Source organism: Tamlana carrageenivorans, assembly GCF_002893765.1.
Classification (GTDB): Bacteria; Bacteroidota; Bacteroidia; order Flavobacteriales; family Flavobacteriaceae; genus Pseudotamlana; species Pseudotamlana carrageenivorans.
This window is the reverse complement of sequence record NZ_CP025938.1, coordinates 4,050,344-4,108,014: the sequence shown is the minus strand read 5'-3', so window position 1 is coordinate 4,108,014 and position 57,671 is coordinate 4,050,344. Positions and strand designations below refer to the sequence as shown.

Sequence of the window (57,671 nt, the reverse complement as noted above, 5' to 3'; positions counted from 1 at the left end):
ATATTAATGCTGTTCCTGCCGATGCTTGTTGTATAAAATTTCTACGTTTCATAATCTTAATTAATTTTAATAAATCTGTCGTCTCGAACAGGGGAGATACGGTCTACTTTCATAAAATAATCAATTAAAGTATTTCTTATTTTATAATCTAATGGGTATAAGTTTTCGTTTGGCTTAAAAAAAGTCATGTTGTCTCCTCCTTGATATAGATAATCGTTAGTGGCAACATAGTAAGTTTTGTCATTATCAATAGCAGCTCCACTAATTTTGGAATCTACTAAGGCATTATTTTTATCTATTGTAATTTGTAATTTAGAAATAGGGTGAGCTTTTTGTCCTTTTACAAGGTAGTGCACCAAGTCATTAACTTGATTCCCTTTAATCGCTACGACTACAATACTGTTTTCAAAAGGCATTAATTTAAAAGCAGTGCCTTTACTAATGGCACCTTCGGGTAGGTTTGAACGAATACCTCCATAATTTAATATTACCATATCAATATTATGCCCCGTTCTTTTTAGGAAAATTGGATTGGCTTGTTCGTAAGCTATATCGGCCATTAAATTACCCAGTGCGGTATTTAATTCGCCATCGGTTTTATCGTAGGTGTTTGCCGAAAAAGCAATAACACTATCCAAATCTTTTTGAATATGTTCACGATATGGTTTTACATAATCGTCTATACTGGGGTCAATAATCAGTGAGTCAGTAATTTGTATTTGTTTTCCTTGTATTTTTGAAAGATGCAAATCACTGTTTTTGCAATTCAGTAAAAGGAAAAAATATAACAAATAAATTAAATGTGTAAACCTCATTCTTTAATATTAAAAATTGAACGTACTTTTGCTACCTTTGCGGAAATTATAAAGATAAATGATTTTAAAGGTTTTTAAAGAAAAATCTATAAAAAAGCGTATTAATAAATTGTTATCCGAGCGTATAGTAAAATCTGATAACACCGTTGCAAAAACATTAGGAGTCCTTGTAAATGTGGATGAGTTTAATGATTTGGCCGCATTTGAAAAATTGGCTAAGGACTTTAAAATTCAGCCTATTAATTTAAAAATAATAGGGTTTTCAGGAGATAAAAAGAACGAGCCTCATGGGATAGATACTTGTTATTATCTTGAAGATTTTAGCAGAAATGGTCAAGTGAAAAATATCGAATTGCAATCTTTTTTGGATGAGGATTTTGATATTTTGATTAATTATTACGCCGAAGATATATTAGAATTGAAGTTGTTAAGTGTACTTTCTAAAGCAAAATTTAAAATAGGAACTCTGCAATTAGACGAACGCATAAACGATTTAATAATTAAAATTGAGTTGAAAGATTTTAAAGTATTTAAAACGGAGCTTTTTAAGTACCTAACGATATTAAATAAAATTAATTAAAGCATGAATAGTAAGTTTCTCGGAACTGGAGTGGCATTGGTAACACCTTTTAATGCCGATTTAAGCATCGACCATAGCGCATTAACTAATATTGTAAATTATAATATTGAAAATGGTACAGATTACCTAGTGATTTGTGGTACAACTGCCGAAAGCGCAACCTTAACAAAGTCGGAAAAAAAGGAAGTTATACAAACCATTGTTAAAGCTAATAATGGCCGTGTGCCATTAGTTTTAGGTATTGGAGGAAATAATACTGCTGCAGTTATAGATGAAATTTCTAACACAGATTTAAGTGCCATCGACGCTATTTTATCTGTTGCCCCTTATTATAGTAAACCAACTCAAGAAGGGTTTTATCAACATTTTAAGGCCATTTCAGAAGTTTGTCCAATAGATATTATCCTTTATAATGTTCCTGGTCGAACTGCAAAAAACATGGAGGCGGAAACTACCATTAGATTGGCCCAGAATTTCAAAAATATTATAGGAGTTAAAGAGGCTGGAAATAATATGTCTCAGTATTATACCTTAATTAAAAATAAGCCAGAAGATTTCTTAATCATTTCTGGAGACGACGATTTAGCTCTTGGTGTTGTTTTAGCTGGTGGAGCTGGAGTGATATCTGTAATCGGACAAGGTTTTCCGAAGGATTTTTCAGAAATGATTCGATTAGGATTAAAAGGAGATGCTAGTGCGGCCTTTAAATTACATTTTAAATTGATAGATGTTATTGGATACATTTTTGAAGAAAATAACCCAGCGGGCATAAAAGGAGTGTTTGAGGCTTTAAAATTATGTAGAGATACCGTAAGATTGCCTCTAGTGCCTGCCTCGGAAGGTCTAAAAGCTAAGATCGCAGCCTTTGTTAATAATTATTAGTCGTGTTAAATATAACTTAAACCTTATTATTATGGAGGTTAAGCAATTACTTTAGCTTGAAATTATATTTTTAAAATCCATATTAATCACTTAATTTTGCATCCTGTTTAAAAATTTATGAACAAGCTTTTATATTTACTAGTACTATTCACAGTTTTAACGAGTTGTAGCGAATATCAGAAAACTTTAAAGGCAGAAGATATTTCTGCAAAATTTAAAATGGGTGAAACGCTTTACAACGAGGGCGAATTTAATAAAGCCAATGCGCTTTTTGCTCAAATCGTTCCCAATTATAGAGGAAAGCCTCAAGCTGAAAAACTCATGTACTTATATTCAAAATCTTTCTATGAGATTAAAGATTATTATGTTGCAGGTTATCAGTTCGAGCGATTTGCGTCTAGTTACCCTAAAAGTGAAAAATTAGAAGAAGCCTCTTTTTTAGCAGCTAAAAGCTATTATATGCTTTCTCCTGTGTACAGTAAGGATCAAACAGAAACGAAGAACGCTATTGAAAAACTTCAAGATTTTATCAATGCCTTTAGAGAATCTAAATATGTTCCAGAAGCCAACGCTTTAACTAAAGAGTTGGCTGTGAAACTAGAAAAGAAAGCCTTCGAAATAGCTAAACAGTATAATACGATTTCAGATTTTGAAGCCGCTATAAAGTCCTTTGATAATTTTATTTTCGAAAACCCAGGTTCTTCGTATTTAGAAGAAGCCTATTATTATAAGTTAGATTCTGCTTTTGAATTGGCTGTTAATAGTATTGAAAGTAAGAGGAAAACTCGTTTAGAGGCTGCTAAAGGATATTATTTAGATTTTAAAAAGGATTATGCCGATTCAAAATATCAAGATGATGTTGAGAAAATGGCAATTGAAATAGAAGAAGAATTACAAAATTACAGCTCACAAAGTTAAACATTTATAACAATGGATTTAAAAAAAACTAATGCTCCAGTTAATACGATTACGTACGACAGAAATCAGATAGATGAGCCTACAGAAAACATCTATGAGTCGATTTCTATTATTGCAAGACGTGCTGAGCAAATTAATACAGAGATTAAAAAGGAACTTATTGATAAGTTAGAAGAATTCGCTACTTATAATGATAGTCTTGAAGAAATCTTTGAAAACAAAGAGCAAATTGAGGTTTCTAAATTTTATGAAAAGTTACCTAAGCCTCATGCTTTAGCCGTTCAAGAATGGTTAACTGATAAAATTTATTTTAGAAATACTGAGAACGACGCTCAGGAATAGTTTCTTTATATGAGTATTTTAAGCGGCAAAAACATACTGTTAGGCATCACGGGTGGTATTGCCGCTTATAAAACAGCTTCACTTGTAAGGTTTTTCGTGAAATCGGGTGCAAACGTAAAAGTAGTTATGACACCAGCTGCAAAAGAATTCGTAACACCCTTAACACTTTCTACCCTTTCTAAAAATCCTGTGTATTCGACTTTTACAAATGAAGACGAAAATACAGAGGTATGGAATAGTCATGTCGATTTAGGTCTATGGGCAGACTTTTTTGTTGTGGCTCCAGCTACCGCCAATACATTGGCCAAAATGGCTAACGGGGTGTGTGATAATTTATTGATGGCGACTTACCTTTCAGCAAAATGTCCGGTATATTTTGCGCCTGCTATGGATTTAGACATGTATCAACATGCCACCACAAATCAATCCTTTGAAAAACTTAAAGCCTTTGGAAACATCATGATTCCAGCAACAAGTGGCGAGCTGGCTAGCGGATTAGTAGGTGAAGGTCGTATGGCCGAACCAGAAGAAATCCTTAGTTTTATTGAAGCTGATGTTTTAGGAAAATTACCATTAAAAGGTAAAAAGATTTTAATTACTGCAGGGCCAACCTATGAAGCTATCGATCCCGTTCGATTTATTGGTAACCATTCCAGCGGCAAAATGGGGTTTGAAATCGCTAAAGCAGCCACCAATCTTGGGGCTGAAGTGTTCTTAATTAGCGGGCCAACCTCACAAAAAGTTTCACACAGTTTAATTAAACAGATTCCAGTGGTGTCTGCCCAAGATATGTTTAATGCTGTGCATACGTATTTTAATTATTGTGATATTGCCATTCTTTCTGCTGCTGTAGCCGATTATCGTCCTAAAGAAGTAGCTCATCAAAAAATAAAAAAGAAGACTTCGACGTTAACATTAGAGCTGGAAAAAACAAAAGACATCTTAGCTTCCTTAGGAGCCATTAAAAACCAACAATATCTTGTTGGTTTTGCACTAGAAACGAATGATGAACTTGAAAATGCCAAAGGAAAACTAAAAAGAAAGAATTTAAATTTAATTGTTTTAAATTCGTTAAATGATAAAGGCGCTGGTTTTAAAGGCGACACCAATAAAGTCACTTTTATAGATGATGAAGGTAACATCACAGCCTTTGAGCTAAAAACGAAATCGGAAGTCGCTATCGACTTATTAAACAAAATTATATCCCATATTTAATGCGTAACCTATTTGTTTTATTATTAATTTGTATCGGATTTAAAGGTGTTTCACAAGAGCTAAATTGTAATGTTGTTGTTAATGCACAGCTAACTGGAAATGAAAACTTTCCAATTTTTAAAACCTTAGAAAAGGAGCTTACCGAATTTGTTAATAATAGAAAATGGACCAATAAAACCTACAAGGCTCAGGAACGTATTAATTGTAGTATGGTTATTAATTTAAGTAACTACAGCGGCGAATCCTTTCAAGGGACTATTCAGGTGCAGTCTTCACGCCCCATTTATGGTTCTTCTTATAGTACGCCAGTATATAATTTTAATGATAAAGACTTTAATTTTAATTATTTAGAATTTCAAAACCTTATTTATAACCCCACGCAATACGAATCGAATTTAATTTCAGTACTCGCTTTTCATGTGTATATGATTTTAGCCTTGGATGCCGATACGTTTTCTCCTGATGGCGGACAAGAATACTACAAACAAGCTCAGATGATTACAAATTATTCACAACAAGGAAATTATAAAGGTTGGAAGCTTGAAGACGGTTTACAAAGTCGTTTTGCGCTTATAGACAATATCCTATCGCCAACATTTAAGGAGTTTAGAAGCGTACTTTACGATTACCATAGAAAAGGCTTAGATGTCATGCATGAGAATGTAAAGGCAGGAAAAGAAGCCATAGCGGCAAGTTTGATGGAATTTGATGCTATGAATAGACGTCGTCCGAATTCTTTTTTATTACGCGTATTTTTTGATGCTAAATCCGACGAAATAGAAGATATCTTTACCGAAGGACCAAATGTTAATGTGGCTAAAGTGAAGGAAACACTTCAAAAAGTAGCCCCGATGTACAGTAGTAAATGGCAAAATATTAAGTTCTAATTCTTAGTATATTTTTTAAGCCACTTTTACTATATTTAATTTTTATTTCTAATACTTTTCAAAGCTTTGCTAACCTCACTTTCTATAAAAAATTATGCCCTTATCGATGCGATGCAAGTCGATTTTAACACGGGTTTTTCTATCATTACTGGTGAAACTGGAGCTGGTAAATCTATTCTTTTAGGTGGATTGTCCCTAATTCTTGGTAAACGTGCCGATTTAAGTAGTTTGAAAGATGCTTCAGAAAAATGTATTATTGAAGCTGTTTTTGATGTGTCAAAATATCAATTAAAAGCACTGTTTGAAGCTGAAGATCTGGATTATGATGCTAATACCATCATCCGTAGAGAAATCTTACCGTCAGGGAAGTCCAGAGCCTTTGTAAATGACACACCTGTAAATTTATCAAGTCTTCAAGTGCTGGGTGAGCGTCTTATCGATATTCATTCGCAACATCAAACCATGCAACTTACTAGTAACGATTTTCAGTTTCAGGTAATCGATGCCTTGGGAGGTAATGAAGACTTACTACAAAATTACAAAGTAGAACTTAAAGTTTATAAAAGATTACAAAAGGAACGTGACGAATTGTTAGTGTTTAAAGCAGAGGCTATTAAGGAACACGATTATAATACCTTTTTGTTGAATGAATTGAATGAAGCAAACCTTATTGACGGTGAACTCGAAAGTCTTGAAGAAGAGTATGAAACTTTAAATAATATTGAAGGCGTAAAGGAAAAACTCTCTGAAGCCTATCAGTTGCTAGATGATGAACAAATTGGTGTGATTGCTTCCTTAACTACTTTAAAGAATGTATTACAAAAACTAGAAGGGTATTCTACAAAATATAAGACTCTTTTTGAAAGAGCGAACAGTAGTTTGATTGAATTGGATGATTTATTTGCTGAAGTAAATGGTTTTCAAGAAGACTTAGAAGCCGATCCAAATCGTTTAGAAATTGTTGATGCCAAATTGAAGCTGCTTCATAGTTTGATGCAAAAACACGTAGCAACAACGGTACTTGAACTTATTGAGATTAGAGATCGCCTAGAGGACAAAGTGTCTGTTACCGAAAACCTCGATGAGACCCTTCAACAGAAAGACAAAGAAATAGCTTCTCAACAAGAAGTGTTAAACAAGTTTGCTAAACAAATTCACGATAACCGTGTTAAAGTCATACCAGAATTAAAATTTCAGTTGGAAGCACTACTAAGCAGTTTAGGTATGCCCAACGCTCAATTTAAAATTGAAGCCCACTTCGAAAAGGAATTTTTTGTCAATGGTAAAGATCGTTTAACATTTTTATTTTCTGCAAATAAAGGAGGGAGTTTTAATGAATTGAAAAAAGCAGCATCGGGAGGCGAATTATCTCGAATTATGCTCTCTATAAAATCTATACTAGCTAAATATATTCAGTTGCCCACTATGATGTTTGATGAAATTGATACCGGTGTTTCTGGAGAAATTTCAAATAAAATGGGAGATATCATGCTGGAAATGAGTAAAACCATGCAAGTGTTTTCAATAACGCATTTACCACAAATTGCGGCTAAAGGTCATGCTCATTTTAAAGTGTTTAAAGAAGATGTCGACAATAAAACGCAAACTAATTTAATTAAGTTGAATCCTGATGAACGTATTGTAGAAATAGCCCAAATGTTAGGCGGTAAAGAAATGTCGTCATCGGCTATTGCTCATGCTAAAGAATTACTCAATTAATTACTATCTTTGTCGCTGAATTAATTTTTTAAAAACAAGAAACTAGATATATGTACAACTTATTAAAAGGAAAGAAAGGGATCATTTTTGGAGCATTAGACTCAAATTCAATTGCTTGGAAAACTGCCGAACGCGTTCATGAAGAAGGCGGTGAGTTTGTATTAACTAATGCGCCTGTTGCAATGCGAATGGGACAAATTAATGAGTTAGCTGAAAAAACAGGGTCTCAAATTATTCCTGCCGATGCGACTTCACTTGAAGATTTACAAAAGTTGGTAGAGCAATCTATGGAGATTTTAGGTGGAAAAATTGATTTCGTACTGCACTCCATAGGGATGTCTATAAACGTGAGAAAAGGAAATCATTACACCAACCAGAATTATGATTTTACACAAAAAGGAACCGATGTTTCTGCGATGTCTTTTCATAAAGTGATGCAAACCTTGTACAAAGCAGATGCTATGAACGAATGGGGAAGTATAGTGGCTCTAAGTTATATGGCAGCACAACGTGTATTCCCTGATTATAATGATATGGCCGATAATAAAGCATATTTAGAAAGTATTGCTCGTAGTTTTGGCTATTTCTTTGGAAGAGATAAAAAGGTTAGAGTAAACACCATTTCGCAGTCACCAACACTTACTACAGCAGGAAGTGGTGTGAAAGGATTTGATGGTTTTATTTCTTATGCCGATAAAATGTCGCCGCTAGGGAATGCTACCGCTTTAGATTGTGCTAATTATACAGTTTCTTTGTTTAGTGACTTAACAAAACGAGTGACTTTGCAAAACCTATATAACGACGGAGGATTTAGTAACATGGGTGTAAGTACCGCAGTTATGGAAGCCTTTGTTGAAAACGAAACAAAGTAATAAACTTATAAATTAAAAAAGAGCCACCTGTTTTTAGGTGGCTTTTTTGGTTTAAAGTTAACCTCTAATAATCATTTGTTTGATGGTGCTTTCTTTATTTTTGTAATATGTCGCAAGTGTTTTCATTTATAATTCCTGTTTACAACCGTCCTGATGAAATTCAAGAACTTTTAGAGAGTTTCAAATCTCTTGAAGGTGATTTTTCATTTGAAATTGTTATTATTGAAGACGGTTCTGAGTTCTCATCAGAAGCTGTAGCAAAAGCTTTTCAGCCTTATTTGAATATCGCGTATTATTACAAACCCAATTCCGGTCCTGGTGATTCTAGAAATTTTGGAATGCGTAAGGCTAAAGGTGATTATTTTATCGTTTTAGATTCCGATTGTATTTTACCAAAAGGCTATTTAAAAGCCGTTGAACATAGTTTGACACACGATTATGTAGATTGTTTTGGAGGTCCAGATACGGCGCATGAATCTTTTTCAAATCTTCAAAAGGCGATTAATTTCTCAATGACTTCTTTTATTACTACAGGCGGTATACGTGGTAAAAAGGGGAGTTTAAATAAATTTCAGCCCAGAAGTTTTAATATGGGGTTGTCCAAAAAAGCTTTTGAAGCATCTCATGGCTTTGGTAAAATTCATCCTGGGGAAGACCCCGATCTATCCATGAGATTATGGGAACTAGGTTTTGAAACCAAATTGATTCCCGAGGCTTTCGTATATCATAAACGCCGAATCTCTTGGGTAAAATTTTACACACAAGTTTATAAATTCGGATTGGTACGCCCTATTTTAAATGTTTGGCATCCGAGTTCTAAAAAGTTAACTTATTGGTTTCCTACACTGTTTAGTGCAGGTTTAATGTTGGCTATTGGGCTTTGCTTTTTCAAAATAAATCTCTTATTAGTAGTTTATTTATTGTATTTTGTAGTAGCCTTTATGGTAGCTTTAGTTAGTACCAAAAGTTTAAATGTCGCTTTATTAGCCCTTCCTGCAATTATGGTTCAGTTTTTCGGATATGGATATGGTTTTTTAAAATCAACGTGGGTGGTTTCTGTATGGCGTAAAAATCCAGAAACTCACTTCCCTAAACTATTTTTTTAATCACATGCTTAATTCCTTAAAGTCTAAATTATTGAGTTCAATAAAAAATAAAAGAATCAATGTGTTTCTTTTATTTTTATTATTTGCTTTTATAATTTTAATCATTTCCAAATTATCTAAAACCTATACAGATACCATTCCTTTTAAGGTAGAAAAGGTTAATGTGCCTCAAGAATATGTGATTTTAGATGATTCTGTAAGTATGAACATTACTTTAAAAACACATGGATTTAGATGGCTAAAGTATTATTTCACGAAACCAAAAGTGACGGTAGATTTTAGTTCAGATGTTCATAAAAATGACCACGCTTTTGTATACAATAAAACGAAAGCTTATTTAAATAATACACAGTTTGATAATGAGGTTGAAATTTTAAACTTGTCACCCGAAAAAATAGCCTTTCGATATGGTGTCAATTTGGTAAAAAAAGTTCCTGTTAAGATAAAGGCAGAAGTGAATTATGCCCTTGGTTTTAATTCTTCGGAAGCGTTTAGAGTGGAGCCAGATTCGGTAAAGGTAATAGGACCTGACGTTTTGGTATCTAAAATCAAATTTTTAGAAACAGAAGCGAAACAATTAAATGAAGTTCGAGCGAATTTAAACGAACCATTGAAGCTTAAATTTCCAGAAAACACATCAGAAGTGCAATACACTGTTCATCAGGTTACCTTAAAAGTTAAGGTTGAAAAGTTTACCGAAGGGACCTTGAAAATTCCTGTAAAGGTCATTAATACACCTAAAAATAGTGTTGTAAATTACTTTCCAAAGGAAGTGAGTGTTTCGTATGTTGTAAGCTTAAATAATTTTGAACGCATTACAAAACAGGATTTTGAGGTAGTTTGTGATTTTGAGAAAATTCATGATAATCAAAACTTTTTAACGCCAGAATTAATTAGGGTTCCAGCGCTAGCCAAACACTCAAGAATTAGTCAGCAACGCATCGAATTTATTATTACAAAATGAAAATAGTTGGACTAACAGGTGGTATTGGGAGCGGGAAAACTACGGTTGCAAAAATGTTTAAAGACCTTGGTGTGCCGATATATATAGCAGATGATGAGGCTAAAAAACTGATGAATGAATCACCTGTGTTAAGGGATGAAATCATTCAACTATTTGGTGACAGCGCATACCTTAATGAGGGTTTAAACAGACCCTTTATCGCTAATATTATTTTTAGGGATAAAACCTATCTCGATAAAATGAATGCGATAGTACATCCAAAAGTTTCAGAGCATTTCGATAAATGGGTTTTAAAGCAAAAAGCACCCTATGTTATTAAAGAAGTAGCTATTTTATTTGAAAATGGAGGGCATCAGTCCTGCGATTTTGTAATAAGCGTCACAGCTCCTAAAGATTTAAAAATAAAACGCTTGTTAAATAGAGATGATACTACGATTGAAAAGATTGAAAATATCATGAAAAATCAATGGTCTGATGAAGAAAAAATAAAGCTTTCAGATTTTGTGGTTTTTAACACTGTTTTAGAGGAAACTTATACTCAAGTCTTAAAAATACATAAAGAAATTTTAGGAAATCTTAAATTTTAACATTTTTGTTAATGTAAGGTTAAATGATAAGATTTTTAATGTTAAAATGTTAATTTTGATCGATGAGTAAAAGGATATTTATCTTATTAATAATACTGATGAGCTTGTCGCTTATTGGTATTATTGCTATTCAGGCTTATTATATTAATGATTCTGTAAATAATGAAAGAAACCGTTTTAAGTCTAATGTCGTTACCGTTTTAAATAACGTTTCTAATACGATTGAGGAAAATGAATTTGAAAAATATTTTACGGAGTATTTAAGCTTAGATAAAGAAAAAAAAGCTGACGAAGAAGCTGTCTCTCAACTGTTAATTTACAGAAAAAACAACAGCACGAAAGAAACACTTATCTATAAAAGTAACGTTTTACAAGAGGATTATAAATTATCCTCATCGCTCTTTGATATTGGTTTAGATAGCCTGGATATAACAAACATTATCGGGAACTCAACTACCGAAATTTATAGTAATTTGGAATCATCAGATAAAGACCTTAAAAGTCCGATTTCTAAAATTATTAGAAGTGGTACCATCGATGAAGCCCAAAAATTAAGTCTTGAGAAAAGTTTTAAAGAGGTTTTAAAAAGAACGCCTGTTCATAAAAGGGTTTCTGAAGAGGAAATAAGAACTTTATTAGCCGAAAAACTGACTAAATATGGTATTAATATTGATTTTGAATTTGCCATTTACGGTAATGATTTAGCAACAAAAGTACATAGTGATAATTTCGATTATCATAAAGATTCTACTTATGGTGTTCCTATTTTCTATGATGAAAATAACCGTAGTCTTTATAGGTTATTAGTTAATTTTCCGGATAAAAGAAAATTTATCTTATCTGGCGTTATTGGAATGATTACACTTTCCATAATGTTTACACTAATTATCATTTTGGCTTCAGGTCTGGCTTTATATCAACTCGTAAAACAGCGTAAAATTTCGGAAATTAAAACCGATTTTATTAATAACATGACGCATGAGTTTAAAACACCTATTGCAACTATAAACTTGGCACTCGATGCGATTAAGAACCCGAAAGTTATTGCCGATCAAGATAAGGTTGTGCGTTACCTGTCGATGATCAAGGAGGAAAATAAACGCATGCATGCTCAAGTTGAAAATGTTTTAAGAATATCTAAATTAGAAAAGAACGAACTTAACATAAATAAAGATAGAGTAAACCTACATGAATTAATTGAAGATGCTATTACACATGTAGAGTTAATTGTGGAGGATAGACAAGGCTATATTAAGACGTTTTTAAATGCCGAAAAAACATCGGTTTTGGCTAACGAAACACATTTTACAAACGTTATTGTTAATATGTTGGATAATGCCATTAAGTATTCTCCTGAAGCCCCTAGAATTGAAGTGTATACAGAAAATGTGGGCACTAATGTTTTGTTAAAAGTGAAAGATCACGGGAGCGGTATGAGTAAAACAGCCGCAAAAAAAGTGTTCGAAAAATTTTATAGAGAACACACCGGTAATATTCATAACGTTAAAGGTCACGGATTAGGATTGGCTTACGTTAAAAGAATTGTAGAAGACCACCAAGGTCATATATCAGTAGAAAGTGAAAAAGACAAAGGGAGCACATTTACCATAAAGCTTCCGTTAATATCGTAATATCATGGAAGAGCAAAAAAAGAGAATATTATTAGTAGAAGACGATCCTAATTTTGGAACGGTTCTTAAGGATTATTTAATGATGAATGAATACGAAGTCACACATGCCAAAAATGGTATGGAAGGATTTGAAAAATTCAAAAAAGATGATTTTGACTTGTGTATTCTCGATGTTATGATGCCTTATAAAGATGGCTTTACATTAGCTAAAGAAATAAGAGAAAAAAACACAGATGTTCCCATTATTTTCTTAACCGCGAAAACAATGAAAGAAGATGTTTTAAAAGGTTATAAAGTTGGAGCAGACGATTACTTAAACAAGCCGTTTGATAGTGAAGTGCTTTTAATGAAAATTAAGGCCATAATCCAACGTAAGGCTACAGAAACGATTTCTGATAGTAAGCAATTTGAGTTTAAAATTGGAGATTTCGATTTAAACTCTAAATTACGTTTCTTAAAGTTTAAAGGTGGCGATCCTGTTAAATTATCTCCTAAAGAGAATGAGTTGTTGCGCTTGTTAGCCCTTCATGAAAATGATTTAATGCCGCGTGAATTAGCGCTTACAAAAATTTGGCGTGACGATAATTATTTTACATCGCGTAGTATGGATGTTTATATAGCTAAGTTGCGTAAATACTTAAAACTTGATGAAAAGGTAGAAATACTAAATATCCATGGAGAAGGTTTTAGGTTAGTTGTAAATAGTTAAAAATCAATACTATTATAAGAAAAATCCAGCGCTAGGCTGGATTTTTTTTTGTTCTTCTTAGTACGCTTCTTAGTTTAAAATGTAATAATCAGATTTTAAGTTGTTTATGGTAAATGTTTTTTATGTTTATTTATAAGCAAATCAAACATCTCTGCATTATATTGTGGTGTATCTGTATTTTTTGTAGGAAATTTACTTTAAAACTATTGAAAAACTTCTATATTTATTACCTTCAATTTCTAATAATTTTAAAATACTTAATGGCTGTAAATAAGGAACTCGAATTGGCATGGGCGTTTGTAAATAATACAAACCGATCCATTTTTTTAACAGGAAAAGCAGGCACAGGAAAAACAACCTTTTTACACCGTTTAAAAAAAGAAAGTTTAAAACGTATGGTGGTTGTAGCGCCAACAGGAGTAGCAGCTATCAATGCGAAAGGTGTTACCATACATTCTTTTTTTCAAATGCCCTTTGGGCCAATTTTACCAGATACCGACTTAAACGCTTCTAAAGGGTATAATAGAAAATTTAGTAAAACTAAAATCAATATTATTAAGTCTATGGACCTTCTAGTAATTGATGAAATTAGTATGGTGCGCGCCGATTTGTTAGATGGTATAGATAAAACCTTACGTCGTTATAGGGATAGAAACAAGGTGTTTGGAGGCGTTCAGGTGTTAATGATAGGGGATTTACAGCAATTATCGCCCGTAGTAAAAGAACAAGAATGGGAACTTTTAAAAGCACATTACCGCAACGGATTCTTTTTTAGTAGTCATGCTTATATGCAATGTGAAGCTATTTCGGTAGAATTAAAACATATTTACCGTCAAGAAAATCCTACGTTTATTGATATCTTAAATGAAATTAGAAACAATAAGTTAAGTAACGCTTCCGCGGAAGAGTTAAACAAACGTCATATTCCAAATTTTGCACCAAAACCAGATGCAGGTTACATCTCGTTAACGACCCACAACAGAAAGGCTGAAGCCACAAATCAAGCAGAACTCGATAAATTAGATTCTAAAATATTTACTTATAAAGCTCTAGTAGAGGGTAAGTTTCCAGAGTATGCCTATCCAAATAATGAATCTTTAGATTTAAAGGTTGGTGCGCAGGTTATGTTTGTTAAAAATGATAGCGATCCTTCCAAACGTTATTTTAATGGTAAAATTGGTAAAATCCTCTATCTTGATAAAGATGAGGTTGTTGTACATTGTCCTGACGACGACTTCAATATTGAAGTGAAACCCGAAGTTTGGGAAAATATAAATTACACGGTAGATAAAGAAACTAAGGCAATTACTGAAGAAAAAATAGGATCCTATACCCAAATGCCATTGCGTTTGGCTTGGTCCATAACCATTCATAAAAGTCAAGGGTTAACCTTCGATAAGGCCATTATTGATGCTGAAGGCGCTTTTGCACACGGCCAAACCTATGTGGCACTAAGTCGGTGTAAATCCTTAGAAGGCCTGGTTTTGAAAAGTAAAATTCAGTCTAATCAAATTATAAGCGACATTAATGTGATTGCTTTTAATGAAAAGGCCGAACAAAATACACCGGATGATGCTGTTTTAGAAGCTTCAAAAAAAAGATTTCAACTGGATCTCATTCATGAAATTTTCGATTTTTATCCCTTTTTGTTTCCTGTAAATCGCATTTTGGATATTTATTACAAAAACAAATCGGTTATAGAAGGTAATATAGAAGCGATCATGTTACCTTTTAAAGATAAGTTGGCCGATTTCTTAAAAGTAGCTAATGGTTTTATGGTACAACTCAAACAAATTTCAGAGGATGAAGGTTTGCCAGAGACCAGCCCCTTAATTCAAGAGCGTTTTAAAAAGGCGATTGCTTATTTTAAAACCGAGACAGTTACGCATTTTACAACACCCTTAAATGCCTTTGCTTTTACTACAGATAACCAAGTTGTGGGTGCAGATATCACCAAAAATTTAGATGCTTTAGAAGAATTTTTGGAGTTTAAAACGCTGTACTTTAATGAACTACATGAAGGCTTTCAAACCAAGTCCTTTTTGGAATGGCGTACTAAGGCGATATTTAAGGAGAAAAATAAACCGAAACGTACTAGAAAATCCGTGGTAGACGGTACCAGTCATGTGGAACTTTTTGAACGCTTACGAGTACTTAGAAATGAAATTGCAGAGGCGAAAAGCTTGGTGCATTTTCAAGTATTTACTCAAAAAGCCCTTTACGATATGTGTGAAAATCTTCCAACAACTAAAAGTGCTTTACTTAAGGTTAATGGTATGGGAAAAACCCGTGTACAAAAATATGGTGATACCATCTTAAAGGAAATCATTGATTATTGTGAGGAAAATGACATTGAAATTGAAAAAGACACCGAAATATTTAATGATAAGCCGAAGCGAAAAGTTGGTGAAACAAAATTTGAATCTTTAAAGTTATTTAAAAAAGGTAAAACCATTAAGGAGATTTCAGATATACGTGAGTTAAATGAAAATACCATTTTCGGACACCTGGCCAGCTTCATCCCTTCCGGGGAAGTAGAAGTATTAGATTTAATGTCTGTAGCGCATTATAATGATTTAAAAACGCTTATTCCACAGAAAACCTATGAAACCATTTCAGATTTAAAACAGCAATTGGATGATAAATATACTTATGGGGAGATTCGGTTAGTTTTAAATGATTTGGAGCATGTTAAGGAGGGATCATCTTAATTTAAAAAAAAATCGTTTTTGATTTAAAAATTAAATACTTGAAAATCAGTTTGTTTGTAGGTAATGCCAGTTTGAAAAATTAATATCATGATGTCAACTTCAAAAGACGGTATCTTTTATGTTCATTTTTTGTGGACATTAAATCAGGCGCATAATTTAAAAATTATCTATATTTAGACTCATGAATAACATGCTACAAGCTTCTTTACTAACATTAAATAAATCTGAAGTTATTTTAAAACAATTGTCCAATACCCAATTGTCCGATACCTCAGTATCTCCTTATTATTCGAGTATAGGAAGTCATTTAAGGCATATTTTAGATTTTTACGACTGTATTTTTAAGAGCCCATCTCATAATGAAGTAGATCTTACGGCTAGAAGTAGAAATAAAGCCGTTGAAGAAAATTGCCATGAAGCTTTAAATTATCTAAAAGACATCATTGATAATCTTAAAGCTTTTCAATTTAAGGAGGCTCAAATTGTTCATGTGATTGATGATTTGGGAACAGGAAAAATTGAAATTCCATACACCTATGGAGCTTTGTTATCCCAGGCAAACAGCCATACCATTCATCATTATGCCATTGTCAATTATATATTTGATCGATTGCATATAAAAATCAACGATTCTGACTTCGGATTTAACCCGAGTACGCCAAAAGAGAGTTTGATTAATAAATAGTTACTAACTATTTCCGTCCTAAAGAAATAATATTGTTGTTCATTTTTTTAGTTCACTGTTGAATATTTTAAATTAATGAGTTCATGAATCTCCTTTGTCGATTTCATTGATGAAAAAACGAACCAAAAAAATCTAGGCTTACGAATCTTTATCTAAATTTTTCGTTCCAAACCTAAATTTCAGGAACTCGCTTTGATAGTTGGTGGTGAATTTTAAAATTCGTTTAGTTCAAACAGCCTGAAATTTTACGGTGTTTTCACTTCAAATTTTACAATAAATTTTCGATAGGCCATAAACCGAGTCATAGAAATTTATCCCAATACAATAATTCAGAAGGCTGTTAATAAATATGGCCTATACAAGGAGTTCTTAAAAAAGGTTTGACTGCAATTGATTATAGATGTCTATTTCTTAAACATACTATCCATAATGGTTTTAAGACCTTTAAAAACCATAAATACAGCCATAGCACATACCGCGCAGCCAACAATTAAAAGCGGTAGGTAATAAGGAGATTCTGGTTTACTATAAGCAAAACTTAATAGAATAGGGCCCATAAAAAGACTCAATGCAGCAAATATTAATATTTTAACGCCTTTAAATAAAACGGTTTTATCCGTTCTTTTGGTTTTAGTTTCTTCCATTTGAATAGTTTTTTATTGCTTCTCTTACATTTTTATATTGCTCAAGTAACTTTGAAGCTGTTTTTTCTGAGACTTTTATTTCATCCATAATCATGCGAATGCCACGGTCAACAAGCTTGTTGTTGCTTAATTGCATGTCTACCATTTTGTTGCCTTTTACATGTCCGAGTTGAATCATAGTCGTTGTGGTAATCATGTTTAGAACTAACTTTTGAGCCGTACCTGCTTTCATTCTAGAACTTCCCGTAACAAATTCAGGCCCAACTACGACTTCAATCGGGAATTGTGCGGTTTGTGATAGCGGACTATTTTTATTGCAAGTAATACATCCTGTAACGATGTTGTTCGTATTACAAGTTTCAAGCGCAGAAATGACATAAGGCGTGGTTCCTGAAGCCGCAATACCAATCACCACATCATTTTGTGAGATATGATAGGCTTGTAAATCTTCCCAACCGTGGGTGGTAGAGTCTTCAGCAAATTCTACAGCTTTTCTAATGGCTGTATCCCCACCTGCAATGAGGCCAATAACTAAATCGTATGGCACACCAAAAGTAGGAGGGCATTCCGAGGCATCGATAATACCAAGACGACCACTGGTACCTGCTCCCATGTAAAAAAGGCGTCCGCCAAGTTTTAGTTTCTCTACGGTTTGTGAAATTAAAGCTTCAATTTGTGGTAAAGCTTTTTCAACCGCTAAGGGTACACTTTTATCTTCGTTATTGATGTTTTGTAGTAATTCTGAAACCGACATCTTTTCCAGATGGTTGTAGTTAGAATCTTGTTCGGTTGTTTTTGTAAAACTCATGCTCCAAAAATACGTTTTTTTTAGTTTAACTTCAGGGCGATTCTAAATTTGAAGTGAAAATCTAGGTATAAAAAAAAGCTCCCAAAACAGGAGCTTTTAAAATTTATATGGTAATTAAAATTAATCTATAATCGCATTAAACGTACTACTAGGACGCATTACTTTAGTAACCAAAGCTTCGTTTGGTTCGTAATAACCACCAATATCGGTTGGTTGTCCTTGTATATCGTTTAATTCAGCAACAATTTTAGCTTCGTTCGCTGCTAATTGCTCGGCAATAGGGGTGAACTCTGCTTTTAAATCGGCATCATCATTTTGCTTAGCTAATTCTTGAGCCCAGTATAAAGCCAGGTAAAAATGACTTCCTCTGTTATCTAATTCTCCAGCTTTACGAGATGGTCCTTTTCTGTTTTCAAGTAGAGTACTTGTGGCATCGTCTAAAGTAGCTCCTAGTATTTTAGCTTTAGGATTGTTGTTTACATTACTAAAGTGTTCTAAAGAAACCGCTAAGGCTAAAAATTCACCTAAAGAATCCCAACGTAAGTGGTTTTCTTCAACAAGTTGTTGTACGTGCTTTGGAGCCGATCCACCAGCACCAGTTTCAAATAAACCACCACCGTTCATTAAAGGCACAATAGATAACATTTTTGCACTAGTACCAACTTCTAAAATAGGGAATAAATCGGTTAAATAATCACGTAATACATTACCAGAAACCGAAATAGTATCTTCACCTTTTATAAGACGCTCACAAGTAAATAAAGTCGCATCGATAGGAGATAAGATTCTTAAGTCTAAACCATCCGTATCGTGATCTTTTAAATAGGTATTTACTTTTTTAATAATTTCAGCATCATGAGCTCTATTTTCATCTAACCAAAAAACAGCAGGTGTTTCAGAAGCTCTAGCACGTGTTACAGCTAACTTAACCCAGTCTTGGATTGGAGCATCTTTAGTCTGACACATTCTCCAGATATCACCTTCTTCAACTTGGTGCTCTAATAAAGTATTTCCAGAAGCATCAATCACTTTCACAGTTCCGTTAGAGGCCATTTCGAATGTCTTGTCGTGTGATCCGTATTCTTCAGCTTTTTGAGCCATAAGGCCAACATTAGGAACTGTTCCCATAGTAGTAGGATCAAAAGCACCATGTTTTTTACAAAAATCGATGGTAGCCGAATAAATTCCAGCATAACTACTATCTGGAATAACAGCTTTAGTATCCTGTAATTCACCAGCAGCATTCCACATTTGTCCAGACGTGCGAATCATGGCAGGCATTGAGGCATCAATAATCACATCACTAGGAACGTGTAAGTTAGTAATACCTTTATCAGAATTTACCATGGCGATGGCAGGACCGTTGGTATATGCCGCTTGAATATCTGCTTCTATAGCTTGACGCTCTTCTGTTGGTAGTTTTTGAATAGACTCTAAAACATTACCAAAACCAGAGTGAACATCGACACCTAGTTTTTCAAAAGTTTCACCGTGTTTAGCGAATACATCTTTGAAAAAAGTTTTAACAGCGTGTCCAAAAATGATAGGATCACTCACCTTCATCATCGTAGCTTTCATGTGTAAAGAAAACAATACGCCAGTTTCTTTGGCATCAGCAACTTGAGCTTCTAAAAAGCTTAATAATGCTTTTTTGTTCATGACCGTTGCATCGATAATTTCACCTTGTAATAAGGCTAGTCCTTCTTTCAAAACTAAAGTTTCACCATTAGCATTAGTGTGTTGGATACTTACTTTAGTTGCTTTAGGAATCGTTGTAGATTTTTCATTATGAGCAAAATCACCTGCACTCATAGTGGCTACGTGAGATTTTGAATCGCTTGTCCAAGCCCCCATAGAATGCGGATTCTTTTGAGCGTAATTTTTAACAGCTTTAGGCGCACGTCTGTCACTGTTTCCTTCACGTAAAACAGGGTTTACAGCACTACCTTTAACTTTATCGTAACGGGCTTTGATGTCTTTTTCAGCATCGGTTGCAGTCTCATCTGGGTAGTTAGGAATGTTAAACCCTAAGCCTTGTAATTCTTTAATAGCCCCTTTTAATTGCGGTACAGAAGCACTAATGTTTGGTAATTTTACAATATTAGCTTCAGGCTTTTTGGCTAACTCGCCAAGAATAGCTAAGTCATCAGATACTTTTTGATCATCTGTTAAAAAGTCTGGGAAAACAGCTAAAATTCGGGCTGCTAATGATATATCTTTGGTTTCAATGTCAATACCAGAAGACTTAACAAACGCTTTAACAATAGGTAAAAATGAGCGCGTTGCTAACGCCGGAGCCTCGTCCGTTTTTGTGTAAATTATTTTAGACATTAGTGTCGGATTTATTTAATGAATTATTAAGGGCTAAAACGTTGTAGTTAGTAATTGTAACATTTTTAGCCACGCGAATATACGAAATTAGATACGTAATTTAAATCAATCATTATACGAATGGTTTTTTTGCTTAAAATTTTTGTAATAATGAAAAAATAGTATTGATAAAGTATGGATATGATAAAATAATTGTGAAGATTTTATTAAAAATAAAAGCCATATCCCTGCAGAACTTAATCTACTGTGACATGGCTTTCTCGAAATAACCTTACTAAACCTAATTTTAGCATTTCACTAAAAATTTTAAAATTTTCAATTAAACTTTCAGTTTAAGTACTGTCATTTCAATGAAACATTCATTTAATTTTCAAAATGTATTGACCTATTAACTAAATGCTTCGGTTAATTGCCTTTTTATACTAATAAATCCTTACTCGTTTAAACGATGATTTATCTAGTAAGACTTTCTAGCAGCATATTCATATTGATTATCCTGACAAAAGCGTCTTGTTTCAATTCTAAACATTACATAATAAATTTGTAACATTTGAAACGCAACTTGATCTTTTTAAATATTTCACAACTAATATGAAATATCGATCTAAAAAAGCAACTATTAAATATATAAGAACGTTTATTTCTGTTACTAAATTACAAAAAACAGACGCGATAACCAAGGTTTTTAACATTTTAATTATCAACGGTTTATAAACAGTAGTTGTTAACATTTGTTTATAAAAAAAGCCTTGAAAAAAATCAAGGCTTTTAAAAACTACGGTTGTAGTTGTATTATGCTTAACGTCTACGCTCAGTAATTCTGGCTTTTTTACCAGTAAGGCCTCTAAAGTAGAAGATTCTTGCTCTACGTACTTTACCACGTTTGTTAACTTCAATTTTTTGTAATGCTGGTAAATTTACTGGGAAGATACGCTCTACACCAACGGTTCCAGACATTTTTCTAATAGTGAAAGTTTCAGAAGCTCCAGATCCTCTTCTTTGGATTACTACACCTCTAAAAAACTGAGTTCTAACTTTTTCACCCTCTCTAATTTCGTAGTATACAGTAATTGTATCACCAGCAGAAAAATCAGGTAATTCTTTTTTTGTTACAAATTCGTCTTGTACAAATTTTATTAAAGATTCCATATCTTTATGTTTTATTATGATTAATTCAGAACAACATGCACGATTCTCGCCAGAGGTTAACCCGAAATTGGCTGCAAAAATAATCATTAATTAATTAATTGCAATTTTTTATTCTAATTATTTTGGTGTTCCCTTACAGGTCAGGCTATCCGCTATATCTTTTTTGTTGAAAACCGGTGTTTTTAGTCCAATATTTGCTGCTATTTCAGGCTTGTTGTACCCTAAAAACGTGTAACCCACAAAAAAGGATGCCGCTTCTATCCTTAACACAACCCACGTAAATGTTTAAGATTAAAGTCTTATTAACTTCCTAACCTCTAGTCCTCCTTCAACTACTTAACATCTTCTTCATTTTCTTCTCAACTCTTTCTATATTAGCTTATTCTTAACTTCTTCAACTTCTACATTTTCTTAACTTCCTCTCCATCAATCTCTTCATAACTCCTCATCACTCCCCCAACAAATCTGGGCGTCGTTCTTTGGTCCTCAAGTAGGCTTGTTCTTCACGCCATTTTTCAATCTCGGGCAAGTTGCCACTAAATAGTAATTCTGGCACTTTCCAACCTTTGTATTCACGTGGTTTGGTGTAAATAGGGGGCGCTAATAAATTATCCTGAAAAGAATCGGTTAGGGCCGAGGTTTCATTACCTAAAACCCCTGGTATTAATCTTATAACGGCATCACATAGTACGGCTGCTCCTAATTCACCTCCAGAAAGCACATAATCGCCAATGGAAATTTCACGGGTTATAAATTGATCCCGTACGCGTTGGTCAACGCCCTTGTAATGTCCGCATAAAATAATCATGTTCTCTTTTAAAGATAAATGGTTGGCGATGCCTTGTTTTAAGGTTTCTCCATCTGGAGTCATGTAAATCACTTCGTCATAGTCGCGTTCCGCCTTTAAAGCCGAAATACATTTGTCTATAGGTTCAATCATCATTACCATGCCGGCGCCGCCACCAAATTGGGTGTCGTCTATGGATTTGTAGTTGTCATTGGTATAATCTCTTAGATTATGAAAATGGACTTCTACCAAATTGGCCTCTATGGCTCGTTTTAGTATGGAAGCTTCAAACGGACTCTTAAGTAACTCCGGTAACACCGTAATAATATCTATGCGCATGACTTTTTTTAAGAGCTACAAAGGTAATTGAATTGTTTGAGAGTTTCATAGCATAAATTTTAGACCATCATTTAAATTAAAATCATTAGTGTCCGATAAAAGATTTAAAAAGCGGGATTTCCAAGATAGGATTTCCCGCTTATTTTGTATCTTGAAGTTATCACACATCCAAGATATGAATAAAAGTAAAAACTTTAGCGGACAACCCATAATCAAACAGGTATTAAATTTCATTTTGCCCAAAGATGTTCATCGGACAGCCAAAAAGCACAACAGCGATCGCTATACCAAAAAGTTTACCACCTATGAGCATTTGGCCACTATGGTATTTACCGTGATCAGTGGCTGTAGCTCACTTCGTGAGGTTTCCAGTATTATGCTTGCCTGCGAGGGAAAGATCAACCATCTAGGACTCACGGACTTTCCAAAACGCAGTACCTTGTCAGATGCTAACAGGAGAAGAAGCTCTGAAGTATTTGCCGATATTTATCATTTACTCTACAAACGTTACCATCGCTTTTTATCGGACAGCAGACCCTTAGAACCTGCAGTGAAGAACCTTAAAATCGTTGATTCCTCGACCATCCCCCTATTTAGTGACATTCTTAAAGGTGTAGGAAGGAACCCGCTCAACGGCAAAAAGAAAGGAGGTATCAAGATGCATACTATGATAAACGCCATGGAAGACGTTCCTTGTCTGATTAAGTTTTCAAGCGCGGCCACGCACGACCACACCTTTTTAAAAGACCTGGAACTCAAGAAGGGCTCTTATGTGGTTTTTGACAAAGGGTATGTGGATTATGAGCAATACCAAAAATGGACACTGGAAGATGTTTACTTTGTGACTCGGCAAAAGGACAATGCTCGCTATACAAGCCTTGAAGAGTTTGATATCTCCAATAAAGTGGACGATGCTGTCTTAAAGGACGAAAAAATAGGGCTTACGGACAAAAACGGCAATGCTTTTTCCCTGAGGAGAATCGCTTTTTGGCACGAAAAGCACCAAAAAGTTTATGAGTTCATCACTAATAATTATGATCTTGATGCAGACAAAATAGCCGACATCTATAAAAATAGGTGGCAGATTGAGACGATGTTCAAGCGGCTTAAACAGAACTTTCCGCTAAAGTATTTTTTGGGAGACAATCAAAATGCCATCGAAATACAAATCTGGGTCAGTTTGATAATCCAGCTCATTATGCTTGTGATCCAAAGAAAAGCCCAAAGAAACTGGGCTTATTCCAATATGATGTCCGTCATACGATACCATTTGATGACATATATCGATTTGTTCAAATTCCTGAAAAACCCAGAAGCTAATTGGGAAGAGATTACAACCAAAAACATTGGGCAATTAAGCCTTTTTGACCCATAAGGAGGTTCTGTTTTCAAAATAAAGAGTGCGATCAATAAAAAAGGCCAACACCAAAGCTTTTTTAGCTAATTCTGTTTTTTATCGGACAACAATAAATTAAAATCTAAAAATAAATGCAAAAATTTCTCTTAAACATTAATACCAACGCATTAAAAACGTTAAAATATATGCAAAAGTTAACCCTAGGGCTTCCTGATGTTATAAATTAAAAATTTTCTAAAACCTGGGTTGATATTATGCTTTTGTAAAGCAGGCCAAATCAACATGTTTTTTGTTGTTAAAAGCTGTTGGTTTCAGTACATTTGTTCACTTAAATATTAAACGATAACTACTTAAATATATGACTAAACAAATAACAATGAGTGATAAAAAAAAGGCATCAGTAACTTTCGATGTATTAATCGAAATTCCTAAAGGCAGCAGAAATAAGTATGAGTACGATTTTACACTTCATAAAATTCGATTCGACCGCTTATTATTTTCATCCATGATGTACCCTGGCGATTACGGGTTTATTCCAGAAACATTAGCTTTAGATCAGGATCCTCTGGATGTATTGGTTTTAGGGCATGAGCCAACCTATCCTATGGTGGTAATGGAAGTTAGACCTATTGGAGTGTTTTACATGACCGATGAAAAAGGACCAGATGAAAAGGTGATCTGTGTACCGGTTTCCGATCCTATTTGGAGCAACAAAACAGATATCTCCGATTTAAATCCGCATAGACTAAAGGAAATCGAGCACTTTTTTAAAGTGTATAAAGATTTAGAAAAGAAAAAAGTAGATACTGGTGGGTGGGGTAATGCCGAAGCTGCAGTAAAAATTTATCATGAGTGTGTTAAACGCTACGATGAAAGTGAACACAAGAAAAAAAGAACGTTCACTATTTAGAACGATTTCTTAATACTATATTTTAAAGACCACCTCAAATTTATGAAGGTGGTCTTTTTTTTGTCAAAATCCAACCTGCTTTTATTTAAATTATCTTTTCGTCAATCTGAATATATTTCAAATTCTCATAGTCATTTAACGGTATTGTGATGAAATTCTATGTCGAACACAGAATGACCCAAATTCTAACTTTTTAAACCTCCTGTTTTTAAATCGGCGTTATATTCAGAATCATTAGTGTCCGATAAAAGATTTAAAAAGCGGGATTTCCAAGATAGGATTTCCCGCTTATTTTGTATCTTGAAGTTATCACACATCCAAGATATGAATAAAAGTAAAAACTTTAGCGGACAACCCATAATCAAACAGGTATTAAATTTCATTTTACCCAAAGATGTTCATCGGACAGCCAAAAAGCACAACAGCGATCGCTATACCAAAAAGTTTACCACCTATGAGCATTTGGCCACTATGGTATTTACCGTGATCAGTGGCTGTAGCTCACTTCGTGAGGTTTCCAGTATTATGCTTGCCTGCGAGGGAAAGATCAACCATCTAGGACTCACGGACTTTCCAAAACGCAGTACCTTGTCAGATGCTAACAGGAGAAGAAGCTCTGAAGTATTTGCCGATATTTATCATTTACTCTACAAACGTTACCATCGCTTTTTATCGGACAGCAGACCCTTAGAACCTGCAGTGAAGAACCTTAAAATCGTTGATTCCTCGACCATCCCCCTATTTAGTGACATTCTTAAAGGTGTAGGAAGGAACCCGCTCAACGGCAAAAAGAAAGGAGGTATCAAGATGCATACTATGATAAACGCCATGGAAGACGTTTCTTGTCTGATTAAGTTTTCAAGCGCGGCCACGCACGACCACACCTTTTTAAAAGACCTGGAACTCAAGAAGGGCTCTTATGTGGTTTTTGACAAAGGGTATGTGGATTATGAGCAATACCAAAAATGGACACTGGAAGATGTTTACTTTGTGACTCGGCAAAAGGACAATGCTCGCTATACAAGCCTTGAAGAGTTTGATATCTCCAATAAAGTGGACGATGCTGTCTTAAAGGACGAAAAAATAGGGCTTACGGACAAAAACGGCAATGCTTTTTCCCTGAGGAGAATCGCTTTTTGGCACGAAAAGCACCAAAAAGTTTATGAGTTCATCACTAATAATTATGATCTTGATGCAGACAAAATAGCCGACATCTATAAAAATAGGTGGCAGATTGAGACGATGTTTAAGCGGCTTAAACAGAACTTTCCGCTAAAGTATTTTTTGGGAGACAATCAAAATGCCATCGAAATACAAATCTGGGTCAGTTTGATAATCCAGCTCATTATGCTTGTGATCCAAAGAAAAGCCCAAAGAAACTGGGCTTATTCCAATATGATGTCCGTCACCCGATACCATTTGATGACATATATCGATTTGTTCAAATTCCTGAAAAACCCAGAAGCTAATTGGGAAGAGATTACAACCAAAAACATTGGGCAATTAAGCCTTTTTGACCCATAAGGAGGTTCTGTTTTCAAAATAAAGAGTGCGATCAATAAAAAAGGCCAACACCAAAGCTTTTTTAGCTAATTCTGTTTTTTATCGGACAACAATAATTCAGAATAAATAATAATTGAACTCTTGACGTGTTTATTCCAATCATAGACCTGTAAGGCTGACTAATGTCATTGTTTTATAAAAAAGATATTTAAACAGGGGTTTTGTTGTGAAATCTTTAGTTTGTCCTTGTTTTTTTTTATCACTTATAATTTTCTATTTTTAACAAGATAAATTAATAACTAATTTTTAAATGACTAACTATTATGGAACTAATTGTAAAATTTTTACCGCTTTTTGGTGTATTGGCCTTAGCGTTTGTATTTATTAAAAGTGCTTGGGTCACAAAACAGGATCAAGGCAACGATGAAATGAGAAGTATAGCCAAGAATATTGCCGATGGCGCCATGTCTTTTCTTAAAGCGGAATATAAAATATTGTCGGTTTTTGTTATAGCTGTAGCTATCCTACTTTATTTTAAAGGCAATGCTGAAATAGGATCCAATGGTATGGTGGCTGTTTCGTTTATTGTAGGGGCTATTTGTTCTGGACTGGCTGGTTTTATAGGTATGAAAGTCGCTACCAAGGCTAACGTACGTACCACCAATGCAGCTAGAACTTCATTAGGAAAAGCTTTAGAAGTGGCTTTTGCAGGAGGCGCCGTTATGGGCTTAGGCGTTGTAGGACTTGGTGTTCTTGGTCTAAGTGGGCTATTTATGATTTACAGTGAAATGGGCTGGGGTATTAGCGAAGTGCTTAATGTGCTTTCGGGGTTTTCTCTAGGGGCGTCTTCTATTGCGCTTTTTGCACGTGTTGGTGGAGGTATTTACACTAAAGCTGCCGATGTTGGTGCCGATTTAGTAGGGAAAGTAGAAGCCGGTATTCCTGAGGATCATCCATTAAATCCTGCCACTATTGCCGATAATGTAGGGGATAATGTAGGTGATGTTGCTGGAATGGGAGCCGATTTATTCGAGTCTTACGTGGGGTCCATTATAGGAACCATGGTTTTAGGAGCTTTTATTATAACCCCAGACTTTAATGGCTTAGGTGCGGTTTACCTGCCTTTGGTATTAGCGGCAGTTGGAATTGTTATGTCTATAATTGGAACTTTTTTCGTGCGTGTTAAAGACGGCGGTAATCCGCAATCAGCCTTAAATATAGGTGAGTTTGGTTCGGCTGGACTTATGGTGATAGCGTCATATTTTATAATTAACGCCTTAATTCCAGATTCTGTGGAAGGTTTAAGCTTTGGTGCTCTGGGGGTGTTTTGGGCTACAATCGCTGGTTTGGTAGCAGGTTTAGCCGTTGGTAAAGTCACAGAATATTACACAGGAACAGGAAAGAAGCCTGTTTTATCCATAGTAAAACAATCGGAAACAGGCGCAGCTACCAACATTATAGCTGGTTTAGGTATTGGCATGATGTCAACAGCCATTCCAATCATTCTTATTGCTGCGGCTATACTAGTCTCTCATCATTTTGCAGGTCTTTACGGAATCGCCATTGCTGCGGTTGGTATGTTGGCTAACACAGGAATTCAATTAGCTGTAGATGCCTATGGACCAATTTCAGATAATGCGGGAGGTATTGCAGAAATGGCAGAATTACCTCATGAGGTTCGTGAGCGTACCGACAAACTAGATGCGGTAGGAAACACAACCGCAGCTATAGGAAAAGGGTTTGCCATTGCCTCAGCAGCTTTAACAGCGCTCGCTTTATTTGCCGCTTTTATGAAAACCGCAAATGTAAGCGCTATTGATGTGTCAAAACCAGATATTATGGCCGGTTTACTTGTAGGTGGGATGTTGCCTTTTGTATTTTCTGCTTTATCCATGAACGCTGTGGGGCGTGCTGCTATGGCGATGATAGAAGAAGTACGACGTCAATTTAGAGATATTCCGCAATTAAAGGCTGCTTTAAATGTGATGCGTAAATACGATTCTGATATGTCTAAGGCATCTGTTGAAGATCGCGCGATTTTCGATGCAGCTCACGGATATGCCGAGTATGATAAATGTGTAGATATTTCAACAAAAGCCTCTATTCGAGAAATGATTCTCCCTGGCTTATTAGCTATTGCGGTACCTGTTGCTGTTGGTTTTATTGGTGGCGCTGAAATGTTAGGCGGATTATTAGCAGGGGTTACTACCTGTGGGGTGTTAATGGCTATTTTTCAATCGAATGCCGGTGGTGCCTGGGATAATGCTAAAAAAACTATTGAGGAAGAAGGAAGAAAAGGTTCCGAGGCTCATAAAGCGTCTGTGGTAGGTGATACTGTTGGCGATCCTTTTAAAGATACGTCGGGCCCTTCATTAAATATTTTATTAAAATTAATGTCGGTTGTGGCCTTAGTGATTGCGCCAAGTATTGCTGTTTCTGCCGATGCTTTAAACGCTTATACTTCCGAAGAAAATGTCATCGAACAGGTAGGGCCTGTTTCAGTTTCTAAAGAGGTAAAAGTAGAAATGACCGATAACGGCGATGGTACTGTAAAGGCCGTAGTGACAACAATTACAACCACAAATGATGAGGTCGTTACCAGTTATGATACATTCCAAGGTACAGAAGCTGAAGTTCAAGCTAAAGTTGACGCTATAAAATTGGAATAGATTTTCTAAACACTATATGTGTTGTTATATTGAGCTTGTCGAAATTATAGTTAACGAACTGATTGTCAAAAGTTAGTTTCGGCAAGCTCAACATGATAAATCAATAAGATCACCATGAAAAAACAATTTGAACTGAATTTTCATGGTGATCTTGTTTTATGTATTTGGTAGGGTATTTAAAATAAGCCGTTAATCTCGGCGTCAATGGTATTGATAACGTATCCTAAATCTTCGGGATTATCAACAAAATCCAGCTTGTCAACATCTATGATAAGTAACTTTCCTTTATTGTATCCATGAATCCATGCTTCATAGCGCTCATTAAGTCGGCTAAGGTAATCGATGCTAATGGTGTTTTCGTAATCACGACCACGCTTTTGTATTTGTGCTACTAAATTAGGAATAGAACTTCGCAGATAAATTAAAACATCAGGGCCCTGAACTAAGGATTCCATCAATTCAAAAAGCGAGCGGTAGTTTTCAAAATCGCGATTAGTCATTAAGCCCATAGCGTGTAAATTAGGCGCAAATATATGGGCATCTTCGTAAATCGTTCGATCCTGAATGATGTCTTTTCCACTCTGACGAATTTGTAAAACTTGACGGAAACGACTATTTAAAAAGTAAACTTGTAAATTAAAACTCCAACGCTCCATCTGATTGTAAAAATCATCCAGATAAGGGTTGTCCACCACATCTTCTAATTGCGGCTCCCACTTATAATGTTTAGCGAGTAATTGGGTAAGTGTCGTTTTTCCTGCTCCAATGTTTCCTGCAATAGCAATGTGCATGGTCTTAATTTATTTTTAATTTGAATTGATGTACGGTTTCGAGGCTGTAAAGATACAAGGTTTCGTTGGTTACAAAAAAATCATTTATTAATAAATTTCCGGTTTCGATAGTATTTATGGTTTCACTGTTTTTTTTCAAATAAAATAAATTATTATCTTTTTTAAGAATAATATTTTCATTGCTTTCTACCATAGCAGTAAAGCCTGGATTTTCAATTTTTTTAATCAAGCTACCAAAATAATTATAGACGTAGAGGAATTTTTCAGTAAGCAACCAACAATAATTATAATTGCTTTCTAAATCTAAAACGCTACTTTGAACAGGAACCGTTTGCGCTCTTGTGGTTTTTGCTTTATAATCAAAAAGTTCAAGTTTTTGTTGATCTTGATTGAAAATCCAAATCGTATTATCATATCCAGTCGAAATACGAGAAATGTTTTTGTAAGGTGCCATTTGATTAAAATCAATTTTAAAAATTTCAGCCAAACGATTATCAAGAATAATTACGGTATTGAAATTTTTGTAAAAGAGGTTAATTTTTAAAGGGTTAAAAACGTTAGCTTCATATAAACTACCCAGTTGTAAAGCGCTAAAGTTGGTCGTTTGATCCTTGTCTTTTTTGTAAAATACATTATTGGTGATATAGTATGTCGTTCCGAAATTATCAATCGAAATAAACGCATCAGCTTTAAGCTCAAATTTTTTAACAAACTCGGTTTCTATAGTTGTTTGACCAAACAGGAGGTCTGAAAAAAGAAATAATATTAAGCAGGTGTATTTCATAGACTTTGGGAAATTACAAAATTCCAACTGGTTTTTTGTATAAAATCACCTAGTTGGTTTTTAGCATATGCATTTATTTTCAATTTTTAACATATCGCTATTAAACCTTAGTGTGTTTATTTAGTCCAATGGATTTAACTGGATAGGAGTTGTCATTCATATGGAGGTGCTTCTGAAGAATTTTTTGCTTAATAAAAAAGAGATGCATCACTAAGTTCTGCATGACAATCAGTGTTTTGTGAAACGTACGATTCTGTCATTCTGAAGGAGGCACGACTGAAGAATCTCTAATAAAAATTAAAAAATATAGATTAACAATCGCAATTAGTTGAACAAGATAATTATAGCACGCATAAATACATTTTATATGATTTTCAAACATTTAAGAATCCAAGTCATTTTACTTTTTTTAACCGTTTCAAGTAGCTTATTTGCTCAAAAAGATTTTCAAGGGAAAGCCTATTATGAAACTAAAACCTCCATAGATATGAGCAATTTTGGCGGTAGAGACATGACGGAGGAACGTAAAAAACAAATTGCAGAGCGTATGAAAAGCGCTTTAGAAAAAACATTCATTCTAACCTTTAACCAATCTGAAGCTTTATATGTCGAGGAAGAAAGTCTAGATGCTCCAACTGGAGGTAGAGGGATGCGATTTGGTATGATGAACACGTCTGGTGGCGATCAATATAAAAATGTAAAGTCGAAAGCATTTATTCAGAAAAAAGACCTTTTCGGAAAGCAATTTCTAATTAAGGACAGTCTACAGAGTTTGGATTGGAAATTAACAGGAGAATCTAAAATTATAGGGCAATACACTTGTTTTAGAGCTGAAGCCGTAAAACCAAAAACAGGTTTTGATTTCAGAGATTTTAGACGACCACCACGCGATAAAGCAGATGAATCATCAAAAAAAGAAACTCGTCCTGAAGCGGAACGGCAAAACGATATTAAAGTTGTCGCTTGGTACACACCGCAAATTCCAGTAAATCTTGGACCTGATGTATACTGGGGGCTACCGGGTTTAATTTTAGAAGTTAGTGCAGATAACACAACCATGCTGTGTTCTAAAATTGTGATAAACCCTTCAGATAAAGAAGATATTAAAGCGCCAACCAAGGGTAAAGAAGTGACTCAAGCCGAATTTGATAAAATTTCAAAAGAGAAAATGGAAGAAATGCGCGATATGTATAGAGGTCGTGGCCGTGGCGGACGTCGATAATTACAACTTCAACTAAAACATTATTCATGAAAAAACTCATCTTTTTAACACTCTTTTTAATGGCATTTGCTGTAAACGGACAAATAAAATTGGAAGGCGTGGTAAAAGATAGTGTTGGTGCGCCTTTAGAACTAGCCAATGTTATTGCTATTAACAAACAAACACAAAAATTAGAGTCTTATGGGATTACAACACCCGAAGGCCGTTACCGCTTATCTGTTGAAAAAAATACAGCATATAATATTCAAGTAAGTTATATAGGTATGAAAACCCATCAAACTGAAATAATCACCACCACTGATGATGTGGTTAAAAATTTCTCGCTGGAGTATGACAATGCCTTAGAGGCTGTAGAGTTGGTTTACGAAATGCCCGTGACTGTGAAGGGCGACACCATAGTTTATAACGCCGATTCTTTTACTTCGGGAACCGAACGTAAATTGGAGGACGTTTTAAATAAACTCCCCGGTGTTGAGGTAAATGATGACGGCGAGATAGAAGTTGAAGGGAAGACGGTTGGAAAAGTGATGGTAGAAGGCAAAGACTTTTTTGATGGCGATTCTAAAATAGCGACTAAAAACATTCCGGCTAATGCGATTGATAAAGTGGAGGTTTTAAAAAATTATGCTGAAATCGGACAATTAAGTGGGGTCACCAACAATCAAGATAATATAGCCATCAATATCAAATTAAAAGAAGGCAAGAAGAATTTTTGGTTTGGAAATGTTACTGGAGGTAGTGGAGTTGCCGACGATGCTGGTTTATATCTCGCTCAGCCTAAATTGTTCTATTACAGTCCAGAGTACAGCATTAATGTGATTGGCGACATAAACAATATAGGTGAAGTAGCTTTTACACGTCGAGATTACTTTAATTTCACAGGCGGGTTTAGGAGTCCAAGTCGCAACAGTGGTACCAATATCAATTTAGGAAGTAACAGTTTAGGTTTTTTAACCGCTCAAAATAATAGAGCGAAAGAAATAAACACCAAGTTTGGTGCGGCGAATTTCAGTTATTCACCAAAAGAGACTTTAGACTTAAGTGGTTTTGCTATTTTTTCAAATAATAAAACCTTAATGGAAGAGCATCGAGAAACTCAATATACCGATCCCGAATTAGGTATTCCAGACGAATATACCGAAAGCAATACGGTACAAAGAAGTGATTTGGGGATGCTAAAACTAAGTGCTACTTATAAACCAAATACCAATAATCAGTTGGATTATGATGTTTTAGGACGCGTGTCCAAAGAATCCCAAGAACAGCTGTTTTACTCTTCTGTGAACGGTGATGTGAACGAATTAGAAAGTGCCGATCCGTATAGTATCAATCAGAATTTTAACTACTATTATACTTTAAACGACAAAAATATTTTTGCTGTTGAAGCGCAAAGTTTAATTCAAGATGAAGATCCGTTTTACAACGCCTTTATTGAAGATAAAGCAAATTATGATGATGTAGCCGATGCTTTGGGGCTTAACAATCTACAATCGGCGTACAACGTATCTCAAGAAAAACGTGTAAAATCCAATCAATTGGATGCTAGGTTGGATTATTGGCATATTTTAAATCAGAAAAGTGATTTGAACATAACTTTAGGAATCATCTATAGCAAGCAGGATTTTGACTCCAATATTTTTCAAACCTTAGACGATGGCACCCAAGTGGAGGCTATGCCTACCATAAATGATGGTTTATCCACTAATGATATTGGCTATAGATTTAGTGATGTATATTTAGGAGCGCATTACCGATTAAAATCAGGATTGTTTACGTTTACTCCAGGGCTTTCTGCCCATGCTTACAGTTCTAAAAACGAACAGTTTAATGAAGAATACATTGATAACTTCTTCCGTTTATTACCAGATTTTAATGTGATTTTACAACTTAAAAAAAGCGAACAAATCACATTCAATTATGCCATGCAAACCGATTTTACCGATGTTAATCAGTTAGCTCGAGGTTTGGTACTAAACAGTTACAGTTCGATATTTTCTGGAAATCCGGAGTTAGAAAGTGCCTTATCTCATAATTTGAATCTGTCTTATTTCAGTTTTAATATGTTCAATTATACCAATGTACGAGCGCGTATTAATTATAGTAAAACGGTAGATAGAATTAGAACGAGTTCGCAGTTCGTTCCTGGTGGTGTGGTACGTGTAAGCTCGCCTTTTAATTCGGGCTTAGCCGATGAAACTGCTAGCGTAAGTGGAAACATCGATAAAACCATTGGTAAATTCAGGTCGACCTTAAATGCTAACTTGAGTTATAATAAGTTTAATCAGTTTGTGAATAATCAGGCCTCAACCAACGAAAATTATGCTCAAACCTACCGCGCTAGAGTGCGTACTAATTTTCGAGAAGCTCCAAATTTTGAACTAGGATATCGTTTTACCATTAAGGATAATGATCAAGGCGCTAGCCGTACAAAATTTTATACCAATGAACCTTCAATAGATTTTGATGCGCTTATTCTTAAGAAACTCACCTTTAAAACCAATTATGCCCACAACCGATTTAGTAATGAGTCTGGTACTTTAAACACCTTCGAATTCTGGGATGCTTCGCTATCTTTCCGAAATAATAAAGATAGTAAGTGGGAGTATGAGTTAAAAGCAACAAATATTTTAGATACCAAATCTCAAAATACAAGTAGTTCAAGTAATTTATCTGTAAGTGCCACAGAGTATTACATTTAACCGCGATTTGTAACCTTTAGATTGCGCTACGAATTATAAAAAAACTTTGATATTTTATTTTGCAAAACCAATAATGCGTTATATATTTGCGCTCGGTTTTGGGGAGATACTCAAGCGGCCAACGAGGGCAGACTGTAAATCTGCTGACTACGTCTTCGCAGGTTCGAATCCTGCTCTCCCCACAAAACAAAAAGCAAGCTGTAAAAAGCTTGCTTTTTTTGTTTTTGGATGTTTGGAGAACAAATGTATAAAGTTATGGATCAGTCCTAAAAGTTGGGGACTAGGCATAAATTTGTGCTAATCTAAAGAGGAAGAATTCCTTATTTCTCACACCTCTAAGTTGTTGTCTAAAGGCTTTGATCTTTGCATTAAAAGATTCAGCGGCCGCATTGGTAATTCTGTTGTCAAAATAGTTTAATATTCCCCTGTAATTTAGGGAGATTGTGTTCATAACAACTCTAAAGCTTTTAAAGCCACTATTTTCAATTTGATTGTACCAAAGTGCCAATTTAGTCATTGCTATATTTTTGTCTGTACAAGTATTATAAATTACTCTTAGCTGGTTTGACAAGTCATAAGCTTCCTTTATCATAGGGTATTGCATGAATAAAATTCCTGCCCTTTCCTTTTGGGAACTAGTCCATTTGTCAGGACTTTTGAATAGAAGATACCTACTTCGTGCTAGCAGTTGTTTGCGCGTATCCCCGTTACTAAATACTTCTGCTCGATACTGGTAGTTATTATTTTTAGCTGTCTTGATAGCCTCATTTTCTAGTTCTAGAGCTTGCCAGCGGTATTTTACTCTAATGTCTTGTACAGCATCAGAAGCTAGTTGTTGTACATGAAAGCGATCAATGACTTGCACGGCTCTTGGGAAGCTCTTCTTTGCAATTAGTTTCATGCTACCGGCCATATCTAAGGTTATTTCTTCTACCAACCTCCGCTTGCCTTCAGGTATCTTTTTAAGATATTTAATAACCTCTTCAGACTTAGTTCCTGAAATAATAGCTACAATAGAACCTGCTCTACCTTTGGCTTTTTTATTGGTTACTACGGTGTATAACTCTCCTTGTGAAAGTGCTATTTCATCTATAGATAATCGTTTGCCAATATTTTGAGGGTAGACTAACCATTTGGTGGATTGCTCAAGGTATTCCCAATCTTTAAATTCACTTAAATAATCTCGATATTGGCGCTGTAGCTTTTTACCATCTAAACCATACAAATTAGCTATAGTTTGCGTGCTAGTATTGTTATTATCGATTAATTTCTTTTAAAAAAGCGGCAAACTCGGTGGTCATACGAGTGCCTTTTGCTACATTATTCCAGTCTCTTTGCAGGGTTTCTTTTGTGTCTACATCACGCCATCTGCGGCGCTTTAAATGCAGATAAACTAGTTTCCCTCTAAGTGGAAAATCCTCGATAATTATTTCTTTATGAAAACCTTTAGATTCTACTTTACGTGTTTTAAAACTATTTGGGACAATGTTCTTCTCTTCGAAATACAACCGAAGTTTATCTTCTGTTGAAGAACTACTTTTAAAACTAAAATGAGCTACCAGAAAATCAGGTAGTAATAAGGATAATAAATCTTTAGAAATTTCCACGGAATTTAATTTTTTCCAAAGATAAAATTATTTTTACTCCCCAACTTTTGCTCTTGATCCGTTATTTCGTTTTAAAGTATTTTACTCAACTCCTTCCTTTAATCTTGATATTTCAATGGGTGGATACCATGATGAAACATTAGCATCATCAATATAAAACACAAAATAATAGTTATTAGATTTCATGCTGCCAATATAGGGTTGGTACCCGAACAATTGTCCACCATGCCCATAAGAAAGGTTGTCTTAAGTTTATTTTTTATTGTTTTCTTATTTTTGCCTGGTTGATTATTACAAATGGTGCAGCATATAGTGACAAAAGAACTCTTCAGATTATTTTTGGAACAATTAATATGGCTTTACCTTGTATTGTTATAGGTTATATGCTTTGTAGGATTTTTAAAAAGGAATGATGTTATTATAAATTTTTTATTGGTTTGATTATTTTGTTTATATAATTAGAAATTAAAGGCTTTAAAATGAGGAACTCTCGAATTAATTAAAATAGAAGTAATTTTTACACTTGTACATTATACAAAGGTAATTTTTGACTATATTTACCCTCGTTGAAAAAACGTGAGTAATTATTACCCTTGTTCAAAATGACAGATTTTAGTAGAGATACGCCTTATAATAGCTTACCGCTATTGCCTCCAAAACAAACATTAGAAACAACAAAAGTTTTACGAAAAACTATTGATGCCAGTAGAGCATTAGCACAGCTTAATGGTATGCTCACTAATTTGCCAAACCCAACATTATTTTTAGACACTATTCATTTACAAGAGGCAAAAGCAAGTTCCGAAATAGAAAACATTATTACCACTAACGATGATTTATACAAATCTTTAGTTGCCGATAAAAAGTTTGATAACCCGGCTACAAAAGAAGTGCTAAGTTATAAAGAAGCGCTTTGGAATGGATTACATGATATAGAAAAGCGCCCTTTTATTAGCACAAATTTATGTATAGATATTGTACGAAGCATTAAAAAAAACACGGCAGGAATAAGAACAACTCCTGGTACTGCTCTAAAAAATGCTAAAGGGGAAACGATATACACACCACCAACAGGAGAAACGGTTATAAGGGAGAAATTAGCCAATTTAGAAGCGTTTATTAATGAAAATGATACCATAGACCCATTAATAAAAATGGCGTTAATGCATTATCAATTTGAAGCCATACACCCTTTTAGTGATGGTAATGGTAGAACAGGACGCATCTTGTTATTACTCTATTTAAAACTAGAGAAACTATTAGACACACCTGCAATTTATTTAAGCGAGTATATAATAAAAAACAAAGCAGATTATTATAATAAACTACGTGAAGTTACCGAAAATAATGATTGGGAATCGTGGATATTATATATGCTAGAAATGGTTGAATATACCGCTAAAAAAGGTTTAAAACGTTTAAAAGATGTGACCGAGTTAATGGAGCAAATGACATCTGAAATTAAAGAAAAATTACCTAACGCATATACTAAAGAACTCGTAGAGATACTATTTAGATTACCATACACCAAACGACAATTTTTAATTGATGAAAAATTAGGAACTCCTAAAACAGTAGGGAATTATTTAATGGACTTAGAAGCTGCAGGCTTTTTAACATCCGAAAAAGTAGGTAAAGAAAAACTATATCTCAATCATAGATTAATGGCTGTTTTAGAGCAGGCTTAATGTACACTGAATAATAAATTAATTATAAAATATAAATGACAAGCAACAACCAAAGAGCCGAATTACATAATCAAATTTGGAAAATAGCCAACGATGTTCGTGGTTCAGTAGATGGATGGGATTTTAAACACTTCGTATTAGGAACCCTATTCTACCGTTTCATCAGTGAGAATTTTAGCAATTATATTGAAGCTGGAGATGAAAGCATTAACTATGCAAGCATATCAGACGCTATCATTACACCAGAAATAAAAGAGGATGCCATAAAAACAAAAGGCTACTTTATCTATCCAAGCCAGTTGTTTGTAAACATTGCCAATGGTGCTAACGATAACGAAAATCTAAACACAGATTTAGCTGCCATATTCTCAGCTATAGAAAGTTCAGCAAATGGTTACCCCTCAGAAGATGATATTAAAGGTTTATTTGCCGATTTTGATACCACAAGTAACCGTTTAGGGAATACCGTAGAAAATAAAAACAGCCGTTTAGCAAAAGTTTTAAAGGGCGTAGAAAGTTTAAATCTTGGTAAGTTCGAGGATAACCAGATAGACCTATTTGGTGATGCCTATGAGTTTCTAATCTCTAATTATGCAGCCAACGCAGGAAAATCTGGTGGTGAGTTTTTTACGCCGCAAAGTGTATCTCGGTTAATTGCACAATTAGCCATGCACAAGCAGGACAAAGTCAATAAAATTTACGACCCTGCAGCAGGTTCTGGTTCTTTGCTCTTGCAAGCTAAAAAACATTTCGATAGCCATATTATTGAAGATGGATTTTACGGACAAGAAATAAACCATACTACCTATAACTTGGCGCGTATGAATATGTTTTTACATAATGTGAATTACGACAAGTTTCATATCGTGTTAGGAGATACGTTAGAAAACCCACAATTAGGCGATGATAAGCCTTTTGATGCCATTGTATCTAATCCGCCATATTCTGTAAAATGGAAAGGTAGCGACGACCCTACACTTATTAACGACGACCGTTTTGCACCTGCAGGTGTATTAGCCCCAAAATCTAAAGCAGATTTTGCTTTTGTATTACATGCTTTAAGTTACCTATCTAGTAAAGGTAGAGCAGCCTTGGTGTGTTTTCCAGGTATTTTTTACCGTGGTGGCGCAGAGCAAAAAATAAGAAAGTATTTAGTAGATAATAACTATGTAGAAACGGTTATCTCGCTAGCACCTAACCTGTTTTTTGGTACATCTATAGCAGTAAACATCTTAGTGCTTTCTAAAAGTAAAACCGATACCAAAACCCAGTTTATAGATGTAAGTGGTGAAGATTTCTTTAAAAAAGAAACCAATAATAATGTGCTATACGATAACCATATCGAACAGATTATGCAAATGTTCGATACTAGAGAAGAAGTAGCACACATTGCCACGACCATAGACAATGCTAAAATAGCCGAAAACGATTATAACCTTTCAGTAAGTAGTTATGTAGAAGCGAAAGACAATAGAGAAAAAATAAATATTACAGAACTGAATAAAGAAGTCGCTATTACAGTAAAAAAGATAGACCAACTACGTGCCGATATTGATAAAATTGTAAAGGAAATTGAAGCATGAGTAAGCAAAGCAGTGATATTATTATTTACAAAAGTGCCAATGGAGGTGCTAATATTTCGGTAAAGATTGAGAATGAAGATGTTTGGCTTACCCAACAACTAATGGCGGAGCTTTTTCAAACCACAAAACAGAATATAAGCCTTCATATTCAAAATATTTACCAAGAAAACGAACTCACCCCAGAAGCAACTGTCAAGAAATCCTTGACAGTTCGTAAAGAAGGAAATCGTGAGGTTTCTAGAGAATTAGAATACTACAATTTAGACATGATTATTTCTGTAGGGTATCGGGTAAAAAGTACAATTGCTACAAATTTTAGAATTTGGGCAACCCAACGATTAAAAGAATACATTGTTAAAGGCTTTACCATGGACGATGAGCGTCTTAAAAATATAGGAGGTGGTAATTATTGGAAAGAGTTATTAAACCGTATTCGCGATATACGCTCCAGCGAAAAAGTGATGTACCGCCAGGTATTAGACTTATACGCTACCGCTACCGATTACAATCCTAAAAGCGAGCAAAGTGTTACCTTTTTTAAAATTGTACAAAACAAATTGCACTATGCGGCACATGGTAATACAGCTAGCGAAGTGGTGTTTTTAAGGGTAGATAGCAATAAACCCTTTGCAGGCTTAACCAATTTTAAAGGCGACCAACCCACCCAAGCCGAAGCCATGGTTGCCAAAAACTTTTTAGAAGAAAAAGAACTAAAAGTGCTTAACAATTTGGTAGCGGCTTATTTCGATTTAGCCGAGCTAAACGCCATAGAAGAACGTGAAATGCGTATGGCAGACTACGTAAAAGAATTGGATAATATTCTAGCCTCTACAGGGCGTAACGTATTGGGTGATGCAGGAAAAATTTCCAGCACCAAAGCCAAAGAAAAAGCCCTGCAAGAGTACAAGGCCTACAAAGCCAAAACCCTTAGTGGTGTAGAAAAAGACTATTTAAAAACCATTGCTGCCCTAGAAAAAACAGCCAAAAAACAAAGCCGTAAAAAATGAGTACGTTAGATAAATTATTGGAAGGTGTTGAAGTGGAGTGGAAAGCGTTGGGAGACTATACTGATTATGAACAACCAACAAAATATCGTGTAAAAACTAAAGAATATCAAGATAGTTTTAATACTCCCGTTTTAACAGCAGGTAAAACTTTTATTCTTGGTTATACAGATGAAACTGATGGTATATATAAAGGGGCAGAAAAGCCTGTTATTATTTTTGATGATTTTACTACTGCTAATAAATGGGTTGACTTTGATTTTAAAGTGAAATCATCTGCGATGAAGATGATTACATCAAGAGACGAATCTAAAGGGTTGTTAAGATATATTTTTCATTGGATGAATACATTACAAAGTGATTTGGTTGATGGAGATCATAAGCGTCAATGGATTAGTAATTACGCTAATAAAAAATTTCCAATCCCATGCCCAGATAACCCGGAAAAATCCCTAAAAATCCAAAAAGAAATAGTTCGTATTTTAGATACCTTTACCGAACTTACTACCGAACTTACTACCGAACTTACTGCACGTAAAAAACAGTACGAATACTACCGTGAACAATTACTAACTTTTGATGAGAGGATTGAGTTTGAAAGTTTAGATAATTTAGCTGAAAATTTAGACTCAAAGAGAAAACCAATAGCAAGTGGCTTAAGAGAATCAGGTGATATTCCTTATTACGGAGCCTCAGGGATAGTCGACTATGTTAAAGATTATATTTTTGATGGAGACTTTTTATTAATATCAGAAGATGGTGCTAATTTAACAGTTAGGAAAACACCAATTGCATTCAGTATAAGTGGTAAAAATTGGGTTAATAATCACGCTCACGTATTAAAATTTGACACATATGGTGAACGTAGATTTGTAGAATATTATTTGAATAGTATTGATTTGTCCCCATATATTTCTGGAGCAGCACAACCAAAATTAAATAAGAGAAATCTAAACAGCATAAAAATCCCAAATCCTTCCTTAGAGGAAAAGCAACGCATCGTAAATATCTTAGATAAATTCGATACTCTTACCACATCCATAAGCGAAGGTTTACCAAAAGAAATAGAACTGCGTAAAAAACAATACGAGTATTACCGCAGCAAATTGCTTAGTTTTTAGTGGTTAGTGGTTAGTGGTTAGTGGTTAGAGGTTAGTTTTTAGTGGTTAGTGGTTAGTGAAAAGAAAGAAAAAAAATGATAAAAGATTTTAAAGATTTAATTGTTTGGCAAAGGGCAATGGAGCTTGTCACCGAAGTATATAGGCTGGTAAAAAAACTTCCTAAAGAAGAACGTTTTGCTTTAAGTGACCAAATTAGGCGGTCGGCTATTTCTATTCCAAGTAATATAGCCGAAGGACAAGGAAGAAATTCAACAAAAGAATTTATACAGTTTCTAGCCATTGCAAAAGGTTCAAAAGCAGAATTAGAAACTCAACTTTTACTTTGTGTAAAAGTCACGTATCTAACTAATTTAGATATAGAAACGGCTATAAACCTAATTCAGGAAGTAGGAAAAATGCTTAACGCGCTCCAAAAATCACTAAAACCTAATCACTAAAACCTAGCCACTATGAATTACAAAACCATAGCAGAAAGTAACAACTTTATTGTTTTAAATAACTATACCAAATTCAATATACTAAATGAGCCATCTGCAGGCCACCAAACAGAGGCAGATTTAGAAAAAGAGTTGGTGCAAGATTTAATAAATCAGGGGTACGAGTATGTTAAAAGCTTAACCACTCCATCAACCATGTTGGCTAATGTACGAGAGCAGTTGCAGCATCTTAACGCTATGACCTTTTCAGATAAAGAATGGGCACGTTTTGTAGTAGAATATCTAGATAAACCAAGCGATAACTTAGTAGACAAAACAAGAAAATTACACGATAATTATATCCACGATTTTGTGTTCGACGATGGCCATATTCAAAATATTTATTTAGTCGATAAAAAGAATGTGGTACGTAATAAAGTACAAGTTATTTCTCAGTTCGAACAAACAGGCACACACGCCAATAGGTACGATGTTACCATTTTAGTTAATGGTTTGCCATTAGTTCAGGTAGAAGTGAAAAAACGAGGGGTTGCTATTCGCGAAGCTTTTAATCAAGTACATCGCTATACCAAAGAGAGTTTTAATGCTACAAACTCATTGTTTAAATACTTACAAATATTTGTAATTTCTAACGGTACAGACAGCCGCTATTTTGCCAATACCGTAGAGCGCAATAAAAATAGCTTCGATTTTACCATGAATTGGGCAAAGTCAGACAATTCATTAATAAAAGATTTAAAAGACTTTACAACAACGTTTTTTGACAAACGCACACTCTTAAACGTATTGCTTACCTATTCGGTGTTTGATGTAAGTAATACGCTATTGATAATGCGACCATACCAAATTGCTGCAACAGAACGTATTTTATGGAAAATAAAAAGCTCATTTAATTCTAAAAATTGGGCAACAACAGAAAGTGGTGGTTTTATTTGGCATACCACAGGCTCGGGGAAAACCTTAACCAGTTTTAAGGCAGCACGTTTAGCAACAAAATTAGACTTTGTAGATAAGGTGTTTTTTGTGGTAGATAGAAAAGATTTAGATTTTCAAACTATGAAAGAATACCAACGCTTTTCGCCAGATAGTGTAAATGGTTCCGATAGTACAGCAGGTCTTAAAAGAAATATAGACAAAACAGATAATAAGATTATTGTAACCACCATTCAGAAATTGAATAATTTAATGAAAGGTGAAAACGACTTAGAGATTTATAAAAAACAAGTCGTATTTATTTTTGATGAAGCCCACCGCTCGCAATTTGGTGAAGCTCAAAAAAACTTAAAAAAGAAGTTTAAAAAATTCTATCAGTTTGGTTTTACAGGTACACCTATATTTCCCGAAAATGCTTTAGGTGCAGAAACTACAGCAAGCGTTTTTGGTAGAGAACTGCATTCATACGTCATTACAGATGCTATTAGAGACGAAAAAGTATTAAAGTTTAAGGTAGATTATAACGATGTACGCCCAAAGTTTAAAGGGGTTGAAACCGAACAAGACTTAAAAAAATTATCGGCTGCAGAAAATAAAAGAGCTTTACTACATCCTACAAGAATTAAAGAAATATCGCAATATATTTTAAACCATTACCGCCAAAAAACACACCGTACAAAAGGAACAAATAATGGGTTTAACGCCATGTTTGCGGTTAGTAGTGTAGATGCAGCAAAGTGTTATTATGAAGAATTAACTAAACTTCAAAAAGACAGTGAAAAACCACTAAAAATAGCAACCATTTTTTCTTTTGCCGCTAACGAAGAACAAGGCGCAATTGGCGAAATACAAGATGAAACTTTTGAGCCTAGCGCAATGGATGTGAGTGCTAAAGAGTTTTTAACAAAAGCTATAGAGGATTATAACGCTGCTTTCAAAATGAATTACGGTATTGATAGCAAAGGCTTTCAAGATTATTACCGTGACCTTGCAAAAAAGGTTAAAAATAAAGAAGTCGATTTACTAATTGTCGTTGGGATGTTTTTAACAGGTTTTGATGCACCGACTTTAAATACCTTGTTTGTAGATAAAAACTTGCGCTATCACGGCTTAATGCAAGCCTTTTCACGTACTAATCGTATATACAATGCCACAAAAACCTTTGGGAATATTGTAACCTTTAGAGATTTAGAACAAGCCACTATTGATGCCATTACACTTTTTGGTGATAGCAACACAAGAGATGTGGTGTTAGAAAAAAGCTATAAAGAATATTTAGAAGGATTTACAGATATTGCCTCTGGTAAAGCACGTAGGGGGTATGTAGAAGTTATAGAAGAATTAAAAGAAAAGTTCCCAAATCCAGATGAAATTGTAACAGAAAAGGATAAAAAAGAATTTTCTAAACTCTTTGGGGAATATTTACGCGTAGAAAACATACTTCAAAATTACGATGAATTTACAAATCTTAAAGCTTTTCAATCTGTAGACAAAGACGACCCAGAATCTATAGAAGCATTTAAAGACACACACTTTGTTTCAGATGAAGAAATAGAAGTGATGAAAAAAATCGAGTTACCTGCAGAACGCACCATTCAAGATTACCGCTCTACCTATAATGATATCCGTGATTGGTTAAAACGAGAAAGAGATGGTAAAGAAGCCGAAGAATCTGGTATAGATTGGGATGATGTGGTTTTCGAAATAGACCTATTGAAATCACAGGAAATTAACCTAGATTATATTATAGAGTTAATTTTCGAGAACAATAAGAAATCTAAAAATAAAGAAGATTTAGTAGAAGAAATCAGACGTGTAATTCGTGCCAGTGTAGGTAATAGAGCAAAGGAAAGTTTGGTTGTAGATTTTATAAACGACACAGATTTAGATACTATCGATGAAAAAGCAACGATTATCGATGCGTTTTTTAACTATGCCCAAAAAAAGCAAAAAAGAGAAGCCACAGCTTTAATTGAAGAAGAAAAGCTTAATGAAGATGCCGCGAAACGCTATATAACAACCTCATTAAAACGGGAATATGCTAGCGAAAACGGTACAGAGCTTAATTCAATATTACCTAAAATGAGTCCATTAAACCCGCAGTACCTAACTAAAAAACAAAGTGTCTTCCAAAAGATTGCTGCTTTTGTCGAGAAGTTTAAAGGTGTTGGTGGGAAATTATAATACTTTTAAAAAGCTAAATGAGTATAAACAAATATTGCTAATTAAATTTTTAAAATACTAGGTGGGACTATATCTAGAAATTGTATCCTAAATAAAACTTAAGTATGTAAGTTTTTTTGTTTTAGGAAGCCAAGGGGGTGTACAATTTATGTCTAGTCCCCAACTTTTAGGACTGATCCAAAAAAAGTGAAACATTTGAAAATGAAAAAACCTTGCAGAACAACGTTTTGCAAGGTTTTGAAGGGAGTTTAAAAAAAAACTCAGCGGAGAAAGAGGGATTCGAACCCCCGGAGGTGTGACCCTCAACAGTTTTCAAGACTGCCGCATTCGACCACTCTGCCATTTCTCCAAGTGTCTCATCAGGTATTCCCTGAATGCGGGTGCAAATATAGAAACCTTTTTCAATTCTATCAAACAAAAAATCATTTTTTTTAAAAATATTTTTTCTGGCAGGATCTCAACTTTATTTTTTCGCTTTAATATGGTAAAATACCATGAGCATATCTTATTTTTGCTCAAATTATTAAACCCAAAATGGATACGATTAAGCAGCTAAAATGGCGATATGCTACTAAAAAATTTAATGTTGAAAAAAAGCTTTCCGAAGAAAAATTAAACCTCATTAAGCAAGCTTTCAATTTAACAGCAACATCTTATGGGTTGCAAACCATTAAATTAGTGGTTGTAAAAGAGCAGGAAACACGTCAATCACTTCTAAAGGCTTCATTCAATCAAAAACAGGTTGTAGAAGCATCACATTTATTAGTAATATGTGTGCAAAGTGATATTACCACCACCGATATCGAAAATTATTATAAAAATATCAAAGGCATTCGCCAAACTTCAGAAACCATTTTAAAACCTTACCGTGAGAGTTTGGTCAATATGATGTCCAATAAAACCATAGCAGAACGACTTCAATGGTCGGCCAATCAAGCCTATATCGCCTTAGGGAATTTAATGACCGTATGTGCCGTTGAAGGTATAGATTCTTGCCCTATGGAAGGTTTCATACCTCAAGAATACGATCGCATTTTAGACCTCGAAAAGCAAGGTTTAAAATCGGTACTTCTGTTACCTATTGGTTATCGCGCCGACGACGATATGTTTTCAACTTTTAAAAAAGTAAGACGCCCACTAAATGAGGCTGTAATAGAACTATAAATGATTAGGGCGTTACCACAAGGGTCGGGCTCTCGGCCGTCGCTTTTTTGTGTGGCCTGCCTACCTAAGGGCAGGCAGGCCACACAAAAAGAGCTCCACAAGGCCTCCATCCCTAACGCAACGCACCGTACTTTACAAACAAACCTTTAAGAATTAAATAAAATTATGCCAGGATTCGAATTATTTGGAGATTTAGAACGAAAAGAAGTAAATGATGTATTAGACAATGGCGTGCTTATGCGCTACGGATTCGATGGCATGCGTAATGGCCATTGGAAAGCTAAGGAACTAGAAACCGCTTTACAAACGACGCTTCAAACCAATCACGTGCAACTTGTTTCCAGCGGAACCGCAGCCTTGTCGGTAGCCTTAGCATCAGCAGGAATTGGGGCAGGCGATGAGGTTATTTTGCCAACCTTTACTTTTGTGGCCAGTTTCGAAGCTGTCATGCAAGTAGGAGCAACACCAGTTCTTGTTGATATCGATGACACATTAGGCCTCGATCCCAAAGCCATAAAAAAGGCACTTACCCCAAATACGAAATGTATTATGGTAGTACAAATGTGTGGTGGTATGGCCCATATGCAAGCCATTCTAGATATATGTAAAACGAATAACCTTATACTTATCGAAGATGCTTGCCAAGCTATAGGAGCCACTTTTAATAATAAACCGTTAGGCAGTATTGGCGACTTAGGGTGTTTTTCATTCGATTTTGTAAAAACCATTACCTGTGGCGAAGGCGGAGCCGTTATAACCAATAATGAAGACTATTATGTTAACGCCGATCATTATAGCGATCATGGTCACGATCATGTTGGAAATGATAGAGGCGCCGAAACACATCCGTTTTTAGGCTACAACTACAGAATTTCAGAGCTTCATGCCGCTGTAGGTTTGGCTCAGGTTAAACGCCTTCCTGAAATTTTAAACATTCAAGAACGAAACTTCAACATCATAAAAGAAGCCTTAAAAAGCGTTTCCGGACTTACCTTCCGAACGGTACCTCAGGGTGGTGTAGAAAACTATTCCTTTTTAAGTTTCTTCTTAAAAGATTTGGAAACCACACAAAAAGCCATGGCTTTGTTTAAAGAAAATGGCATCGATGGGTGTTTCCATTATTTCGATAATAACTGGCACTATGTGAGAAGATGGCAGCATTTAACGCAGCAAAAATCATTGTTTCCGCTGTCTCAAGAAATTAAAAATGGCTTACAAGAATTGGAAAATAAAACCTTCGAAGCTTCCGATGCGATTATAGCCCGTAATATTTCCTGCTTAATCAAATTATCATGGACGGAAGAAGAAGTTAAAGCACGTGCCCAAAAAATGGCCGAACTTTTAGGAAGTCTATAGTATTGTAAAAACAGATATTGAGGCTTTTCAAAAAGCCTTTTAGTATTGTATTTGTCAGGTTGAGCCTGTCGAAACCCTTATGGTTAATTCCTGCTTTAAGATATTTCGACAAGCTCAATATGACAATAATTGTAACTTTTTCAAATGGCCTTATTCTTAAAAACTAAATAATCAATCGAACACCTCCTAATTCTTCCACTTTATAAGGAAAATGATCTCCTGGAGAGCCAATAAACATAAAGTTGATTGGAATTCCCCATTCTTTCGACAGTCTATTGATGAGTTCTGGTCCAAAACGATCGTCAATTTCAATAAATTCGATACTAATAGCGGGATATTCTCGGTCTACTACACGGATGTCATTCCTAAATTGGTCGTTTATCTCATTGCCATTTCCGGTAGCGGTTACCACTTTAATCTTCTTAGTGTGTTCGTTTTTCTGGATGTAAAGTAAGACTTTGTTAAGTGTAGCAACATCATCGTTTTTTGTAAAATAGACAAACTCCTGGGAGTTAATATTATGTATTAGGGATAGGATTTTTTTGTCAGATTTAAAGACAAAGTTTCTAAAAGGATCGAATATCGAATGGATAAGTTTTAATACAAATTTTAGCAATGCTGTTCTGTTTAACATAACAATGATAAACAAAATAGAAGGTATAAAATACTCAAGGAATACCGATAGATTACTAGGTACACCTTCTGCAGGTTTCATAATAATGTTACCTATTAGCGCAACTAATACAGCTGTAATGGCAAATATAATAGCACCCCAACTGGCTTTTTCGGGGCGAGGTAAACGGTTTCTTTTTACTTTAAGTAGAATGTTTCCAATGCCAAATAGCGCCATCACCGATAAAAATGAAATCGTATAAACGCCTGCTAGCAGTTTAACGTTGCCTTTGGTAATTAATAACACCGAAACGGTTAAAAGTAGAAAGATTAAAATGATACGGTATGAGCTTCCTTTTTTGTTTTTCTTTAAAAAAAACTGAGGTAAAATTCGATCTAAAGCCATACGTTCTAATAAACCAGAAACGCCAACGAAACTGGTAAGTACAGCACCACTTAATACTAAAAAAGCATCGACGCCAATTAAAATAGCTAACCAATCGCCACCTACATAGGAGGCCATTTCTATTAATAGGGTATTTTGGTAAGCATCACTTTGTAATACAGGTAAGGTGAATAAAGCTAATGCAAAAATTGCTGTAAGCGGATTGATAACACTCACTACAATCCACATATTTTTTAGAGTTTTTGGAAATACGCCTTTTTTCTGTTCTTCTACAAAATTTGCCGAACTTTCAAAACCAGAAACCCCGAGCATAGAAGCTGCAAAACCAAGAAAAATGGCATTGGTAATGCTTCCTCCAGTAGTGGGTAAATGCCAGTTTTCAAAAAATAATCCGAAACCATTATTTACTAAAAAAAATACTATAAAACCGCTTAACAAAATAAAAGACCCTAAGTGAAAAAGAAATATCCCTATGGCTACTTTAGCCGATTCGGAAACGCCTCCAATAGTTAATAGCGCAAAAAAGCTAAGTAATACAATAGTGGCTATAATAATGGGAATAGCAGGGATGAGGTGGTGTAAATAATGTATAGCTTCATTAGCAGAGATGACTGCTGTAGCCATATAAGATAATAAGGTTAATGTAGCGGCAAAGGAGGCTACAGATTTGCTAGTTGTATTCAATAATGCATTATATGCCCCGCCGTTTAAGGGTAAAGCGCCAACCACTTCGCCATAAATTTTCCTGAATAAAAACAGAACCAGTGAAACAATTAGTAGAGTAATCCAAGCATATTGTCCTGCAAAAGCAATGGCTAATGCTGAAACATATAATACCGAAGAGCTGATGTCATTACCACAAATAGCAGTGGAAGCTAATTCAGAGAGTTTATTGTGTTTTTTCATGTATTGTGAGGGTTGGTTATTGCGGTTTACTAAAGGTTTTTCATAAAACAAGCAGGTTTTACATGGTTTGTTTCTATGAGATGTGCCTTAAGTGGTTAATATTCAGAACTAAGATAGTAAAACTAAAAAGAAGATAATGGGTTTGGTTTTAAGTTATAAGCCATATGCCTGCCGCTTAAAGCCTATAGCATAATGCTTACTGTCTACTAACTAATGCCTTCAGACTACAATGGATTCGCATTAAAAGTATCGCCCTGAGAAAGGTCGCCTGTATCAAAGCCTTTTTTAAACCAACGCATACGCTGGGCTGAGGTACCATGAGTAAAAGAGTCGGGAACCACATGTCCTGAGGCATTTTTCTGTAAGCGATCGTCACCAATGGCATTTGCAGCATTTAACGCTTCTTCCAAATCGCCTGCTTCCATAATTTGTGTCATTTCTTGAGAGTGATGAGCCCAAACCCCTGCAAGAAAATCGGCTTGAAGCTCTAATCTAACCGAGTACTTATTGTATTCAGTCTTACTTAATTGTCCGCGTAAGCGATCAACTTTTTCTGTAATCCCCATGATTTTTTGAATGTGGTGTCCTACCTCATGGGCAATAACATAAGCCTGTGCAAAATCGCCTGGGGCATGAAGTTGCCGTTCCATATCACTAAAAAAACTTAGATCGAGATATAATTTTTCATCACCCGGACAATAAAAAGGGCCCGTAGCGCTCGAAGCCGATCCGCAGGCAGAAGCAACAGAACCTGTAAAAAGCACGAGGGTAGGGTTGCGATAATTTTCTAATTGGGCATTCCAAACATCTTCGGTATTGGCTAAAATTGTAGCACTAAAGGCAGCGAGTTCATTTTCTTTTTCGGTGCCTTGGTATGGTGCCGAATTTTCAGTTTGTACAGGGCCTCCTGTAAAAAACTGACTTATAATACTTATAGGGTTGTGACCAGTTAGAAAGGATCCTATTAGAAAAATACCAACAATAATTAAGCCTGTTTTAGAGAATAAGAGCCTAATTAAAGGGCCTAAAAGCATGGGGTTAAACCCTCCAAATCCACGACTAGAACCGCCGCCTTGACCTCTGCGATCTTCAACATTAGAGCTTTGTCTTTTACCTTTCCATTTCATATCTATATATTTATAAGTGAAAATTAACGATTCAATTTACTTATAATTTTAATATATACACAGATTGTTTTGCAACTTTTTTTAAGTATGTATTGTAAGTTGTTACTTTATAACTCGTTTATAATTAAAATTTTATGTTATGATTTACATCGAACTATGTAATTTGCCCTTTGAAGAAAAGTAAAAGTTAATAGGCTATCTTTAAATATTTAAATAATTGTCAAGTGGTTCTAAAATATTATTGGTCTCATTCATTTCAGCAGAAAGGGCTTGAGCTTCCGAAACCATCTCTGGGGTTAAACCTTGAGTAGATGAAATATTTTTTCGTGCTTGATTTTGCGGCGAGGTATCCATCATGGACGACATGAGTAAAAGGGCAATGCCTGCAACCTTATTCACTTTAACACCTTGACCGCGAATATATAACATGTCTAGGTTTCCAATAGCTAAGCCGTCTCCTTGTTCAGATGCTTTTCGATACCATTTGTTGGCTTTACTGAAATCTTTAGCAGTGCCTATGCCATTTTCGTAACACACACCAAGATTAAATTGTGCTGCCGAATTTCCTTGTTCGGCATTTTTATCAAAGCCAAGCCCTTGCTCGTACATCATACCGGTGTCGTGTATGATTTGTGGCGTGATTAAGCATCGAATTTAACAAATAAAAACCGAATAGAATATTCCGCAGGAATATTCGTAAGCAAGCTCGAACTAGCCATTAATTATACACCTTGTTGCCAGCAGTACTTTTTTCAGTCGTAATGAAATCTGCATTTTGCAATCAATATTTCATCTTCTCTATATTGATAAATCAGTCTATGTTCGCTGTCAATTCGTCGTGACCAAAATCCTGCGTATTTATGCTTTAGCGGTTCGGGTTTTCCAACTCCGTCAAAAGGGTTTCTAGCGATGTCTTTGAGAAGTTCATTTATTTTCTTCAACTTTTTTTTGTCCGTTTTTTGCCAATACAGATAATCTTCCCAAGACTCGTCAACGAATATATACTTCATTTTAACTTTCGATTAGGTCTTTGCTAAAAGTAGTTCCGTTTTTTAGCTTGTCAATTGCAGAATCTAACCTTAACTCATTCTTTCGTGAGGAAAGTTCGTGATTTGTAGCCATTAAAGAATTGTATTCTTGCAATGACATAACCACAATTCCAGAATCTTTTCCACGATTTATTATCAAAGTATCAAAGTTCTTCACAACTCTGTCCAAGTAGCTTTTAATATCTTTTCTGAAATCAGAAACAGTTGTTATTTGCATAATATTGTATTTTATTAAGTACAAATATATGTACAAAATGTGGTTTTCGCAATTTTTTTGCGTATTCTGACTAACGTAAAATTAAATCACTGTATTTCAGGTAGTTGTAAATCTTGATTTGTGAGTCCATATTTATCAATTTGCTTGCGCATTCTTTTTACGAGTCCGAGTTTTCTTTTTTGGTCAAGGTAAAGATAACCCTCTGGGTTATGGTATGCAACCCCCTTTACAATCATATTCCAAATAATTACTGCTAATTTTCTTGCAGTTACTGTAATAGCAGATACTCTTCCTTTTCTAAAATTGATTCTATGAAAAAAATCTCTAAGAGGCGTACTGTCTTTTAGATTACCAATAGAATTTGCCGCATTTCTTAGCGCTATTTTTAATCGGCTACTGCCTTTACCAATTTTACTAGACAGAACTTTTCCACCGCTTACTTTGTTATTAGGAGCTAGTCTGAGCCAAGATGTAAAATGTTTAGCAGTTTTAAATTTTTTAATACCATCATACCCAACTTCACTCATTATAGCTAGGACAGTATTATAACTCATTCCCTCTATGCTCATTAAATCTATGCCCTTGAACATTTGGTATGATTTTAAATTGATATCAATATTTTTAGGCGTGTTTTTATTGAGTCTTTTGTAAGGTTTTTTATCAATATAATGTTCGGCTTTTTCAGGGTCTTTACCTATAATTTCATCTAGTTTAGCAGCTATTTGATCATCACATTCTCTGATTTTTTTTTGAATAAATTCATAAGTCTCTAATTCATCTTTTAGAGCGTATAAAAAATCTTTACGTCCATTACTGTGTAATGCTTTAGCAATTTCTTCTTCACTTTTTTTACAATTGTAATGTCTTAGACTAGCAAGTTTATTAGGGTCAGATTCACCTAACGCTATAGCTTTTATGATTTTAAGACCTGTAAGCCCTACAACATCTTTAACAACAACATCCAGTCTAATATTCATAAGTCTGAGGTATTTTTGCATTTTTTTAGTTGCCGAAGCCGCTTGCTTAATAAGATTATGTCTGTGTCGTGTAAAAGTTCTAAGAATTTCTGTGTCCTCATCTGGTAGAAAACTGGAAGATAAAAGACCTAAGCTGTTTAGTTTTTGTATCCATTGACAATCTTTTACATCTGTTTTTTTGCCTTTAATATTCTTGGTAAACTTACCATTACATAAGGTCACTTCAAAGCCTCTAGAAACTAGCACGGCATGTAAATTTTGCCAGTAATTACCAGTACTTTCCATAGCAATAGTTTTAATTCCGTGTCCATCAAGCCAATCGGCTAATTGATAAAGATTTTCATTGTAGACACCAAACTCTTTAATTTGAGAATCTTGCTGCCCTACGGCTACCCAATGACTCCGGCTACCTATGTCAATTCCAGCAGCATTTTTGTTGATTACATCTAGTGTGATTTTATCATCCATAAAACTTAAATTTAAAAAGCTCTAAGAGAATGTGCTTTAGGCAAAGAGATTATTCTGAACGGGATCCACACAGAAAGCGTGGTCGCCAATGTACTGATGGCAAACATTCTAACCAGGATTGCGCACGTGCTTACATAAAGCAGCAACACTTTGAAAAACGGCCTTGCAAAGAGCTAAATATTAGAATAGTAATTTACAAATTTTACGTTAGCTTACGTACTGAGGAGTTTTTGGGTTTCTATGGGGGATTGCTGGCAACGGTATTGTATTGGGCATAAATATGGCCTTCCTTTGCCGCTTCTAAAAATTCTTCAAAAGCTAAAGGCATATTGTTAACATTTGCAGCTTCTAGAGCCGCTTCAAAATGCACGACAGCTTTATCGGAACTTACAGGAGTAGCTTCTAATACATCAGAATAAGGTGTATCTGTTTTTACTGGAGTAATTGAAGGTTCTTCTGTGATATTAGAATCTTTAATTTTGTCTACGGGTGATTGATTTTTACATGCTGTTAGAGACTTTCCAAACTGTTTTGTTGTAAGACGTGTTTCGTTTTATGTTTACTTTGTCAAAAAATAATTATTACAGGTTATCGAAAAATCTTATTTAAAATGTAATCTAACCCTTTAGTAAATGTGAAAGGCATATATTTAGCATCTTAATAAATTATTATAACCTTTTTCATCTGGATAAACCAAATTTTGTTTTGTATAGGAGGAGTTGGCAAACATTAAAAATACAAAACAATGAAACAAAAATTACTAATTCTAGGTATTACTTTACTAACCTTAAAAGTAACTTATTCTCAATGTGCCGTAGCACACATAACCGAACAATTTTCGTCTAATATAATCCCCTCAGTTATAGGTCAAAGTTTTACAGCCGAGTGTGATGGAACTTTAGCTAGTTTTCAAATCTATGCTTCAGAAATAGGAACTTTAAAATCTGGAACTTTAAATATTTATGATGGGAATACGAATTCGGGAACCCCAATTTATACGCAAATTTATCCAGAAATCGTTGTTACCAACATTGATAATCCAATTGTTTTTAATATTACAGGTAGTGTTCTCTTATTAGCAAATAATCAATATTCGTTTCAGGTTTCTACTAATCTAAATTATTTCTTAGGATATCCCAATCCATACACTAGTGGCACAGCCTGGGTTAATTCTAAAGTCTCATCTTTAATGGATCTATCTTTTAGTGTAAGTATTAGTGATAATGCTTTAGGGGCTGAAGCGTTTAATAAGGACAATAAAATATCAATATTTCCTAACCCTGCTTCAGAATTTATTACAATTTCTAATATGGCGGTTTCTGAAAATTATAGCATATTAAATGCTTTAGGCCAAGAAATAATAAGTGGAATTACAGGTAACAATGAAATTGATATTAGAAGCCTAAATAATGGTTTGTATTTTTTGAAATTTGAGAAGGGAGCTGTCTTAAAGTTTATAAAAAAATAATAAACGCTTTCCCGTTTAGTATAAAATTATTAGTCTAACCTAATTTTTTAATTTAAAGTTAGCGGATGTTTGTTTGTGATAATTTTCACTTGGTGAAATTATGGTATTCAAGTCCGCTAATTTTCTTATAGGTAATTGATTATTACTATATAACTTTAGCGTTTTTTGACTTAAAGGTTATGTCATTTGGTAAAAGACACGCCAGAAATACACCCAAACCGAGATCCGCTAAAACAACTTTTTGGCATTTCTGGTCTCTAATTAAAAACGATATATTATTAGATTATCTATTGATAAGTCCTAGAATATCATCTTCAAATTTATAAGAGAATATATTCGCATTACTATCTATTATTTTTTTGTTCTTATCAACAATAATAGATTTAGTAATCGGGTAGATGATTAATTTTTCTGAAGCTAATTTAGAGTCTTGGAATTGGTATTCATGCTCATGATTAAAATTAAAACTATTCAAAAGTTTATTGGCTTTTTCTAAACCATAATCATCGATATTTATAGTAATGAAATCCACTTCGGGATATTTAAGTTCCAATTCTTTTATCTTGTAATGGCTGTCTTTGAAATGCTGATAATATACGTTAGACCAAAAGGTAATTACGGTAAGGGTGCTAATAAGCGTGTTAAGTTCTATAGCTTCATGGTTGTAATCAACCAGTTCAACAAGAGGTAATTGCGAACCATTTTTTAACTTATGAATGGAATTAGCATATTTGGTCATTCGCTCCTTTTCAGACGCATTACTACTATTATTTAAGTAAAAATCTAAAACCTTTCTATTGTAAGATTCGTCATCGTGTTTCGATAAGTATTTTAAGGTAAAGTGATAAAGTAAGTCATCCTTAATGCTGTTATCCGAAACCAAACAGTCAATCAATTTTAGGCGCTCGTAATTATAGCAAAAGGCATGTTGTTTACGCGATTTTTGTTCGTTATGTTTCGCGTGTTTATTAAGCGCTAAATTACTAATGTTATGCTTTAAAAACGTACGGTAATTGTGGTAGTCGCTAAAAAAAGTATCGTTGTAATTGATGGTTTTTCGGTAGTTATAAAAATCTTCAGGTAAACTTTTAAGATTTTTCATTTTGTTTTTCCCGTGGTGCGCGAATGGATACACCTCTTTATTGGAGTAATAACTGTATTTGTTATTGGCTTCAGCTATTTTAATAAATAAAGGAGAAGGTTGATATCGATTTATAAAACTTGCTAAAAGGTTATCCTTTTCAGTTTTTATAGAGTCGATCTTTTGCTCATAAACATCGGGTGAGAGTTGGCAAAGTTTAAAAATGTATTTTTCTTCTTTTTCGTGCTCCAGAAAATCATTAATCAAATAGTTGTTTTTCTTGTCACCTTTACCTGTAAAAACTAAAGATTCATCGAAGTCTAAGGTGTTTAATCGAAACAAGACACTATCTCTAGGTTCTAATAAAACCATTTGAGTTTCAATACCGTGCTTAAAGGTGTAAATTCCCGGAGAAAGTGAATCTAATTTGTAAAGAAATCGGTTAACGCCATTTAATTTTACAGTGTCTATCACTTTTTGATCTTTAGACAGAACAACGTAGTTGGTGTTGGGGTTAATAATTTCACCACCAATATAAGCATAACTATTTTTCTCGTTAGCACTGTTTTGATTACAGCTATAAAAGGTAAATAGTAAAACTACAATCGAAAAGTTAATTCTCATAAATATGATAGCGTATCTTTGGATGAACAAATGTATACGTTGTTATGGGATTCGGCTGTTAAGAGGCTGTTAAAAGTTGTTTTTCCTACAAATTTAGAAGCTTTTTTAATTGGTTATATGGTTTAAAATAGCCAGACTTAAGTTTCGTCTTCCCAATTCATTTTTCTACTTTTGCAAAAATTTTAATATAAATTATGCTATCAGTATCAAATCTTTCTGTCCAATTTGGAAAACGTGTGCTTTTCGATGAAGTAAATACTTCCTTTAACAATGGAAATTGCTATGGTATTATTGGAGCCAACGGGGCCGGGAAATCTACTTTTTTGAAGATTCTTTCTGGGAAAATGGAGCCAACATCTGGGCATGTCTCGCTAGAGTCAGGAAAGCGTATGTCGGTATTTGAACAAGACCATAGTTTATATGATGAGCATACGGTTTTAGAAACGGTTTTGATGGGGAATAAGCCTTTGTTTAAAATCAAATCTCAAATTGATGCCCTTTATGCCGATTACACCGATGAAAACGCCGAGAAAATTGGTGAGTTACAGGTGCAATTTGAAGAAATGGATGGCTGGAACGCCGATAGTAATGCGGCTTCAATGCTATCTAACCTAGATATTAAGGAAGATTTGCATTATACCATGATGGCCGATTTAGATGGTAAACAAAAAGTACGTGTGTTATTGGCGCAGGCCTTATTTGGAAATCCAGATGTGCTTATTATGGATGAGCCTACCAACGACTTGGATTACGAAACCATATCGTGGTTAGAAAATTTCTTGGCTAATTATGATAATTGTGTGATTGTGGTTTCGCACGATAGACACTTTTTAGATGCGGTGTGTACACATATTTCGGATATTGACTTCGGAAAAATTAATCACTACTCAGGAAACTATACTTTCTGGTATGAGTCTTCGCAATTAGCAGCAAGACAGCATGCTCAGCAAAACAAAAAAGCGGAAGAGAAAAAGAAAGAATTAGAAGAATTTATTCGTCGTTTTTCTGCCAACGTAGCAAAAAGTAAACAAGCTACCAGTAGA

The 57,671-nt window shown here is 34.6% G+C and carries 50 protein-coding genes and 2 tRNA genes (2 of these 52 running past the window's edge); 32 read left to right on the top strand and 20 right to left on the bottom strand.

Annotation, left to right across the window (positions count from 1 at the left end; genetic code table 11):
• Both C1A40_RS18000 and C1A40_RS17995 read right to left on the bottom strand, forming a co-directional pair.
• A protein-coding gene (locus C1A40_RS18000) for a bifunctional metallophosphatase/5'-nucleotidase (RefSeq protein WP_102997084.1) crosses the window boundary here: on the bottom strand, positions 1-52 show its 5' end (the start). 860 nt of this gene lie to the left of the window's left edge; only the first 52 of its 912 coding nucleotides appear in the window; it begins with the start codon at positions 50-52; its stop codon lies off the left edge, out of view.
• A 4-nt stretch (positions 53-56) separates the two neighbouring features.
• A complete protein-coding gene (locus C1A40_RS17995) occupies positions 57-749 on the bottom strand; it encodes a 5'-nucleotidase C-terminal domain-containing protein (RefSeq protein ID WP_241910453.1) in 693 nt (230 codons plus the stop codon).
• A 124-nt stretch (positions 750-873) separates the two neighbouring features.
• On the opposite strand from C1A40_RS17995, the gene C1A40_RS17990 reads away from it, so the two are divergent.
• From C1A40_RS17990 to C1A40_RS17920, 15 genes are all read left to right on the top strand, one after another.
• The gene (locus C1A40_RS17990) at positions 874-1,395 is read left to right on the top strand and encodes a DUF6913 domain-containing protein (RefSeq protein WP_102997082.1); all 522 of its coding nucleotides are present in this window, start codon (positions 874-876) and stop codon (positions 1,393-1,395) included.
• 3 nt (positions 1,396-1,398) lie between these two features.
• On the top strand, positions 1,399-2,277 hold the full coding sequence (gene dapA, locus C1A40_RS17985; RefSeq protein ID WP_102997081.1) for a 4-hydroxy-tetrahydrodipicolinate synthase: 879 nt from the start codon (positions 1,399-1,401) through the stop codon (positions 2,275-2,277).
• Positions 2,278-2,394: 117 nt separating this feature from the next.
• The gene (locus C1A40_RS17980) at positions 2,395-3,195 is read left to right on the top strand and encodes an outer membrane protein assembly factor BamD (RefSeq protein WP_102997080.1); all 801 of its coding nucleotides are present in this window, start codon (positions 2,395-2,397) and stop codon (positions 3,193-3,195) included.
• 12 nt (positions 3,196-3,207) lie between these two features.
• Positions 3,208-3,537, top strand: coding sequence for a DNA-directed RNA polymerase subunit omega (locus C1A40_RS17975; protein ID WP_102997079.1), 330 nt, complete (start codon positions 3,208-3,210; stop codon positions 3,535-3,537).
• Positions 3,538-3,546: 9 nt separating this feature from the next.
• The gene (coaBC, locus tag C1A40_RS17970) at positions 3,547-4,752 is read left to right on the top strand and encodes a bifunctional phosphopantothenoylcysteine decarboxylase/phosphopantothenate--cysteine ligase CoaBC (RefSeq protein WP_102997078.1); all 1,206 of its coding nucleotides are present in this window, start codon (positions 3,547-3,549) and stop codon (positions 4,750-4,752) included.
• Entirely contained in the window at positions 4,752-5,639 is an 888-nt protein-coding gene (porD, locus tag C1A40_RS17965; protein WP_102997077.1) for a type IX secretion system protein PorD, read from the top strand. The genes coaBC and porD overlap by 1 nt, the downstream gene beginning before the upstream one ends.
• Before the next feature lie 66 nt (positions 5,640-5,705).
• Positions 5,706-7,358, top strand: a complete 1,653-nt coding sequence (gene recN / locus C1A40_RS17960; RefSeq protein WP_102997076.1) for a DNA repair protein RecN — start codon at positions 5,706-5,708, stop codon at positions 7,356-7,358.
• Positions 7,359-7,408: 50 nt separating this feature from the next.
• Positions 7,409-8,230, top strand: coding sequence for an enoyl-ACP reductase FabI (locus C1A40_RS17955; RefSeq protein ID WP_102997075.1), 822 nt, complete (start codon positions 7,409-7,411; stop codon positions 8,228-8,230).
• Positions 8,231-8,337: 107 nt separating this feature from the next.
• A complete protein-coding gene (locus tag C1A40_RS17950; protein WP_102997074.1) occupies positions 8,338-9,336 on the top strand; it encodes a glycosyltransferase family 2 protein in 999 nt (332 codons plus the stop codon).
• Between the two features lie 31 nt (positions 9,337-9,367).
• Positions 9,368-10,300 carry a YbbR-like domain-containing protein gene (locus tag C1A40_RS17945; protein ID WP_241910452.1) on the top strand — a complete coding sequence of 311 codons (933 nt, stop codon included), beginning with the start codon at positions 9,368-9,370 and terminating at the stop codon, positions 10,298-10,300.
• Complete coding sequence (gene coaE / locus C1A40_RS17940) at positions 10,297-10,887, top strand: dephospho-CoA kinase (RefSeq protein ID WP_102997072.1); 591 nt, start codon at positions 10,297-10,299, stop codon at positions 10,885-10,887. The genes C1A40_RS17945 and coaE overlap by 4 nt, the downstream gene beginning before the upstream one ends.
• 62 nt (positions 10,888-10,949) lie before the next feature.
• Positions 10,950-12,518, top strand: a complete 1,569-nt coding sequence (locus tag C1A40_RS17935) for a sensor histidine kinase (RefSeq protein WP_241910451.1) — start codon at positions 10,950-10,952, stop codon at positions 12,516-12,518.
• Positions 12,519-12,522: 4 nt separating this feature from the next.
• A complete protein-coding gene (locus C1A40_RS17930) occupies positions 12,523-13,227 on the top strand; it encodes a response regulator transcription factor (RefSeq protein WP_102997070.1) in 705 nt (234 codons plus the stop codon).
• A gap of 260 nt (positions 13,228-13,487) precedes the next feature.
• Complete coding sequence (locus C1A40_RS17925; RefSeq protein WP_102997069.1) at positions 13,488-15,938, top strand: helix-turn-helix domain-containing protein; 2,451 nt, start codon at positions 13,488-13,490, stop codon at positions 15,936-15,938.
• Between the two features lie 181 nt (positions 15,939-16,119).
• Positions 16,120-16,623 (top strand): hypothetical protein, encoded by a 504-nt coding sequence (locus tag C1A40_RS17920; protein WP_102997068.1) that lies wholly within the window; start codon positions 16,120-16,122, stop codon positions 16,621-16,623.
• 404 nt (positions 16,624-17,027) lie between these two features.
• Here the strand turns inward: C1A40_RS17920 and C1A40_RS17915 are convergent, their stop codons facing one another.
• The 5 genes from C1A40_RS17915 to trmD form a co-directional block, all read right to left on the bottom strand.
• Complete coding sequence (locus tag C1A40_RS17915; RefSeq protein ID WP_102997067.1) at positions 17,028-17,267, bottom strand: DUF6095 family protein; 240 nt, start codon at positions 17,265-17,267, stop codon at positions 17,028-17,030.
• On the bottom strand, positions 17,254-18,075 hold the full coding sequence (gene murQ, locus C1A40_RS17910; protein ID WP_102997066.1) for an N-acetylmuramic acid 6-phosphate etherase: 822 nt from the start codon (positions 18,073-18,075) through the stop codon (positions 17,254-17,256). Before murQ ends, C1A40_RS17915 begins: the two co-directional genes overlap by 14 nt.
• 120 nt (positions 18,076-18,195) lie before the next feature.
• A complete protein-coding gene (locus C1A40_RS17905) occupies positions 18,196-20,406 on the bottom strand; it encodes an NADP-dependent isocitrate dehydrogenase (RefSeq protein ID WP_102997065.1) in 2,211 nt (736 codons plus the stop codon).
• A 798-nt stretch (positions 20,407-21,204) separates the two neighbouring features.
• A complete protein-coding gene (gene rplS, locus C1A40_RS17900; protein ID WP_102997264.1) occupies positions 21,205-21,555 on the bottom strand; it encodes a 50S ribosomal protein L19 in 351 nt (116 codons plus the stop codon).
• A gap of 448 nt (positions 21,556-22,003) precedes the next feature.
• On the bottom strand, positions 22,004-22,681 hold the full coding sequence (gene trmD, locus C1A40_RS17895) for a tRNA (guanosine(37)-N1)-methyltransferase TrmD (protein WP_102997064.1): 678 nt from the start codon (positions 22,679-22,681) through the stop codon (positions 22,004-22,006).
• A gap of 175 nt (positions 22,682-22,856) precedes the next feature.
• Between trmD and C1A40_RS17890 the strand changes: the two genes are divergently transcribed.
• From C1A40_RS17890 to C1A40_RS17875, 4 genes are all read left to right on the top strand, one after another.
• Positions 22,857-24,056, top strand: a complete 1,200-nt coding sequence (locus C1A40_RS17890) for an IS4 family transposase (protein WP_102994338.1) — start codon at positions 22,857-22,859, stop codon at positions 24,054-24,056.
• A gap of 358 nt (positions 24,057-24,414) precedes the next feature.
• Positions 24,415-24,948, top strand: a complete 534-nt coding sequence (locus C1A40_RS17885) for an inorganic diphosphatase (protein WP_068602199.1) — start codon at positions 24,415-24,417, stop codon at positions 24,946-24,948.
• Positions 24,949-25,272: 324 nt separating this feature from the next.
• The gene (locus tag C1A40_RS17880; RefSeq protein WP_102997063.1) at positions 25,273-26,472 is read left to right on the top strand and encodes an IS4 family transposase; all 1,200 of its coding nucleotides are present in this window, start codon (positions 25,273-25,275) and stop codon (positions 26,470-26,472) included.
• A gap of 302 nt (positions 26,473-26,774) precedes the next feature.
• Positions 26,775-29,120 carry a sodium-translocating pyrophosphatase gene (locus tag C1A40_RS17875; RefSeq protein WP_102997062.1) on the top strand — a complete coding sequence of 782 codons (2,346 nt, stop codon included), beginning with the start codon at positions 26,775-26,777 and terminating at the stop codon, positions 29,118-29,120.
• A gap of 176 nt (positions 29,121-29,296) precedes the next feature.
• On the opposite strand, the gene C1A40_RS17870 is transcribed toward C1A40_RS17875, so the two are convergent.
• Together C1A40_RS17870 and C1A40_RS17865 are read right to left on the bottom strand one after the other, a co-directional pair.
• Positions 29,297-29,911 carry a deoxynucleoside kinase gene (locus C1A40_RS17870; protein ID WP_067146144.1) on the bottom strand — a complete coding sequence of 205 codons (615 nt, stop codon included), beginning with the start codon at positions 29,909-29,911 and terminating at the stop codon, positions 29,297-29,299.
• A 4-nt stretch (positions 29,912-29,915) separates the two neighbouring features.
• Positions 29,916-30,695 carry a hypothetical protein gene (locus tag C1A40_RS17865; RefSeq protein ID WP_102997061.1) on the bottom strand — a complete coding sequence of 260 codons (780 nt, stop codon included), beginning with the start codon at positions 30,693-30,695 and terminating at the stop codon, positions 29,916-29,918.
• 367 nt (positions 30,696-31,062) lie between these two features.
• Here C1A40_RS17865 and C1A40_RS17860 point away from each other — a divergent pair, with 367 nt between their 5' ends.
• From C1A40_RS17860 to C1A40_RS17850, 3 genes are all read left to right on the top strand, one after another.
• Positions 31,063-31,917 carry a GLPGLI family protein gene (locus C1A40_RS17860; RefSeq protein WP_102997060.1) on the top strand — a complete coding sequence of 285 codons (855 nt, stop codon included), beginning with the start codon at positions 31,063-31,065 and terminating at the stop codon, positions 31,915-31,917.
• 26 nt (positions 31,918-31,943) lie between these two features.
• The gene (locus C1A40_RS17855; RefSeq protein WP_102997059.1) at positions 31,944-34,616 is read left to right on the top strand and encodes a TonB-dependent receptor; all 2,673 of its coding nucleotides are present in this window, start codon (positions 31,944-31,946) and stop codon (positions 34,614-34,616) included.
• A 100-nt stretch (positions 34,617-34,716) separates the two neighbouring features.
• Positions 34,717-34,798 (top strand) — tRNA-Tyr (locus C1A40_RS17850).
• A 98-nt stretch (positions 34,799-34,896) separates the two neighbouring features.
• Here the strand turns inward: C1A40_RS17850 and C1A40_RS17845 are convergent.
• On the bottom strand, positions 34,897-35,841 hold the full coding sequence (locus tag C1A40_RS17845; protein WP_479685329.1) for an ISAon1 family transposase: 945 nt from the start codon (positions 35,839-35,841) through the stop codon (positions 34,897-34,899).
• 31 nt (positions 35,842-35,872) lie between these two features.
• Positions 35,873-36,223: an ISAon1 family transposase N-terminal region protein gene (locus tag C1A40_RS17840; protein ID WP_102995318.1), complete on the bottom strand. Its 351-nt coding sequence runs from the start codon at positions 36,221-36,223 to the stop codon at positions 35,873-35,875.
• A gap of 602 nt (positions 36,224-36,825) precedes the next feature.
• Between C1A40_RS17840 and C1A40_RS17835 the strand changes: the two genes are divergently transcribed.
• The 6 genes from C1A40_RS17835 (at position 36,826) to C1A40_RS17810 (ending at position 45,173) form a co-directional block, all read left to right on the top strand.
• Positions 36,826-37,911 carry a Fic family protein gene (locus C1A40_RS17835; protein WP_102997058.1) on the top strand — a complete coding sequence of 362 codons (1,086 nt, stop codon included), beginning with the start codon at positions 36,826-36,828 and terminating at the stop codon, positions 37,909-37,911.
• Positions 37,912-37,946: 35 nt separating this feature from the next.
• Entirely contained in the window at positions 37,947-39,494 is a 1,548-nt protein-coding gene (locus C1A40_RS17830) for a type I restriction-modification system subunit M (RefSeq protein WP_102997057.1), read from the top strand.
• Positions 39,491-40,501: a virulence RhuM family protein gene (locus C1A40_RS17825; protein ID WP_102997056.1), complete on the top strand. Its 1,011-nt coding sequence runs from the start codon at positions 39,491-39,493 to the stop codon at positions 40,499-40,501. Before C1A40_RS17830 ends, C1A40_RS17825 begins: the two co-directional genes overlap by 4 nt.
• Entirely contained in the window at positions 40,498-41,619 is a 1,122-nt protein-coding gene (locus C1A40_RS17820; protein WP_102997055.1) for a restriction endonuclease subunit S, read from the top strand. Before C1A40_RS17825 ends, C1A40_RS17820 begins: the two co-directional genes overlap by 4 nt.
• 74 nt (positions 41,620-41,693) lie before the next feature.
• Complete coding sequence (locus tag C1A40_RS17815) at positions 41,694-42,056, top strand: four helix bundle protein (RefSeq protein WP_102997054.1); 363 nt, start codon at positions 41,694-41,696, stop codon at positions 42,054-42,056.
• 12 nt (positions 42,057-42,068) lie between these two features.
• Complete coding sequence (locus C1A40_RS17810) at positions 42,069-45,173, top strand: type I restriction endonuclease subunit R (protein ID WP_102997053.1); 3,105 nt, start codon at positions 42,069-42,071, stop codon at positions 45,171-45,173.
• A gap of 264 nt (positions 45,174-45,437) precedes the next feature.
• Here C1A40_RS17810 and C1A40_RS17805 read toward each other — a convergent pair.
• Positions 45,438-45,522 (bottom strand) — tRNA-Ser (locus tag C1A40_RS17805).
• 185 nt (positions 45,523-45,707) lie between these two features.
• On the opposite strand from C1A40_RS17805, the gene C1A40_RS17800 reads away from it, so the two are divergent.
• On the top strand, positions 45,708-46,337 hold the full coding sequence (locus C1A40_RS17800; protein ID WP_102997052.1) for an NAD(P)H-dependent oxidoreductase: 630 nt from the start codon (positions 45,708-45,710) through the stop codon (positions 46,335-46,337).
• 165 nt (positions 46,338-46,502) lie between these two features.
• Positions 46,503-47,693 (top strand): DegT/DnrJ/EryC1/StrS family aminotransferase, encoded by a 1,191-nt coding sequence (locus C1A40_RS17795; RefSeq protein WP_102997051.1) that lies wholly within the window; start codon positions 46,503-46,505, stop codon positions 47,691-47,693.
• A 163-nt stretch (positions 47,694-47,856) separates the two neighbouring features.
• On the opposite strand, the gene C1A40_RS17790 is transcribed toward C1A40_RS17795, so the two are convergent.
• The 7 genes from C1A40_RS17790 to C1A40_RS18690 all read right to left on the bottom strand — a co-directional run bounded on the left by C1A40_RS17790 (position 47,857) and on the right by C1A40_RS18690 (position 53,825).
• Positions 47,857-49,617, bottom strand: a complete 1,761-nt coding sequence (locus tag C1A40_RS17790; protein WP_102997050.1) for an APC family permease — start codon at positions 49,615-49,617, stop codon at positions 47,857-47,859.
• A gap of 224 nt (positions 49,618-49,841) precedes the next feature.
• The gene (ypfJ, locus tag C1A40_RS17785; RefSeq protein ID WP_102997049.1) at positions 49,842-50,744 is read right to left on the bottom strand and encodes a KPN_02809 family neutral zinc metallopeptidase; all 903 of its coding nucleotides are present in this window, start codon (positions 50,742-50,744) and stop codon (positions 49,842-49,844) included.
• Between the two features lie 201 nt (positions 50,745-50,945).
• Positions 50,946-51,356, bottom strand: coding sequence for a tetratricopeptide repeat protein (locus tag C1A40_RS17780; RefSeq protein WP_102997048.1), 411 nt, complete (start codon positions 51,354-51,356; stop codon positions 50,946-50,948).
• A 140-nt stretch (positions 51,357-51,496) separates the two neighbouring features.
• On the bottom strand, positions 51,497-51,754 hold the full coding sequence (locus C1A40_RS17775; protein WP_068602076.1) for a Txe/YoeB family addiction module toxin: 258 nt from the start codon (positions 51,752-51,754) through the stop codon (positions 51,497-51,499).
• A gap of 1 nt (position 51,755) precedes the next feature.
• Positions 51,756-52,010, bottom strand: coding sequence for a type II toxin-antitoxin system Phd/YefM family antitoxin (locus tag C1A40_RS17770; RefSeq protein ID WP_102997047.1), 255 nt, complete (start codon positions 52,008-52,010; stop codon positions 51,756-51,758).
• An 86-nt stretch (positions 52,011-52,096) separates the two neighbouring features.
• Entirely contained in the window at positions 52,097-53,455 is a 1,359-nt protein-coding gene (locus tag C1A40_RS17765; RefSeq protein ID WP_102997046.1) for an IS110 family RNA-guided transposase, read from the bottom strand.
• 238 nt (positions 53,456-53,693) lie between these two features.
• Positions 53,694-53,825, bottom strand: a complete 132-nt coding sequence (locus C1A40_RS18690) for a hypothetical protein (RefSeq protein WP_277871382.1) — start codon at positions 53,823-53,825, stop codon at positions 53,694-53,696.
• Positions 53,826-54,200: 375 nt separating this feature from the next.
• Between C1A40_RS18690 and C1A40_RS17760 the strand changes: the two genes are divergently transcribed.
• Positions 54,201-54,923, top strand: a complete 723-nt coding sequence (locus tag C1A40_RS17760; protein ID WP_102997045.1) for a T9SS type A sorting domain-containing protein — start codon at positions 54,201-54,203, stop codon at positions 54,921-54,923.
• A gap of 283 nt (positions 54,924-55,206) precedes the next feature.
• Here C1A40_RS17760 and C1A40_RS17755 read toward each other — a convergent pair whose 3' ends face one another.
• Positions 55,207-56,628: a TlpA family protein disulfide reductase gene (locus C1A40_RS17755; protein ID WP_102997044.1), complete on the bottom strand. Its 1,422-nt coding sequence runs from the start codon at positions 56,626-56,628 to the stop codon at positions 55,207-55,209.
• Positions 56,629-56,822: 194 nt separating this feature from the next.
• On the opposite strand from C1A40_RS17755, the gene C1A40_RS17750 reads away from it, so the two are divergent.
• Positions 56,823-57,671, top strand: partial view of an ABC-F family ATP-binding cassette domain-containing protein gene (locus tag C1A40_RS17750; protein WP_102997043.1) — the 5' portion only. Its footprint extends 771 nt past the window's final position; only the first 849 of its 1,620 coding nucleotides appear in the window; its start codon is at positions 56,823-56,825; the stop codon falls past the right edge of the window.

Coding starts and splice junctions, on each gene's coding strand:
- C1A40_RS17990 (WP_102997082.1), top strand. CDS start 874: ATGATTTTAAAGGTTTTTAAAGAAAAATCTATAAAAAAGCGTATTAAT.
- dapA (WP_102997081.1), top strand. CDS start 1,399: ATGAATAGTAAGTTTCTCGGAACTGGAGTGGCATTGGTAACACCTTTT.
- C1A40_RS17980 (WP_102997080.1), top strand. CDS start 2,395: ATGAACAAGCTTTTATATTTACTAGTACTATTCACAGTTTTAACGAGT.
- C1A40_RS17975 (WP_102997079.1), top strand. CDS start 3,208: ATGGATTTAAAAAAAACTAATGCTCCAGTTAATACGATTACGTACGAC.
- coaBC (WP_102997078.1), top strand. CDS start 3,547: ATGAGTATTTTAAGCGGCAAAAACATACTGTTAGGCATCACGGGTGGT.
- porD (WP_102997077.1), top strand. CDS start 4,752: ATGCGTAACCTATTTGTTTTATTATTAATTTGTATCGGATTTAAAGGT.
- C1A40_RS17955 (WP_102997075.1), top strand. CDS start 7,409: ATGTACAACTTATTAAAAGGAAAGAAAGGGATCATTTTTGGAGCATTA.
- C1A40_RS17950 (WP_102997074.1), top strand. CDS start 8,338: ATGTCGCAAGTGTTTTCATTTATAATTCCTGTTTACAACCGTCCTGAT.
- coaE (WP_102997072.1), top strand. CDS start 10,297: ATGAAAATAGTTGGACTAACAGGTGGTATTGGGAGCGGGAAAACTACG.
- C1A40_RS17935 (WP_241910451.1), top strand. CDS start 10,950: ATGAGTAAAAGGATATTTATCTTATTAATAATACTGATGAGCTTGTCG.
- C1A40_RS17930 (WP_102997070.1), top strand. CDS start 12,523: ATGGAAGAGCAAAAAAAGAGAATATTATTAGTAGAAGACGATCCTAAT.
- C1A40_RS17925 (WP_102997069.1), top strand. CDS start 13,488: ATGGCTGTAAATAAGGAACTCGAATTGGCATGGGCGTTTGTAAATAAT.
- C1A40_RS17920 (WP_102997068.1), top strand. CDS start 16,120: ATGAATAACATGCTACAAGCTTCTTTACTAACATTAAATAAATCTGAA.
- C1A40_RS17915 (WP_102997067.1), bottom strand. CDS start 17,267: ATGGAAGAAACTAAAACCAAAAGAACGGATAAAACCGTTTTATTTAAA.
- murQ (WP_102997066.1), bottom strand. CDS start 18,075: ATGAGTTTTACAAAAACAACCGAACAAGATTCTAACTACAACCATCTG.
- C1A40_RS17905 (WP_102997065.1), bottom strand. CDS start 20,406: ATGTCTAAAATAATTTACACAAAAACGGACGAGGCTCCGGCGTTAGCA.
- rplS (WP_102997264.1), bottom strand. CDS start 21,555: ATGGAATCTTTAATAAAATTTGTACAAGACGAATTTGTAACAAAAAAA.
- trmD (WP_102997064.1), bottom strand. CDS start 22,681: ATGCGCATAGATATTATTACGGTGTTACCGGAGTTACTTAAGAGTCCG.
- C1A40_RS17890 (WP_102994338.1), top strand. CDS start 22,857: ATGAATAAAAGTAAAAACTTTAGCGGACAACCCATAATCAAACAGGTA.
- C1A40_RS17885 (WP_068602199.1), top strand. CDS start 24,415: ATGAGTGATAAAAAAAAGGCATCAGTAACTTTCGATGTATTAATCGAA.
- C1A40_RS17880 (WP_102997063.1), top strand. CDS start 25,273: ATGAATAAAAGTAAAAACTTTAGCGGACAACCCATAATCAAACAGGTA.
- C1A40_RS17875 (WP_102997062.1), top strand. CDS start 26,775: ATGGAACTAATTGTAAAATTTTTACCGCTTTTTGGTGTATTGGCCTTA.
- C1A40_RS17870 (WP_067146144.1), bottom strand. CDS start 29,911: ATGCACATTGCTATTGCAGGAAACATTGGAGCAGGAAAAACGACACTT.
- C1A40_RS17865 (WP_102997061.1), bottom strand. CDS start 30,695: ATGAAATACACCTGCTTAATATTATTTCTTTTTTCAGACCTCCTGTTT.
- C1A40_RS17860 (WP_102997060.1), top strand. CDS start 31,063: ATGATTTTCAAACATTTAAGAATCCAAGTCATTTTACTTTTTTTAACC.
- C1A40_RS17855 (WP_102997059.1), top strand. CDS start 31,944: ATGAAAAAACTCATCTTTTTAACACTCTTTTTAATGGCATTTGCTGTA.
- C1A40_RS17835 (WP_102997058.1), top strand. CDS start 36,826: ATGACAGATTTTAGTAGAGATACGCCTTATAATAGCTTACCGCTATTG.
- C1A40_RS17830 (WP_102997057.1), top strand. CDS start 37,947: ATGACAAGCAACAACCAAAGAGCCGAATTACATAATCAAATTTGGAAA.
- C1A40_RS17825 (WP_102997056.1), top strand. CDS start 39,491: ATGAGTAAGCAAAGCAGTGATATTATTATTTACAAAAGTGCCAATGGA.
- C1A40_RS17820 (WP_102997055.1), top strand. CDS start 40,498: ATGAGTACGTTAGATAAATTATTGGAAGGTGTTGAAGTGGAGTGGAAA.
- C1A40_RS17815 (WP_102997054.1), top strand. CDS start 41,694: ATGATAAAAGATTTTAAAGATTTAATTGTTTGGCAAAGGGCAATGGAG.
- C1A40_RS17810 (WP_102997053.1), top strand. CDS start 42,069: ATGAATTACAAAACCATAGCAGAAAGTAACAACTTTATTGTTTTAAAT.
- C1A40_RS17800 (WP_102997052.1), top strand. CDS start 45,708: ATGGATACGATTAAGCAGCTAAAATGGCGATATGCTACTAAAAAATTT.
- C1A40_RS17795 (WP_102997051.1), top strand. CDS start 46,503: ATGCCAGGATTCGAATTATTTGGAGATTTAGAACGAAAAGAAGTAAAT.
- C1A40_RS17790 (WP_102997050.1), bottom strand. CDS start 49,617: ATGAAAAAACACAATAAACTCTCTGAATTAGCTTCCACTGCTATTTGT.
- ypfJ (WP_102997049.1), bottom strand. CDS start 50,744: ATGAAATGGAAAGGTAAAAGACAAAGCTCTAATGTTGAAGATCGCAGA.
- C1A40_RS17780 (WP_102997048.1), bottom strand. CDS start 51,356: ATGATGTACGAGCAAGGGCTTGGCTTTGATAAAAATGCCGAACAAGGA.
- C1A40_RS17775 (WP_068602076.1), bottom strand. CDS start 51,754: ATGAAGTATATATTCGTTGACGAGTCTTGGGAAGATTATCTGTATTGG.
- C1A40_RS17770 (WP_102997047.1), bottom strand. CDS start 52,010: ATGCAAATAACAACTGTTTCTGATTTCAGAAAAGATATTAAAAGCTAC.
- C1A40_RS17765 (WP_102997046.1), bottom strand. CDS start 53,455: ATGGATGATAAAATCACACTAGATGTAATCAACAAAAATGCTGCTGGA.
- C1A40_RS17760 (WP_102997045.1), top strand. CDS start 54,201: ATGAAACAAAAATTACTAATTCTAGGTATTACTTTACTAACCTTAAAA.
- C1A40_RS17755 (WP_102997044.1), bottom strand. CDS start 56,628: ATGAGAATTAACTTTTCGATTGTAGTTTTACTATTTACCTTTTATAGC.